The 56058-nt window shown below is 60.0% G+C and carries 52 protein-coding genes and 1 pseudogene; 21 read left to right on the top strand and 32 right to left on the bottom strand.

Annotated features, from left to right (window positions below; all coding sequences use genetic code 11):
• Positions 1 to 591 precede the first annotated feature (591 nt).
• Together yihI and hemN are read left to right on the top strand one after the other, a co-directional pair.
• A complete protein-coding gene (gene yihI / locus WCL58_RS22965) occupies positions 592 to 1131 on the top strand; it encodes a Der GTPase-activating protein YihI (protein WP_071890410.1) in 540 nt (179 codons plus the stop codon).
• Between the two features lie 182 nt (positions 1132 to 1313).
• On the top strand, positions 1314 to 2687 hold the full coding sequence (gene hemN / locus WCL58_RS22960) for an oxygen-independent coproporphyrinogen III oxidase (protein WP_336851635.1): 1374 nt from the start codon (positions 1314 to 1316) through the stop codon (positions 2685 to 2687).
• 34 nt (positions 2688 to 2721) lie between these two features.
• Here hemN and WCL58_RS22955 read toward each other — a convergent pair whose 3' ends face one another.
• The 4 genes from WCL58_RS22955 to glnA form a co-directional block, all read right to left on the bottom strand.
• Complete coding sequence (locus tag WCL58_RS22955) at positions 2722 to 2844, bottom strand: YshB family small membrane protein (protein WP_015379453.1); 123 nt, start codon at positions 2842 to 2844, stop codon at positions 2722 to 2724.
• Positions 2845 to 2956: 112 nt separating this feature from the next.
• Complete coding sequence (glnG, locus tag WCL58_RS22950; RefSeq protein WP_015379452.1) at positions 2957 to 4369, bottom strand: nitrogen regulation protein NR(I); 1413 nt, start codon at positions 4367 to 4369, stop codon at positions 2957 to 2959.
• Between the two features lie 8 nt (positions 4370 to 4377).
• Entirely contained in the window at positions 4378 to 5427 is a 1050-nt protein-coding gene (glnL, locus tag WCL58_RS22945) for a nitrogen regulation protein NR(II) (protein ID WP_004931246.1), read from the bottom strand.
• A gap of 193 nt (positions 5428 to 5620) precedes the next feature.
• Complete coding sequence (gene glnA, locus WCL58_RS22940; RefSeq protein ID WP_019452181.1) at positions 5621 to 7030, bottom strand: glutamate--ammonia ligase; 1410 nt, start codon at positions 7028 to 7030, stop codon at positions 5621 to 5623.
• Between the two features lie 370 nt (positions 7031 to 7400).
• Between glnA and typA the strand changes: the two genes are divergently transcribed.
• The 5 genes from typA (at position 7401) to fabY (ending at position 12329) form a co-directional block, all read left to right on the top strand.
• Positions 7401 to 9224, top strand: coding sequence for a ribosome-dependent GTPase TypA (gene typA / locus WCL58_RS22935; RefSeq protein WP_004931243.1), 1824 nt, complete (start codon positions 7401 to 7403; stop codon positions 9222 to 9224).
• A 166-nt stretch (positions 9225 to 9390) separates the two neighbouring features.
• Positions 9391 to 9981, top strand: a complete 591-nt coding sequence (yihX, locus tag WCL58_RS22930; RefSeq protein ID WP_060425015.1) for a glucose-1-phosphatase — start codon at positions 9391 to 9393, stop codon at positions 9979 to 9981.
• A 51-nt stretch (positions 9982 to 10032) separates the two neighbouring features.
• On the top strand, positions 10033 to 10926 hold the full coding sequence (locus WCL58_RS22925; RefSeq protein ID WP_049201866.1) for a virulence factor BrkB family protein: 894 nt from the start codon (positions 10033 to 10035) through the stop codon (positions 10924 to 10926).
• Positions 10923 to 11360, top strand: coding sequence for a D-aminoacyl-tRNA deacylase (dtd, locus tag WCL58_RS22920; RefSeq protein WP_025304712.1), 438 nt, complete (start codon positions 10923 to 10925; stop codon positions 11358 to 11360). The genes WCL58_RS22925 and dtd overlap by 4 nt, the downstream gene beginning before the upstream one ends.
• Before the next feature lie 21 nt (positions 11361 to 11381).
• Positions 11382 to 12329, top strand: coding sequence for a fatty acid biosynthesis protein FabY (gene fabY, locus WCL58_RS22915; protein WP_004931235.1), 948 nt, complete (start codon positions 11382 to 11384; stop codon positions 12327 to 12329).
• A gap of 38 nt (positions 12330 to 12367) precedes the next feature.
• On the opposite strand, the gene WCL58_RS22910 is transcribed toward fabY, so the two are convergent.
• Complete coding sequence (locus tag WCL58_RS22910) at positions 12368 to 14029, bottom strand: AsmA family protein (RefSeq protein WP_336851634.1); 1662 nt, start codon at positions 14027 to 14029, stop codon at positions 12368 to 12370.
• Between the two features lie 128 nt (positions 14030 to 14157).
• Positions 14158 to 15558: a nucleobase:cation symporter-2 family protein gene (locus tag WCL58_RS22905; protein ID WP_019452186.1), complete on the bottom strand. Its 1401-nt coding sequence runs from the start codon at positions 15556 to 15558 to the stop codon at positions 14158 to 14160.
• Between the two features lie 240 nt (positions 15559 to 15798).
• Here WCL58_RS22905 and gltS point away from each other — a divergent pair, with 240 nt between their 5' ends.
• Complete coding sequence (gltS, locus tag WCL58_RS22900; RefSeq protein WP_038872558.1) at positions 15799 to 17010, top strand: sodium/glutamate symporter; 1212 nt, start codon at positions 15799 to 15801, stop codon at positions 17008 to 17010.
• Between the two features lie 42 nt (positions 17011 to 17052).
• Here the strand turns inward: gltS and recG are convergent, their stop codons facing one another.
• The 6 genes and pseudogenes from recG to WCL58_RS22870 form a co-directional block, all read right to left on the bottom strand.
• On the bottom strand, positions 17053 to 19134 hold the full coding sequence (recG, locus tag WCL58_RS22895; protein WP_060441442.1) for an ATP-dependent DNA helicase RecG: 2082 nt from the start codon (positions 19132 to 19134) through the stop codon (positions 17053 to 17055).
• Positions 19131 to 19826 carry a tRNA (guanosine(18)-2'-O)-methyltransferase TrmH gene (gene trmH, locus WCL58_RS22890; RefSeq protein WP_060425007.1) on the bottom strand — a complete coding sequence of 232 codons (696 nt, stop codon included), beginning with the start codon at positions 19824 to 19826 and terminating at the stop codon, positions 19131 to 19133. Before trmH ends, recG begins: the two co-directional genes overlap by 4 nt.
• Before the next feature lie 5 nt (positions 19827 to 19831).
• Positions 19832 to 21943, bottom strand: a complete 2112-nt coding sequence (spoT, locus tag WCL58_RS22885; RefSeq protein WP_019452189.1) for a bifunctional GTP diphosphokinase/guanosine-3',5'-bis pyrophosphate 3'-pyrophosphohydrolase — start codon at positions 21941 to 21943, stop codon at positions 19832 to 19834.
• Between the two features lie 18 nt (positions 21944 to 21961).
• A complete protein-coding gene (gene rpoZ / locus WCL58_RS22880) occupies positions 21962 to 22237 on the bottom strand; it encodes a DNA-directed RNA polymerase subunit omega (RefSeq protein WP_004931221.1) in 276 nt (91 codons plus the stop codon).
• Between the two features lie 54 nt (positions 22238 to 22291).
• Complete coding sequence (gmk, locus tag WCL58_RS22875) at positions 22292 to 22915, bottom strand: guanylate kinase (RefSeq protein ID WP_004931218.1); 624 nt, start codon at positions 22913 to 22915, stop codon at positions 22292 to 22294.
• Positions 22916 to 23126: 211 nt separating this feature from the next.
• Positions 23127 to 23745, bottom strand: a pseudogene (locus WCL58_RS22870) (trimeric intracellular cation channel family protein).
• Positions 23746 to 23998: 253 nt separating this feature from the next.
• On the opposite strand from WCL58_RS22870, the gene WCL58_RS22865 reads away from it, so the two are divergent.
• Entirely contained in the window at positions 23999 to 24433 is a 435-nt protein-coding gene (locus WCL58_RS22865; RefSeq protein WP_055317175.1) for a DUF3574 domain-containing protein, read from the top strand.
• 34 nt (positions 24434 to 24467) lie between these two features.
• Here the strand turns inward: WCL58_RS22865 and WCL58_RS22860 are convergent, their stop codons facing one another.
• Positions 24468 to 25652, bottom strand: a complete 1185-nt coding sequence (locus WCL58_RS22860) for a NupC/NupG family nucleoside CNT transporter (RefSeq protein ID WP_004931212.1) — start codon at positions 25650 to 25652, stop codon at positions 24468 to 24470.
• A 360-nt stretch (positions 25653 to 26012) separates the two neighbouring features.
• Here WCL58_RS22860 and WCL58_RS22855 point away from each other — a divergent pair, with 360 nt between their 5' ends.
• Positions 26013 to 26402, top strand: a complete 390-nt coding sequence (locus tag WCL58_RS22855) for a hypothetical protein (RefSeq protein WP_194572574.1) — start codon at positions 26013 to 26015, stop codon at positions 26400 to 26402.
• A gap of 55 nt (positions 26403 to 26457) precedes the next feature.
• Here WCL58_RS22855 and WCL58_RS22850 read toward each other — a convergent pair whose 3' ends face one another.
• Positions 26458 to 27321 carry a YicC/YloC family endoribonuclease gene (locus WCL58_RS22850; protein WP_015379441.1) on the bottom strand — a complete coding sequence of 288 codons (864 nt, stop codon included), beginning with the start codon at positions 27319 to 27321 and terminating at the stop codon, positions 26458 to 26460.
• Positions 27322 to 27447: 126 nt separating this feature from the next.
• Here WCL58_RS22850 and rph point away from each other — a divergent pair, with 126 nt between their 5' ends.
• Both rph and pyrE read left to right on the top strand, forming a co-directional pair.
• A complete protein-coding gene (rph, locus tag WCL58_RS22845; protein WP_025160305.1) occupies positions 27448 to 28164 on the top strand; it encodes a ribonuclease PH in 717 nt (238 codons plus the stop codon).
• Positions 28165 to 28260: 96 nt separating this feature from the next.
• Positions 28261 to 28902: an orotate phosphoribosyltransferase gene (gene pyrE, locus WCL58_RS22840; protein ID WP_004931204.1), complete on the top strand. Its 642-nt coding sequence runs from the start codon at positions 28261 to 28263 to the stop codon at positions 28900 to 28902.
• Between the two features lie 30 nt (positions 28903 to 28932).
• On the opposite strand, the gene slmA is transcribed toward pyrE, so the two are convergent.
• The 3 genes from slmA to coaBC all read right to left on the bottom strand — a co-directional run bounded on the left by slmA (position 28933) and on the right by coaBC (position 31434).
• The gene (slmA, locus tag WCL58_RS22835) at positions 28933 to 29529 is read right to left on the bottom strand and encodes a nucleoid occlusion factor SlmA (RefSeq protein ID WP_004931203.1); all 597 of its coding nucleotides are present in this window, start codon (positions 29527 to 29529) and stop codon (positions 28933 to 28935) included.
• Between the two features lie 251 nt (positions 29530 to 29780).
• The gene (dut, locus tag WCL58_RS22830; protein ID WP_016929680.1) at positions 29781 to 30239 is read right to left on the bottom strand and encodes a dUTP diphosphatase; all 459 of its coding nucleotides are present in this window, start codon (positions 30237 to 30239) and stop codon (positions 29781 to 29783) included.
• Positions 30217 to 31434, bottom strand: a complete 1218-nt coding sequence (gene coaBC / locus WCL58_RS22825; protein WP_336851633.1) for a bifunctional phosphopantothenoylcysteine decarboxylase/phosphopantothenate--cysteine ligase CoaBC — start codon at positions 31432 to 31434, stop codon at positions 30217 to 30219. Before coaBC ends, dut begins: the two co-directional genes overlap by 23 nt.
• A 183-nt stretch (positions 31435 to 31617) precedes the next feature.
• On the opposite strand from coaBC, the gene radC reads away from it, so the two are divergent.
• The 4 genes from radC to mutM all read left to right on the top strand — a co-directional run bounded on the left by radC (position 31618) and on the right by mutM (position 33876).
• Positions 31618 to 32301, top strand: coding sequence for a RadC family protein (gene radC, locus WCL58_RS22820; RefSeq protein ID WP_025304698.1), 684 nt, complete (start codon positions 31618 to 31620; stop codon positions 32299 to 32301).
• A 262-nt stretch (positions 32302 to 32563) separates the two neighbouring features.
• On the top strand, positions 32564 to 32800 hold the full coding sequence (gene rpmB, locus WCL58_RS22815) for a 50S ribosomal protein L28 (protein WP_004931195.1): 237 nt from the start codon (positions 32564 to 32566) through the stop codon (positions 32798 to 32800).
• Positions 32801 to 32811: 11 nt separating this feature from the next.
• Entirely contained in the window at positions 32812 to 32979 is a 168-nt protein-coding gene (rpmG, locus tag WCL58_RS22810) for a 50S ribosomal protein L33 (RefSeq protein ID WP_002442576.1), read from the top strand.
• Between the two features lie 81 nt (positions 32980 to 33060).
• On the top strand, positions 33061 to 33876 hold the full coding sequence (mutM, locus tag WCL58_RS22805; protein ID WP_004931185.1) for a bifunctional DNA-formamidopyrimidine glycosylase/DNA-(apurinic or apyrimidinic site) lyase: 816 nt from the start codon (positions 33061 to 33063) through the stop codon (positions 33874 to 33876).
• A 3-nt stretch (positions 33877 to 33879) separates the two neighbouring features.
• Here mutM and coaD read toward each other — a convergent pair whose 3' ends face one another.
• From coaD to waaA, 3 genes are read right to left on the bottom strand one after another with little or no spacing between them, the layout of a single operon-like run.
• A complete protein-coding gene (gene coaD, locus WCL58_RS22800; protein WP_004931181.1) occupies positions 33880 to 34365 on the bottom strand; it encodes a pantetheine-phosphate adenylyltransferase in 486 nt (161 codons plus the stop codon).
• 3 nt (positions 34366 to 34368) lie between these two features.
• Positions 34369 to 35142 (bottom strand): glycosyltransferase family 2 protein, encoded by a 774-nt coding sequence (locus WCL58_RS22795; RefSeq protein WP_038872579.1) that lies wholly within the window; start codon positions 35140 to 35142, stop codon positions 34369 to 34371.
• Complete coding sequence (waaA, locus tag WCL58_RS22790; RefSeq protein ID WP_025304695.1) at positions 35143 to 36420, bottom strand: lipid IV(A) 3-deoxy-D-manno-octulosonic acid transferase; 1278 nt, start codon at positions 36418 to 36420, stop codon at positions 35143 to 35145.
• Positions 36421 to 36545: 125 nt separating this feature from the next.
• On the opposite strand from waaA, the gene WCL58_RS22785 reads away from it, so the two are divergent.
• Entirely contained in the window at positions 36546 to 37559 is a 1014-nt protein-coding gene (locus tag WCL58_RS22785; RefSeq protein WP_141960536.1) for a glycosyltransferase family 9 protein, read from the top strand.
• 44 nt (positions 37560 to 37603) lie between these two features.
• Here WCL58_RS22785 and WCL58_RS22780 read toward each other — a convergent pair whose 3' ends face one another.
• Genes WCL58_RS22780 through rfaQ form a run of 3 tightly spaced genes read right to left on the bottom strand, consistent with a single transcriptional unit; the run spans position 37604 to position 40913 of the window.
• On the bottom strand, positions 37604 to 38704 hold the full coding sequence (locus tag WCL58_RS22780; RefSeq protein ID WP_336851632.1) for a glycosyltransferase: 1101 nt from the start codon (positions 38702 to 38704) through the stop codon (positions 37604 to 37606).
• A gap of 2 nt (positions 38705 to 38706) precedes the next feature.
• Positions 38707 to 39834, bottom strand: a complete 1128-nt coding sequence (locus WCL58_RS22775) for a glycosyltransferase family 4 protein (RefSeq protein WP_049270058.1) — start codon at positions 39832 to 39834, stop codon at positions 38707 to 38709.
• On the bottom strand, positions 39831 to 40913 hold the full coding sequence (gene rfaQ / locus WCL58_RS22770) for a putative lipopolysaccharide heptosyltransferase III (protein WP_180547943.1): 1083 nt from the start codon (positions 40911 to 40913) through the stop codon (positions 39831 to 39833). Before rfaQ ends, WCL58_RS22775 begins: the two co-directional genes overlap by 4 nt.
• A 210-nt stretch (positions 40914 to 41123) precedes the next feature.
• On the opposite strand from rfaQ, the gene WCL58_RS22765 reads away from it, so the two are divergent.
• Positions 41124 to 42080, top strand: a complete 957-nt coding sequence (locus WCL58_RS22765; RefSeq protein ID WP_180547942.1) for a polysaccharide deacetylase family protein — start codon at positions 41124 to 41126, stop codon at positions 42078 to 42080.
• Between the two features lie 8 nt (positions 42081 to 42088).
• Entirely contained in the window at positions 42089 to 43183 is a 1095-nt protein-coding gene (locus tag WCL58_RS22760; protein ID WP_060424994.1) for a glycosyltransferase family 9 protein, read from the top strand.
• A 35-nt stretch (positions 43184 to 43218) separates the two neighbouring features.
• Here the strand turns inward: WCL58_RS22760 and WCL58_RS22755 are convergent, their stop codons facing one another.
• Genes WCL58_RS22755 through rfaD form a run of 6 tightly spaced genes read right to left on the bottom strand, consistent with a single transcriptional unit; the run spans position 43219 to position 49592 of the window.
• The gene (locus tag WCL58_RS22755) at positions 43219 to 44196 is read right to left on the bottom strand and encodes a glycosyltransferase (protein ID WP_180547941.1); all 978 of its coding nucleotides are present in this window, start codon (positions 44194 to 44196) and stop codon (positions 43219 to 43221) included.
• Complete coding sequence (locus WCL58_RS22750; protein ID WP_180547940.1) at positions 44193 to 45434, bottom strand: O-antigen ligase family protein; 1242 nt, start codon at positions 45432 to 45434, stop codon at positions 44193 to 44195. Before WCL58_RS22750 ends, WCL58_RS22755 begins: the two co-directional genes overlap by 4 nt.
• Positions 45435 to 45462: 28 nt before the next feature.
• On the bottom strand, positions 45463 to 46629 hold the full coding sequence (locus tag WCL58_RS22745; protein ID WP_060441455.1) for a glycosyltransferase: 1167 nt from the start codon (positions 46627 to 46629) through the stop codon (positions 45463 to 45465).
• Entirely contained in the window at positions 46626 to 47591 is a 966-nt protein-coding gene (gene rfaC, locus WCL58_RS22740; protein ID WP_047729607.1) for a lipopolysaccharide heptosyltransferase RfaC, read from the bottom strand. The genes WCL58_RS22745 and rfaC overlap by 4 nt, the downstream gene beginning before the upstream one ends.
• A gap of 2 nt (positions 47592 to 47593) precedes the next feature.
• Positions 47594 to 48640, bottom strand: a complete 1047-nt coding sequence (gene rfaF, locus WCL58_RS22735; RefSeq protein WP_047729608.1) for an ADP-heptose--LPS heptosyltransferase RfaF — start codon at positions 48638 to 48640, stop codon at positions 47594 to 47596.
• A gap of 22 nt (positions 48641 to 48662) precedes the next feature.
• On the bottom strand, positions 48663 to 49592 hold the full coding sequence (gene rfaD / locus WCL58_RS22730; protein WP_016929696.1) for an ADP-glyceromanno-heptose 6-epimerase: 930 nt from the start codon (positions 49590 to 49592) through the stop codon (positions 48663 to 48665).
• Between the two features lie 239 nt (positions 49593 to 49831).
• Between rfaD and kbl the strand changes: the two genes are divergently transcribed.
• Both kbl and tdh read left to right on the top strand, forming a co-directional pair.
• Complete coding sequence (gene kbl, locus WCL58_RS22725; RefSeq protein WP_004931154.1) at positions 49832 to 51028, top strand: glycine C-acetyltransferase; 1197 nt, start codon at positions 49832 to 49834, stop codon at positions 51026 to 51028.
• A 9-nt stretch (positions 51029 to 51037) separates the two neighbouring features.
• Complete coding sequence (gene tdh / locus WCL58_RS22720; RefSeq protein ID WP_025304682.1) at positions 51038 to 52063, top strand: L-threonine 3-dehydrogenase; 1026 nt, start codon at positions 51038 to 51040, stop codon at positions 52061 to 52063.
• A gap of 40 nt (positions 52064 to 52103) precedes the next feature.
• Here the strand turns inward: tdh and WCL58_RS22715 are convergent, their stop codons facing one another.
• Genes WCL58_RS22715 through gpmM form a run of 3 tightly spaced genes read right to left on the bottom strand, consistent with a single transcriptional unit; the run spans position 52104 to position 55948 of the window.
• The gene (locus WCL58_RS22715) at positions 52104 to 53057 is read right to left on the bottom strand and encodes a divergent polysaccharide deacetylase family protein (protein WP_180547938.1); all 954 of its coding nucleotides are present in this window, start codon (positions 53055 to 53057) and stop codon (positions 52104 to 52106) included.
• Positions 53058 to 53059: 2 nt separating this feature from the next.
• Positions 53060 to 54394, bottom strand: coding sequence for a murein hydrolase activator EnvC (gene envC, locus WCL58_RS22710; RefSeq protein ID WP_049201812.1), 1335 nt, complete (start codon positions 54392 to 54394; stop codon positions 53060 to 53062).
• A 9-nt stretch (positions 54395 to 54403) separates the two neighbouring features.
• Positions 54404 to 55948, bottom strand: coding sequence for a 2,3-bisphosphoglycerate-independent phosphoglycerate mutase (gene gpmM, locus WCL58_RS22705; RefSeq protein WP_100397026.1), 1545 nt, complete (start codon positions 55946 to 55948; stop codon positions 54404 to 54406).
• Between the last annotated feature and the right edge of the window lie 110 nt (positions 55949 to 56058).

Here is a 56058-nt window from a genome sequence, read left to right as displayed (position 1 = left end):
TTCGAATCGCGGGTAATGTCGCTTTATTCGAAAGTGATATTTCTGTTTTTATTTTAAAAACAACATGTTGTTTTTTCATTGTAGGGAAATGTCATCCAAATCGGCGTCAGGTGCCTTGAGCCTTCGCAACAATAACGTAAAGTAGTCGTTAACGCAGGGTTGCGCAGGATTAGGGAACATCCGGGAAGGATGACAAATCTCAGGGAACGCACAGGGCGTGCAATGAGTGCCAGGATGAACGCAAAAGGAAGTGACCCTTTCGCACCGGAATAGGCGGCAGGCACATCGGATGGTGAAGTATTGGCAATTTGGATGCCCGCAGGAAGCGCGCTCGGGAAGAGCGGATGCGAATGGATTGCGCCATGGACGATTTTTCTTTCAGGATGAAGGACGTAGTGGCAGGGAATGCGGTTATAGCAGAGGGAAAAACCGGGATGTTGCATGTACGCAAGGAGCGCGTAACAGGAATACCCTTCGCGAGAAGGTGCGAAATAGGCGGCAGGTTTAACCTGCCGCCTTTTTTCTTTGTCCGCTTTCTGCTAGATTCCGCCGCAATTCTATACTGAATCTACATACCTAAGAGCACACGCTATGAACCAGCCATCAAAAGCACCTCGCGGCAGCGCGGCGAAGTCAAAAACGAAAAAGAAAAGCCGTATGGAGCTCGATCAGGAAGCGCGCGAGCGCAAACGCCTGAAAAAGCGCCGTGGCCTCGCTTCCGGTTCGCGCACCCAGGTCGAGTCCGGCAGCCAGAAAAACAAATCGGCGGCGGCAGCCAAAGATCCGCGTATCGGCAGTAAAGTGCCGGTTGCGCTGGTGGTCGACGAGACCAAAGTGAAGGCCAAACCGCAGCCGAAACCAAAGGCCGAAGCGAAACCGCGCCTGTCGCCGGAAGAAGAGCTGGCGAAGCTGGAAAATGACGAGCGCCTGAACGCGCTGCTGGATCGCATCGACGACGGCGAAACGCTGAACGCGGAAGAGCAAGCGTATGTCGACAAGACGCTGGATCGCATCGATGTGCTGATGGACGTGCTGGGCATCGAACTGGGCGAAGACGACGACGAAGAAGAAGAGAAGCAGGAAGATATTCTGAAGCTGCTGAAAGGCGGCAATCCGAAAGACGCCTTTTAACGCGCTATGTGGCTAATCCCGACAATAGCCCTACTCTTGATGTGTTATCTGCTGTGGTTATTCGGTAAACTATGGCGGCTGTCTAAGCGCAAAGCGCGTTTTCGCAGCGCTTCCGTGGCCAGACAGCGCAGACAACCGCCCCTCTCCCGGCCCGGTAGAAAAAGATATCGGAAGGAGTGAGCATGTCAGAGCAGACGATTGTCTGGGATTTGGCCCTGATCCAAAAATATAACTACTCAGGGCCGCGTTATACCTCATACCCCACGGCGCTGGAGTTTAACCAGCGCTACGACGAAGCGGCGTTTCAACGCGCCGCTGCGCGCTACCCTGAGCGGCCGCTGTCGCTGTACGTGCATATCCCTTTCTGCCATAAGCTGTGCTACTTCTGCGGCTGCAACAAGCTGGTGACGCGCCAGACGCACAAGGCCGACGAATACCTGAACGTTTTGGCGCAAGAGATCGCCAGCCGTGCGCCGCTGTTCGCCGGCCGTAAGGTCGGCCAGATGCACTGGGGCGGCGGTACGCCGACCTACCTGGATAAAGCGCAAATCAGCCGGCTGGTGGCGTTGCTGCGCGAACACTTTGATTTCCTGCCCGATGCGGAGATGTCGATCGAGGTTGATCCGCGCGAGATAGAGCTGGATGTGCTCGATCATTTACGCGCAGAAAGCTTTAACCGTCTGAGCATGGGGGTGCAGGATTTCGACAAGCAGGTGCAGCAGCTGGTCAACCGCGAGCAGGATGAGGCCTTTATCTTCGCCCTGATTGAGCGGGCTAAAGCGCTGGGCTTCCGCTCGACCAATATCGATCTGATCTACGGCCTGCCGAAACAGACGCCGGAAAGCTTCGCTTTCACGCTGCAGCGGGTGGCTGAGCTGAATCCCGATCGCCTCAGCGTGTTCAACTACGCGCATATGCCGAACTTGTTCGCTGCCCAGCGCAAAATCAAAGACGCCGATCTGCCGGGCGCGCAGCAGAAGCTGGATATCCTGCAGCAGAGCATCGCTTTCTTGACCGGCACCGGCTATCAGTTCATCGGCATGGATCACTTTGCGCGCCCGGACGACGAGCTGGCAATCGCCCAACGCGAAGGCAAGCTGCACCGCAATTTCCAGGGCTACACCACCCAGGGCGACAGCGATCTGCTGGGGCTGGGCGTGTCGGCCATCAGCATGCTAGGCGACAGCTATGCGCAGAACCAGAAAGAGCTGAAGCATTACTATGACAGCGTACAGGCGCAGGGTAATGCGCTGTGGCGCGGGCTGGCGTTGACGGACGACGATTGCCTGCGGCGCGATCTGATCAAAACCCTGATCTGCAATTTCCGGTTGGCGTATCAGCCGCTCGAACGGCAATACGGCATCGACTTTACCGCTTACTTCGCCGAAGACTTGCAGCTGCTGGCGCCGTTTGAACGCGATGGGCTGGTGGAGCGGGACGAGCAGGGCATCCGCGTCACGCCGCGCGGGCGCTTGCTGATCCGCAATATCTGCATGTGTTTTGACCGCTATCTGCGGCAACAGGCGCGCAGCCAGCAATTCTCACGGGTGATTTGAGGATGAAAAAACAGCCGCTGATGCGGCTGTTTTTTTAACTGAAGAAGTTAATCAGCGCGGCGCACAACACCGCGGCAACCGCCGCCTGCGGGGTGTGGCTGGCAGCGGAGCCCAGCTCCGCGCCCTGAGAAATGAATACGATGAATGAGTCCAGCATCGTCAACCTCCAGAGTGTGCGACACGATCATACTGCGCCCGCACCGGCTGTAAAGCCTGCGGTTGGCGTTTTTTTGTGCGCCGGACTGCGTTTTTCATCATCCATCCCGCTCCTATTCCATGCCCAGCTCTTTGAGCTTGCGGGTCAGGGTATTGCGCCCCCAGCCCAGCAGGCGCGCGGCTTCCTGTTTGTGCCCTTGGGTGTGGCGCAGGGCGGTGGTGAGCAGCGTGCGCTCCATTTCCGGCTGCGCTTCTGACAGCAGGTTTTGATGACCGGAACGCAGCGCGCGATCGGCCCACTGCGCCAGCAGCGTGGCCCAGCTGTCCGGCAGACTGTGGCTGGGGCTTTCCGGCGCGGCGGTTTCGAACAGCTCACCCGGCAGATCCTGGATCAGCACTTCCTGCCCGGCGGCCATCACCGTCAGCCAGCGGCAGGTGTTCTCCAGCTGGCGCACGTTGCCCGGCCAGGGCAGGCGGGTCAGCGCGGTTTCGGTTTCCGGGTGCAGGTTCTTGGCCTCGACGCCTAACTCTTTGGCGGCGATCTGCAGGAAGTGGCGCGCCAGCCGCGGGATGTCTTCACGGCGCTCGCGCAGAGGCGGCAGGTGTACGCGGATCACGTTCAGGCGGTGGAACAGATCCTCGCGGAACTTGCCTTCCTGCACCCGCAGCTCCAGGTTCTGGTGCGTGGCGGCGATGATGCGCACGTCGACCTTCACCGGCGCATAGCCGCCGACCCGGTAGAACTGGCCGTCTGCCAGCACCCGCAGCAGGCGCGTTTGCACGTCGAGCGGCATATCGCCGATCTCGTCGAGGAACAGTGTACCGCCGTCGGCCTGTTCAAAGCGGCCCTGACGGATTTGGTTCGCGCCGGTGAAGGCGCCTTTCTCGTGGCCGAACAGCTCGGACTCGATCAGATCCTTGGGGATGGCGGCCATGTTCAGGGCGATGAACGGCGACTTGGCGCGCGGGCTGTGGCGGTGCAGCGCATGCGCCACCAGCTCCTTGCCGGTGCCGGATTCGCCGTTGATCAACACGCTGATCGACGAACGCGACAGCCGGCCGATGATGCGAAACACGTCCTGCATCGCCGGCGCTTCGCCGATGATGTCCGCCGCCGGATCGCTGGCCGGCTGGCTGCGCACCGGCTGCTGCTGCTCCTGATAATGGCTGATGGCGCGCTCGACCAGCGCCACCGCTTCGTCGATGTCGAACGGCTTCGGCAGGTAGTCGAAGGCCCCTTGCTGATAGGCGCTGACGGCGGCGTCCAAATCCGAATGCGCGGTCATGATGATCACCGGCAGCATCGGATGGCGCTGTTTGATCTGCTTGAGCAGCGCCAGGCCGTCTATACCCGGCATGCGGATATCGGACAGCAGCACGTCGGGGGTTTGCGTGGCCAAGGCTTCCAGCACGTCATTGCCGCCTTCGAAGGTGGCGCAGCTCAGGCCCGCGCCGGTGAGCGCACGCTCAAGCACCCAGCGGATGGAGCTATCGTCATCGACGATCCAGACTATCCCTCGTTGCATAGCAAACCTCACTGACGAATGGGCAGGTAGACCGAGAATTCGGTATGACCTGGCCAACTGTTGAATTCAATTTTTCCGCAATGCTGATCGATAAGATTGCGGGCGATGGATAATCCCAGGCCGGTACCGCCTTCACGGCCGCTGACCATCGGGTAGAACAGCGTGTCCTGCAGCTGCGCCGGTACGCCGGGGCCGTCGTCTTCGACGTCGATGCGCGCCGCCAGGCGGTAGCGGGTGCCGTGCAACGTAATCTGAAACGCGGTGCGGGTGCGCAGCGTGATGGTGCCGCCCGCTTCGCCCAGCGCCTGCAGCGCGTTGCGGGTGATGTTCAGCAGCACCTGTTCAATCTGATCCGGGTCGTGGGCCATTTCCGGCAGGCTCGGATCGTAGTCGCGCACCAGCGTGACGTTATCCGGCATTTCCAGCGACACCAGCTGGCAGACGCGCTCCGCGACCTGATGAATGCTCTGGGTAATGTGCTGGCCGGGCCGCTGTGGGCCGAGCAGGCGATCCACCAGATTGCGCAGCCGATCGGCCTGCTCAATGATCACCTTGGTGTATTCGGTCAGCGCCGGATCGGGCAGCGCCTTGGCCAGCAGCTGCGCCGCGCCGCGCAGGCCGCCCAGCGGATTCTTAATCTCGTGCGCCAAACCGCGCACCAGATCGCGAGCCGCCACCTGTTGAGCATGCTGCAGCTGTTCCTGGCTCAGGCGGCGCTGATTGTCCATCGGCGCCAGCTCGACCAGGATATAGCCTTCCGGCAGCGCCTGAGCGGTCAGGGAAAGGATATGCGCGCGGCCGTCGACCACCAGGGTCACTTCGTTGTCGGTGAAGCCCTGACCGGCGCGCAGGCTTTCGCGCATCAAAGAGACGTTCAGCGAAAAATAACCGAGCAAATCGGGCAGCGGCGTGCCGAACAGCTTGCGGGAGCTTTGCGCCAGCAGCTGCTGTGCCGCCGGGTTGGCGTAGTGAACCGCCAGTGAGTCATCCAACAGCAGGATGCTGTTGATGAGTGAATTGAGGATCTGCCCAGCATCGGGCAGCTTGCCAGTTGCCATACAGCAGACTCCTGCACCTTTTTAGTGCATCTATCCTACTCCATCCGGGATCGGCGCGGTATGGAATAGTTTTGCAGAAAATACGGTGGAGAAAAAAACCCATCCGAAGATGGGCTGAAAGTTTCCACGGCAACAAAAAAGCGATAACAAAAATGTGGGCGCCGCCCACCTGTGCAGACGGCGCGGGTAGGGCTTAGACGCTGTAGTACAGTTCGAACTCAACCGGGTGTGGCGTCATGCGAACGCGGTCCATCTCTTCTTTGCGCAGTTCGATGTAGGCATCGATCGCATCGTCGGTGAACACGCCGCCGCGGGTCAGGAACTCGCGGTCTTCGTTCAGTGCGGCCATTGCTTCGTCCAGCGAGCCGGCCACTTTTGGGATCTCGGCTTCTTCTTCCGGCGGCAGGTCGTACAGGTTTTTGTCCATGGCGTCGCCAGGGTGGATCTTGTTGATGATGCCGTCCAGGCCGGCCATCAGCAGCGCGGCGAAGCACAGGTATGGGTTAGCCGCCGGATCCGGGAAGCGGGCTTCGATGCGGCGCGCTTTCGGGCTGGAGACCACCGGGATACGGATGGACGCGGAGCGGTTACGGGCGGAGTAAGCCAGCATCACCGGCGCTTCGTAGCCTGGCACCAGACGCTTGTACGAGTTGGTGGTCGGGTTGGCCAGGGCGTTGATCGCTTTGGCGTGCTTGATGATGCCGCCGATGTAGAACAGCGCGGTTTCAGACAGGCCGCCGTATTTGTCGCCGGCGAACAGGTTGGTGCCGTTCTTGGACAGCGACATGTGGCAGTGCATGCCGGAACCGTTGTCGCCGAACATAGGCTTCGGCATGAAGGTCGCGGTTTTGCCGAAGGCGTGCGCCACGTTGTGCACCACGTATTTGTAGATCTGAATTTCGTCGGCTTTCTTGGTCATGGTGTTGAAGCGGGTTGCCACTTCGTTCTGACCGGCGGTTGCCACTTCGTGGTGGTGCGCTTCAACCACCAGGCCCATCTCTTCCATGGTCAGACACATGGTGGAACGCAGATCCTGCGAAGAGTCGACCGGTGGAACCGGGAAGTAACCGCCTTTCACCGCCGGACGGTGGCCTTTGTTGCCGCCGTCGTATTTTGTACCGGAGTTCCAGGCGCCTTCGATGTCGTCGATGGCCACGTGGGAACCGCGGATGCTGCTGCCGAAGCGGATGTCGTCGAACAGGAAGAACTCAGGCTCTGGCCCGAACAGCACGGTATCCGCGATGCCGGAGGAGCGCAGGAAGTCTTCGGCGCGTTTGGAGATGGAGCGCGGGTCGCGATCGTAGCCTTGCATGGTGCCCGGCTCGAGAATGTCGCAGCGAATGATCAGCGTAGGTTCTTCGAAGAACGGATCCAGAACCGCCGTGCTGGCGTCCGGCATCAGCACCATGTCAGATTCGTTGATGCCCTTCCAACCACCGATAGAGGAGCCGTCAAACATTTTACCTTCTTCGAAGAAGTCGGCGTTTACCTGGTGAGCCGGGATAGTCACGTGCTGTTCCTTACCCTTGGTGTCAGTGAAACGCAGGTCTACGAATTTCACTTCATGCTCATTCAGCATCGTCAAAACGTGTTCAGCGGACATACTTAACTCTCCCGGTTTATCATTGTCGTCGTCGTGGAACGAATCTGTGGAACTGGCTTTTTTTCGCCTTGAAAAGACTAAAGCGAAAAGCGTGCCAACTTTTAGAAAAGGCTTTTATCGCCTCTCTGCGCGGGTTTTACCCAGCCACAGTATGCACCATCAACGATAAATTGCACTGTTATGGTGCAATAAGGGTGGGCGCGGGCACCGAAATGGTGCAAAAGTGCAACGATTGCGGCTTTTTGCACCGTGAAAGGGATCACAAACTGACCGGTACGCGGTTGTTTATAAGAGATGGTTGTGATCTTGTTTAGTCCCTCGCTTAATACGTGTACAATAGCGCGCTATTTCTAATGCCCGAGGCAAAGCTGTGATCGAAAATTTGCGTAACATCGCCATTATTGCCCACGTTGACCATGGTAAAACCACCCTGGTTGATAAGCTGCTGCAACAATCCGGTACTTTCGGAGAGCGTGCGGAAGCGACCGAACGCGTAATGGACTCCAACGATTTGGAGAAAGAGCGTGGGATTACCATCCTCGCAAAAAACACCGCCATTAATTGGAACGGTTACCGTATCAACATCGTGGATACCCCAGGACACGCCGACTTCGGCGGCGAGGTAGAGCGCGTGATGTCGATGGTTGACTCGGTGCTGCTGGTTGTGGATGCAATGGATGGCCCTATGCCGCAAACCCGCTTCGTGACCAAGAAGGCCTTCGCCAACGGTCTGAAGCCGATCGTGGTCATCAACAAGGTTGACCGTCCTGGCGCGCGCCCTGACTGGGTTGTGGATCAGGTGTTCGACCTGTTCGTGAACCTCGACGCGACCGACGAGCAGCTCGACTTCCCGATCATCTACGCTTCTGCGCTGAACGGCATCGCCGGCGTCGACCACACCGACATGGCGGAAGACATGACCCCGCTGTATCAGGCGATCGTCGACCACGTGTCTGCGCCGCAGGTTGAGCTGGAAGCGCCATTCCAGATGCAGATCTCCCAGTTGGACTACAACAACTACCTGGGCGTTATCGGCATCGGCCGCATCAAGCGCGGTAAAGTGAAGCCGAACCAGCAGGTCACCATCATCGACAGCGAAGGTAAAACTCGCAACGGTAAAGTGGGCAAAGTGCTGGGTCACCTGGGTCTGGAGCGTATCGACAGCACCCTGGCGGAAGCGGGCGACATCATCGCCATCACCGGCCTGGGCGAGCTGAACATCTCCGACACCATCTGCGACACCAATGCCGTAGAAGCGCTGCCGGCGCTGTCCGTCGACGAGCCGACCGTAACCATGTTCTTCAACGTCAACACCTCGCCGTTCTGCGGTAAAGAAGGTAAGTACGTAACGTCGCGTCAGATCCTTGACCGTCTGAATAAAGAGCTGGTACACAACGTAGCGCTGCGCGTTGAAGAAACCGACGATGCGGACGCCTTCCGCGTATCCGGCCGTGGCGAACTGCACCTGTCGGTGCTGATCGAAAACATGCGTCGCGAAGGTTTCGAGCTGGCGGTTTCCCGTCCGAAAGTTATCTTCCGTGAAATCGATGGCCGCAAGCAGGAGCCATTCGAGAACGTAACGCTGGATATCGAAGAGCAGCATCAGGGTTCCGTGATGCAGGCGATGGGTGAGCGTAAAGCCGACCTGAAAAACATGGATCCGGACGGTAAGGGCCGCGTGCGTCTCGACTACGTGATCCCAAGCCGCGGTCTGATCGGCTTCCGTAACGAATTCATGACCATGACTTCGGGTACCGGCCTGCTGTACTCCACCTTCAGCCACTACGACGACGTGCGTCCGGGCGAAGTGGGCCAGCGTCAGAACGGCGTGCTGATCTCCAACGGCCAGGGCAAAGCGGTAGCGTTCGCGCTGTTCGGCCTGCAGGATCGCGGCAAGCTGTTCCTGGGCCACGGTGCAGAAGTGTATGAAGGCCAGATCATCGGTATTCACTCACGCTCTAACGACCTGACCGTAAACTGCCTGACCGGTAAGAAGCTGACCAACATGCGTGCTTCCGGTACTGACGAAGCGACTACCCTGGTTCCGGCCATCAAAATGACCCTGGAGCAAGCTCTGGAGTTCATCGATGACGACGAACTGGTAGAAGTGACGCCAACCTCGATCCGTATCCGTAAGCGTCACCTGACGGAAAACGATCGTAAGCGTGCCAGCCGCGGTCCTAAAGACGCTTAATCGCTGATTGAGTGTCTCATGCTTAGGGCGCGGTTCTCGCGCCCTGAGTTTTTTCCTCTGTTGTTCCCCGTTTGTGCGGCGCGCTATGCGCTTTTCCGTTCGCTCCCTGTTCAGCTGTTCCTTTTCCCGCTACAGTGAAATCTCACCGGCCCATCAGGAGAGGACTATGCTGTATATCTTTGATTTAGGTAATGTGATCGTCGATATCGATTTCAAGCGTGTGCTGGGCGTGTGGAGCAATTTGAGCGGCACGCCGTTGGCGGTGCTGTCCGATCGTTTCACCATGGGTGAGGTATTCCAGCAACATGAACGCGGTGAAATCAGCGACGAAGACTTCGCCGGCAAGCTGTGCGATGAAATGGGCATCGCGCTCAGCTTCGAGCAATTCGCCACCGGCTGGCAGGCGGTATTTGTCGCGCTGCGCCCGGAAGTAATCGACATCATGCAGCGCCTGCGCAACGAGGGTCACCGGGTGGTGGTGCTGTCGAACACCAACCGTCTGCACTGCAACTACTGGCCGCAGCACTATCCTGAAGTGGCCGCCGCCGCCGATCATCTTTATCTGTCGCAAGATCTCGGCATGCGTAAGCCGGAGGCCGATATCTATCAACATGTGCTGGCTGCGGAAAACACCGCCGCCGCCGACGCGGTGTTCTTCGACGATCACCCGGCGAACGTCCTCGCCGCGCAGGCGCTGGGGATCAAGACGGTGCACGTCACCGATCGCGACGTGGTGCCGGCCTATTTTGCCCAATGAGCGCAGGGCGCGTTAAGCTTAAGGCGTATCAACTGACATCAAGGAGTGACCATGTCGTTTTTCCGCCGCAAGAAGCTGCCCTCTGCGATTAAGCCCGGCGTCACCTTCGGACGGTTGCTGTACCAGCGTATCGATCACGATGGCCTGACGATGTTGGCGGGCCATCTCGCCTATGTTTCCCTGCTGTCGCTGGTGCCGCTGGTCACCGTGGTGTTCGCGCTGTTCGCCGCTTTCCCGATGTTTTCCGACATCAGCGAACAGCTGAAGAGCTTCATCTTTTCCAATTTCGTGCCGGCCGCCGGCAACGTCATACAGAACTACCTGGAACAGTTCGTCGCCAACTCCAACAAGATGACCGCCGTCGGCACCTGCGGGCTGATCGTCACCGCGCTACTGCTGATCTCCTCGGTGGACAGCGTGCTGAACACCATCTGGCGCAGCAAGAACAAGCGGCCGATCGTCTTCTCCTTCGCCGTGTACTGGATGGTGCTGACGCTGGGGCCGCTGCTGGTGGGTGCCAGCATGGCCATCAGCTCCTACCTGCTGTCGCTCAACTGGCTGGCACAGACCGGCGTCAACGGTTTGGTGGATCAGGTGCTGCGCATCTTCCCGCTGATTTTGTCGTGCATCTCCTTCTGGCTGCTGTATTGCATCGTGCCGACGGTGCGGGTGCCGCCCAAAGACGCGCTGATTGGCGCGGTGGTGGCCGGATTGCTGTTCGAGCTGGGCAAGAAGGGATTCGCGCTGTACGTCACCATGTTCCCCTCCTATCAGCTGATTTACGGCGTGCTGGCGGTGATCCCGATTTTATTCCTGTGGGTCTACTGGAGCTGGTGTATCGTGTTACTCGGCGCGGAAATCACCGTGACCATCGGCGAATACCGCGACTACCGCCGGCAGAAGGCGGAGCAACAGGAACAGAAACCAGAAGGGCAGCAGGAATGATTGCGTTGATTCAACGGGTGTTAAACGCCAGCGTCACGGTGGGTGGCGAGACGGTAGGCAAGATTGGCCCCGGTTTGTTAGTGTTATTGGGCGTGGAGCAGGGCGATAACGAGCAAAAAGCGCAGCGCCTGTGCGAACGCGTGTTGGGATACCGCATTTTCGGCGACGAGAACGACAAGATGAATCTCAACGTCCAGCAGGCCGGGGGCAGCGTGCTGGTCGTTTCGCAGTTCACCCTGGCGGCGGACACCCAAAAGGGCATGCGGCCCAGCTTCTCGCGCGGTGCTGCGCCGCAGGAAGCCGATCGGTTGTATCAATATTTTGTTGGCCAGTGCCGCGAACGCGGCGTAGAGACCCAGACCGGCGAGTTCGCCGCCGACATGCAGGTGGCGCTGGTCAACGATGGTCCGGTGACATTCTGGCTACAGGTCTAAGCATTCGGAGAACAGGCGTCTATGTATCACCTACGAGTACCCGTAACAGAGCAAGAACTGAAGGAGTATTACCAGTTTCGCTGGGAAATGCTGCGCAAGCCGCTGCACCAGCCGGTGGGTTCGGAAAAGGATGCCTATGACGCCATGGCCCATCACCAAATGGTGGTGGACGAGGCCGGTAAAATCGTCGCCATCGGGCGGCTGTACATCAATGCCGACAACGAGGCGGCGATCCGTTTTCTGGCGGTAGACCCGACGCTGCAGGATAAAGGGCTGGGGACGCTGGTGGCGATGACGCTGGAGTCCGTTGCGCGGCAGGAGGGCGTGAAGCGGGTGGTGTGTAGCGCCCGTGAGGACGCGGTGGACTTCTTCGCCAAGCTGGGGTTCGTCAATCAGGGGGAGATCACTGCGCCGCAGACCACCCCGATCCGCCACTTTTTGATGATCAAACCGGTAGCGACGCTGGACGATATCCTGCATCGCCCCGACTGGTGCGGCCAACTGCAGCAGGCCTGGTATGAACATATCCCGCTGAGCGAAAAGATGGGCGTGCGCATCAGCCAATACACCGGCCAGCGCTTCGTCACCACCATGCCGGAGATCGGCAACCAGAATCCACACCATACGCTGTTCGCCGGCAGCCTGTTCTCGCTGGCGACGCTGACCGCCTGGGGGCTGATTTGGCTGCTGCTGCGCGAGCGCCATCTCGGCGGCACCATCATTCTGGCGGACGCGCACATTCGCTACAGCAAACCGATCACCGGCAGGCCGCGGGCGGTGGCGGATCTCGGCTCGCTGAGCGGCGATTTGGCGCGTCTGGCGCGCGGCCGCCGCGCGCGCGTACACGCCGAAGTACATCTGTTCGGCGACGAGGATAAAGGCGCGGTGTTCGAAGGCACCTACATGGTGTTGCCGGCCGAGCCGGATGTGCCGTTGGATCAGGGCGGTTCTGAAGCGCTGGAAGAATAAGGCGGCGGCCCTGCCCTGAGGGCGGGCCGCGCAGTGCATTACGGCAGTTGTTGGTTCACCGCTTGGCCGTCGCCGGTGGTGGCCTGCAGATTGCCCTTCAACGAGGCTTTGAACGGCCCGTCGCTGTTCAGCAGCCCTTTCAACTGCAGCTCAAGGTTGCCGTCGCCCGTCAGCGGCACCGGCTGCCATCCCCATTGCTGCAAAGTGTTGATCGGTACCGATCGGCCGTGCAGCGTCAGCTGGAACGGCTTGCCCGGCAGCTGATCGACGGTCGCTTTGGCCTCAAGCAACCCATTAGGCATAAAGGCGCTGAGCTCGGTGACGGCGATCTGATTGGCGTCGGCGTTCAGCGCCAGCGAAGGGCGCCGCACGTCTATCTTGTTGAAGGTCGCTTCGCTGCCGTTCAGGTTCAGCGAGCCGGACCAGATGCCCCATTGGCGATCGCGCGCCAGCAGCAGGTTGCTGCCGTAGCCGTCCAGCGCGGTGATCTGGAACGGGAATGCCGGGTTGATATCGATGATCAGATTGCGGTTGGTGGTCAGTTTAGTGACGTACACCTCCGCCAGCCAGTCCGGCAGCGGTTTCAGCCACAGCTCGCGCCAGTCGATCGGCAGGGTGTACTCCAGCGCCGCCATGGCCACTTCATCCAGCTGCAGGCGTTTGCCGGCGCGCAGCCAGTTGCCGGAGGTGCGCAGCAGCCCGCCTTCCCAGCGGGTGGTGAATTGCTGAATGGCGATGCCGGCGGAAGAGAGCCGCAGGGTGGCGATCGGATCGATCAGGTGGAAACTGCCGTTGATCACGTCGCCGGCGTTGACGTTGAGCGAGCCGTCTTCGCTGCGCCAGTCGCCTTTTTCGATACTGACGTTTTGCAGCGACAGATCGAGATCGTTAAACGCCCATGCCTTGCCTTCCAGGCGCGCGTCGATCAGATCGAAACGCTTGAGGGTGACCGGCGGCAGCGTGGTAAAGCGCTGCATGAATTCCGCCAGCGTCAGCGGGGTCTGCATGCGCACGCCGCTCAGCCGCAGGCGATCCACCTGCCAACTGCCGTCGGCCGCGCGGCTGGCCACGCCGGTCAGATCGCCCTGCGCCAGATTGGCACCGAAGTTGTTCAACAGCAGCTGGCCCTGTTTTTGCTCCCCCTGCACCAACACCTTCGAGGCGGGTATGCCGTTCAGCGTCATCGAACCGGCGCTGAACTGGAACTGGTTGTTGTCCCCCAGCAGATGGCCGGCCAGCGGGCGCCACGGCGTGATGCCGGCAGTGACCTGCTGCGCGTTGAGCTGCCACTCGCTATCGTTGGACTGCAACGCCATGTTGCTCAGCTGCAGCACGTCGGCCTGTACAGGCAGCGCCGCCGCCTGCGGCTGCACGTTCAGCGTGCCGTCGCGCAGCGTAACGCTGTGGAAATAGCGCGGTTCGGTGATTTGGCGCAGGCTGAGGCCGAGATCGACGCGTTTGGCGACCAGCGCCTGCGGCTGGCCGTTGCGCGCCAGCTGCACGTCTTCCAGAGCGATCTGGTCCGGCTGGCTCCACGAATGGGTGATTTTTCCTATCGACAGGCGGTATTCGCTGTTGTCGCTGATCCAGGCGCTCAGGCGGCCTGCTGCCCAGTGAGTTTGCCCGACCAGGTACAGTACCACCACCGCCAACACGATCAGCAGCAGCAACGTCAGCAACAGCTTTCCGATAAATTTCATCGTCTACATCCGCATCGGTCAAAAAAGATACCCTGTTTATGCCGCAATTGGCCGGGCATCTCAAGGGCAATGGTCTGATAGACAATAAAAAACGGCCGCAAGCGGCCGTTTGAACATCAATGGACGGGTTACTTTTTCTCGTGTTCCTGCGGGAACACCAGGTTCAGCACGATGGCGGTAATACCGCCGGCGGCGATGCCGGAAGAGAGCAGGGTTTTCAGCCAGTCCGGCGCGAACTGCAGGATCAGCGGCTGCTGGGAGACGCCCATGCCGACGGCCAGCGACAGCGCCATGATCATGATGGCGCGACGGTTCAGACGCTCGCGCGACACGATGCGCACGCCGGAGGCGGCGATGGTGCCGAACATCACGATGGTCGCGCCGCCCAGGACCGGCTCGGGAATGTGCTGTACGAAGCCGGCCACCGCCGGGAACAGCCCCAGCGCGATCAGCATCAGCGCCACCACGAAGCCGACGTAGCGGCTGGCGACGCCGGTCAGCTGGATCACGCCGTTATTCTGGCCGAAGCAGGAGTTGGGGAAGGTGTTGAACACCGCCGACAGCATCGAGTTCAGGCCGTTGGCCAGCACGCCGCCCTTCAGGCGCTTCATGTACAGCGGCCCGCTGACCGGCTGTTCGGAGACGTCGGAGGTGGCGGTGATGTCACCGATGGTTTCCAGCGAGGTGACCATAAAGATCAGCATCAGCGGCAGCAGCAGGTTCCAGTCGAAGCCCAGGCCGTAATAGAGCGGCGTGGGGATGGTGATCGCCGCCGTGGGGGCCGCCGGTGCGTCGGCGGGCAGCATGTCCATCGCCCAGGCCAACAGATAGCCGACCGCCATGGCGATCACCAGCGAAGCCACGCGCAGATAAGGGTTGCGCTGGCGGTTCAGCAGGATGATCACCGCCAGCACCGCGCCGGCCAGCAGCAGGTTTTTCGGCGAGCCGAAGCTGTGATCGTTCATCGCGGCGTAGCCGCCGCCGATCGAGGTCAGGCCGACCTGAATCAGCGACAGGCCGATGATCATCACCACGATGCCGGAAACCAGCGGGGTGATGATGCGGCGCGCCAGATGCAGCACGCGCGACAGCAAAATTTCGGTGCAGGAAGCGACCATCAGGGTGCCGAACAGCGCGGCCATCATGGTCGGCACGTCGGCGCCGCCGTTTTTCAGCGCCAGACCGCCCATGATCAGCGGCGAAACGAAGTTGAAGCTGGTGCCCTGAATCGACAGCAGCCCGGAACCCACCGGCCCCCAGGTTTTGATTTGCAGAATGGAAGCCAGACCGGAGGCGAACAGCGACATGCTGATGATGTGCTGGGTATCCTGTGCCGGCAGGCCCAGCGCCTGGCAGATCAGCAGGGCCGGAGTGATCACCGCGACGAACATCGCCAGCAGATGCTGGCCGGCGGCAAACAGCGTTTGCGGCAGCGGCGGGCGATCTTCCAGGCGATAAATCAGTTCACTGGCGCGGGGTTCTGAGGCGGCTTGGCGCGCGGCATCAAGCTCGGAGGATGACATGCTCATGGTGTGGCGTTTCCAGATACGGCAAAGCAGGCATTTTAATGCTCCGCCCCGCAAAAGCAAACGGTTGCGCGTAAATATTATGTTGCCGACTTTCTCGCTTATGTCGCATTTTCATTCATTTTTTCTTGTCATCTCAGCGTTTTTTACTTTTAATCCTGCACTCATCAAGTTTAAAAACTAAGTGGTTTTCTATAACTTATTATTTTTATTTGGATCTTTTCCCTTACATGGAGTACCTGGATGTTTCATCTTGATACTTATGGCACGTTAGTCGCGGCGACGCTGGTTTTGCTCCTCGGGGGCAAGTGCGTCAGAACCATTCCTCTGCTGCGAAAATATACCATTCCTGCTCCCGTCGCCGGCGGTTTGCTGGTGGCTCTCCTGCTGTTAGCCCTGAAAAAGCTCGTCAACTGGGAAATCAGTTTTGACATGTCGCTGAAGGACCCGCTGATGCTGGCCTTCTTCGCCACCATCGGCCTGAACGCCAACCTGGCGCGTTTGCGCGCCGGCGGCAAGGTGCTGGTGGTGTTCCTGTTCGTGGTGCTGGGGTTGCTTATCGTGCAGAACGCCATCGGTATCGGCATGGCGAAAATGCTGGGGCTGGATCCGCTGATGGGCCTGATCGCCGGGTCGATCACCCTGTCGGGCGGGCATGGTACCGGGGCGGCCTGGAGCAAGCTGTTCATCGAGCGCTACGGTTTTGAAAACGCGACGGAAGTCGCCATGGCCTGCGCCACCTTCGGGCTGGTGCTGGGCGGCCTGATCGGCGGCCCGGTGGCGCGCTATCTGGTCAAGCACTCTTCCACGCCGGAAGGCACCCCGGAAGACAGCGTGCAGCCGAGCGGCTTCGAGAAGCCGGAAAGCGGCCGCCTGATCACTTCGCTGGTGATGATCGAAACCATCGCCATGATCGCCATCTGTCTAAGCCTGGGGCAGCTGATTGCCGGCCTGCTGAGCGGCACGGTGTTTGAACTGCCGAACTTCGTTTGCGTGCTGTTCGTCGGGGTGATCCTCAGCAACACGCTGGCCTTCACCGGTTTTTATACCGTGTTCGAGCGGGCGGTATCGGTGCTGGGCAACGTCAGCCTGTCGCTGTTCCTGGCGATGGCACTGATGAGCCTGCGCCTGTGGGAGCTGGCCTCGCTGGCGCTGCCGATGCTGGCGATCCTGGCGGTGCAGACGCTGGTCATGGCGCTGTACGCGATCTTCGTTACCTACCGGGTGATGGGTAAAAACTACGACGCGGCGGTGCTGGCTGCCGGCCACTGCGGCTTCGGCATGGGCGCCACGCCGACGGCGATCGCCAACATGCAGGCGATCACCGATCGCTTCGGTCCGTCGCACGTGGCGTTTTTGGTAGTACCGATGGTGGGGGCGTTCTTTATCGATATCGCCAATGCCATCGTCATCAAGCTGTATCTGCTGCTGCCGGTGTTCCCGGCGGTGGGGTGATATCGCGAGTCATAATGAAAAGGGCGCCTGCGGTGCCCTTTTTTATGCGTTGGAGTAGCGTGCCTTCTCCGGCAGCCAGCGTTCTATCAGCGCCTGGGCGTGCTCCGGATAGTGCTGATGGAGATGGCGAGCGACGCGCTGCACTTCGGGGATCATCGCCTGGTCGCGCAGCAGGTCCGCCACCTTGAATTCGGCGCTGCCGGTCTGGCGGGTGCCAAGCAGCTCGCCCGGGCCGCGGATCTCCAGATCGCGCTGCGCGATGACGAAGCCGTCGTTGCTGTCACGCAGCACCTGCAGGCGCGTTTGCGCAGTCTTGCTCAGCGGCGTTTTGTACAGCAGCACGCAGTGTGAGGCCACGGCGCCGCGTCCTACGCGGCCGCGCAGCTGGTGCAGCTGCGCCAGGCCCAGCCGCTCCGGGTTTTCGATGATCATCAGGCTGGCGTTCGGCACGTCGACGCCGACTTCGATCACCGTAGTGGCGACCAACAGCTGCAGCTCGCCCTGTTTAAACGCCTGCATCACCGCCTGCTTTTCCTGCGCTTTCATGCGGCCGTGCACCAGCGCCACCTTCAGCTCCGGCAGCGCGGTTTTCAATTCTTCCCAGGTGGCTTCCGCCGCCTGCGCTTCCAGCAGTTCGGACTCTTCGATCAGCGTGCACACCCAGTAAGCCTGCCGCCCCTCTTCCAGACAGGCGCTCTTCACCCGTTGAATGATGTCGGCGCGGCGGGTATCGGGAATGGCGACGGTGGTCACCGGCGTGCGGCCCGGCGGCAGCTCGTCGATGACCGAGGTATCGAGATCGGCATAGGCGGTCATCGCCAGCGTGCGTGGGATCGGCGTGGCGGTCATGATCAGCTGATGGGCGTGGAAGCCCTGTTCTTCGCCTTTCTCCCACAGCGCCAGCCGCTGATGCACCCCGAAGCGGTGCTGCTCATCGATGATCACCAGCGCCAGGCCGTTAAATTGCACCTGCTCCTGGAAGATGGCGTGGGTGCCGACCACCATCGACACCTGACCGCTGGCGATGGCCTCCTGCTGCGCGATGCGCGCCTTGCCTTTCTGTTTGCCGGCCAGCCAGCCGACCTCCAGCCCCAGCGGTTCGAACCACTGGCGGAAATTGTTGGCGTGCTGCTCGGCCAGCAGCTCGGTCGGCGCCATCAGCGCCACCTGCTTGCCGTGCGCGATAGCGCGCAGCGCCGCCAGCGCCGCCACCAGCGTTTTGCCGGAGCCGACGTCGCCCTGCACCAGTCGCATCATCGGGAAGTCTTTTTGCATATCGGCTTCGATGTCGGCCACCACGCGCGTTTGCGCGCCGGTCGGCGAGAACGGCAGCTGGGCGAGAAAACGGTTTTTCAGCCGATCGTCTGGCAGCAGCGGCTGCGCCTGGTAACTCTGGGCGCCGGCGCGCACCGCCAGCATGCTGAGGTTATGCGCCAGCAGCTCTTCGAGGATCAGGCGTTTTTGCGCCGGGTGTTTGCCCAGCTCCAGATCCGCCAGCTGGATGTCCGGCGGCGGGCGATGCAGGGTGTGCAGCGCCTGCGGCAGGCTCATCAGGCCGCCGCTCAGCTCCGACGGCAGCAGTTCGGCGATGGCGCAGGTATCCAGCAGCTCCAGCGCCTGATCGGTCAGCTTGCGCAGCGTGGCTTGCCGCACCCCTTCGGTGGTGGGGTAGACCGGCGTCAGCGACTCCTGCAGCTCGACTTCGCTGGCTTCGCCCTGAATGCGGTATTCCGGATGGATGATCTCCGCGCCGTGGTTGCCGCGTTTGATCTCGCCGTAGGCGGTCACGCGGCGGCCGGTGGCCAGGCTGTTCTTCATCGCGGCGTTGAAGTTGAAGAACCGCATGGTGAGGATGCCGGTACCGTCGCTGATCTGGCAGGTCAGCATGCGGCGGCGGCCGAAGCTGATGTCGCTGCGCAGCACTTCCCCTTCTACCGTGGCGTAGATGCCCGGCAGCAGATCGTTGATCGGGTAGAGGCGAGTGCGGTCTTCGTAGCGCAGCGGCAGGTGCAGCAGCAGATCCTGAATGGTCTCGAGGCCAAGCTTGGCCAGTTTGCCCGCCTGGCTGGCGCCAACCCCGGAAAGCGTGGTGAGTGGGACAGCATCCAGCAGGCGGCCTTTCATTTGCGCACCGTCGCCTGCATGGCCGCCCACCATTCGGCGCTGGCGATCACCTGGCCCTGCTCGTCAATCTGCGGGCGTGGCAGCCCTTTGCGCTTGGCCACGTTGGCCAGCACCGGGTAGCCGCCTTCGAACAGCAGACGCTGCTGCTCTTCTTCATCCAGCATACTGTTGTCGCGGCGATACAGGCCGGCGTTCTGCCGCTGGCGCTGCGCTTCATACAGGATCAGTGCCGAGGCCACGGAGACGTTGAGCGATTGCACCATGCCGATCATCGGAATGACGATGTCCTGATCGGCCAGCGCCAGCGCTTCTTCGGTGATGCCGGTTTTTTCCTGGCCGAGCAGCACGCAGGTGGGCCGGGTGTAATCCACCTCGCGGAAATCGACCGCGCGCGCAGACAGATTGGTGGCCAGAATTTGCATGCCCTGCGCTTTCAGGTGACCGACCGCGTCGCCGATGGAGCGATGGGTTTTGACGCTGACCCAGCTGTTGCTGCCGGCGGCGGAGGAAACCAGGGTGCGCATGCGGGTGGTGGGCCACACGGCGTGGACCTGATGCACGCCGACGGCGTCGGCGGTGCGGATAATGGCGGAGACGTTATGCGGCTTGTGCACTTGCTCCAGGCAGACCGTCAAATCCGGCTGCCGGGTCGCGAGCATTTCACAAATCCGCGCATAGCGTTCAGGACTCATAAGCGCTAGTTTCGGTTGCGGTTAACTTTGATCACATCCGGCATGATACGGATTTTACGCATGATGTTTGCCAGATGGATGCGATCGCGGGTGGTCAAGCGGATAAAGGCGCTATAAACCCGACCGTCTTTCTCTTCGGTGTTCAGGCTCTGAATATTGGACTCGGCTGCGTTGATCGCCGCCGTCAGGTTGGCCAGCGCGCCCTGGTGGTTGAACATGTCCACCTTGATCTCGGCGATGAACTCCTGCTCGGTCTCTTTATCCCACTCGACCGCCATGAACTTCTCAGGCTCTTTCTGATAGCCGCGAATATTGCGGCAGGATTCATGGTGGATCACCAGCCCTTTGCCCGGGCTGACGTGAGCGATAATCGGGTCGCCCGGAATCGGACGGCAGCACTTGGCGAAGGTGATCAACACCCCGTCGGCGCCCTTGATGGCCAGGTTACGCACGCCGGAGGAAGCGCCCAGGCTGGACTGATCGCCCTGCAGGTTCTTCGCCACCACCACGCTCATGGCGTTGCCGAGGCCGATTTCCGCCAGCAGATCGTCCAGCGTCGCCAGCTTCATGCGGTCCAGCTCGTGCTGAATGTTTTCCTGCGGGATTTCGGCCAGCTTGCGGCTGCCGCCCAACGCGTGGTTGAGCAGACGGCGGCCGAGGCCAACGGAGTCGTCGCGCTTGAGATTCTTCAGCATCTGGCGAATTTTGGCGCGCGCTTTCGAGCTGACTACGAAGTTCAGCCAGGCGGCGTTGGGCCGTGCGCCCGGTGCGGTGATGATCTCGACGGTCTGGCCGCTGGTCAGCGACTGCGACAGCGGGTATGGCTGACGATCGACGCGCGCGCCGACGCAGGCATGGCCGATATCGGTATGCACCGCATAGGCGAAATCGACCGGCGTGGCGCCGGCGGGCAGCTCGACGATGCGGCCTTCCGGGGTGAAAACGTAAATCTCATCCGGGAACAGATCGGATTTGACGCTCTCGATAAATTCAAACGAACTGCCGGCGCTTTGCTGCAGCTCCAGCAGGCTTTGCATCCAGCGCTGGGCGCGGATCTGCGCCGTGGTGCCGGTTTCGCCCTGTTCTCTTTCCTTGTAAGCCCAGTGCGCGGCCACCCCCATCTCAGCCATCTGATCCATGTCTTCGGTGCGGATCTGCACTTCGACCGGCACGCCGTGCGGGCCGATCAGCGAGGTATGCAGCGATTGATAGCCGTTGGCCTTGGGAATGGCGATGTAATCTTTCACTCGCCCCGGGCGTGGTTTGTACAGGCTGTGCACCTGGCCGAGCACGCGGTAGCAGGTATCGACCTCTTTCACGATCACCCGGAACGCGTAGATATCCATGATGGAATGGAAACGCTGTTCTTTGAGGTGCATCTTGAGGTAGATGGAGTAGAGGTGTTTTTCCCGCCCGCTGACGCGGCAGGCGATGCCAGCTTCGGTCAGTCGCCCTTCGATCTCGGAGAGGATTTTTTGAATCATCTCTTTGCGGTTGCCGCGCGCGGCTTTCACCACTTCCTTGATCACGCGATAACGGTTCGGGTACAGCGCCTCGAAGCCCAGCTCTTCTAGCTCGGTCTTCAGGTGATGAATACCCAGACGGTGGGCGAGCGGGCTGTAGATTTCCAGGGTTTCACGCGCGATGCGTCGGCGTTTGTCGGGGCGCAGCGAACCGAGGGTGCGCATGTTGTGCGTACGGTCGGCCAGCTTGATCAGCACGACGCGGATATCCTGCACCATCGCCATGATCATCTTGCGGAAGTTTTCCGCCTGCGCTTCTTTCTTGTCCTGGAACTTCAGCTTGTCGAGCTTGGAGACGCCCTCAACCAGTTCGGCGACGCTCTTACCGAACAGCTGTTCCATATCTTGATAGGTGGCTGGGGTGTCTTCGATGACGTCGTGCAGCAATGCCGCCATCAGCGTCTCGTGATCGAGACGCATTTCCGCCAGGATGCAGGCCACGGCGACCGGGTGAGTAATGTAAGGCTCACCGCTGGAGCGTGTCTGGCCCTCGTGCGCGTCGCGCGCGACGAGGTATGCCTGTTTGAGGCGCTTAATCTGCTCCTCGGGCAGGTAACGTTGAATCAGCAGATTCAGGCTTTCAAACAGGTACAAGGCGGACTCGCAGTCTAATTAACGACGACCTTCAGCAATCGCGGTAACCGCTTGAATCTCTGCGGCTTCCTGCTCTTGCTGTTCCTGGCGCTCACGCACGTCGAGGATCTGGCTGGTGATCAGGCCTTCTTCGATTTCGCGCAGGGCGATAACGGTGTACTTGTCGTTCTCTTCCGGAACCAGTGCATCTTTGCCGCCGGTCTGGATCTGACGCGCCCGACGAGCAGCGACCAACACCAGGTCAAAACGGTTACCAATTTTCTCTACAGCGTCTTGAACAGTTACGCGTGCCATATTTGTGCTACTCCACAGGTGACGAAAAGACTGGGCATGATACTGAAACTGCCTTCAGTCTGCCAATAGTTTGCTGATTAAAGCGTCATGCCGCAGCAACTGGCGGCCCAAACGCAGGCGTTCGGCGCGAATGATGGTCTTCAGATCGGACAGCGCCAGATCGAAATCATCGTTCACAATCAGGTAATCGTACTCCGCATAATGCGTCATTTCCGCCACGGCCTGAGCCATGCGCTTGGCGATCACCTCTTCGGAATCCTGCCCGCGCCCGCGCAGGCGGCGGCCCAGTTCTTCCTTCGACGGCGGCAGAATGAAGATGCTGCGCGCCTGCGGCATTTTGGCGCGGATTTGCTGCGCGCCCTGCCAGTCGATATCCAGAAACACGTCTACGCCGGTCGCCAACACTTGTTCGATGGCGGCGCGCGAGGTGCCGTAATAGTTGCCGAACACTTCGGCGTGCTCAAGAAACGCGTCCTGCTCGATCATCCGGCGGAATTCGTCTTTCGAGACGAAGAAATAGTGTTCGCCGTGATTTTCACCCGGGCGGCTGTCGCGCGTGGTGTGCGAAACCGAAACCTGCGTGTCGTACAGCGGTTGCGTCTTTAACAAAGCCTGAATCAGACTTGATTTACCTGCGCCACTGGGAGCAGAGACAATATAAAGCGTGCCTTGAGCCATGATGATGTTCGTTGATAACGGTTGATATGCCAATAACAGCGGATGTGTATTTTCTCCGCACAGTATACACGGCTAACGCGCCGGGTGCAGCGTTAGCTCGCATTTTGCCCGCCGCTTTGCGCGGAAAAAGCGGCGAATGAGCGAATTTGCGCGTCGAAGGGCAACATTTCAGCTGTTTTGGCCTCGGCGGCGGCGCGTTGCCGCCCCGAGATCAGTGATCCGGATGCTGGTAGTTGAACACCGGCAGGCCGAGGCGGAAGCGCAGGGCGATCAGGCGCGCGCTCAGGCCGGCGACCAGCGTGAGGATCACCACCAGATTGTGCGGCAGGCTGAGGTGCTGCAGGCCGATATACAGCCAGGCGGCGCTGAAGGAGATGCCGGCGTAGATCTCTTTCTGGAAAACCAGCGGGATACGGTTGCAGAACATGTCGCGCAGCACCCCGCCGAAGACGCCGGTGATCACCGCTGCGATGGCGGCGATAATCGCGCTGTGCCCCATATCCAGCGCCACCTGCGCGCCGATGATGGAGAAGACGATCAGGCCGACGGCGTCGAGCACCAGGAACAGGCGGCGCAGATGGCGCATCAGGGGGTGCCACCCAGGTGGTGACGATCGCCGCTATCGCGACGATGACGATGTATTCCGGGTGTTTGACCCAGCCCAATGGAAAATGCCCGAGCAGCATATCGCGCACCGACCCGCCGCCGATCGCCGTGACCGAAGCGATGATGATCACGCCGAACATGTCCATTTGGCGGCGGCCGGCCGCCAGCGCGCCGGTCATGGCTTCGGCGGTGATGCCGATGATATAAAGGATGCTCAGTAACATAAGGGATTCACAGCGTACTTGCGTCAGAATGATGGCCGGCAGGGTAATCGCCGCCGATGGCGCGCGCCACTGAGTTTTTTTCACTGATGGCGTTTCGGATTAATTTAGCTAATCCAAACTCCGTTTTTATTGCCGATAACCAGCCTTTTTTAACATCTGGCTGTTGATGAAAGCATTAGAAATTTCGCGCTGGTTTCCATCGCTGACTATGCTTTTTGCAGCTAATCCTTCAACCGAGAAACCGAGACTGCAGATGAAAAACTCCCCGAAACTGGCCGCCGGCGCCGTGGTGGCCGCCCTGCTGCTGAGCGGCTGCGTGGCACCAGGCCATCAGGCTGTGTCACCCGCTCCGGCTTGCCACACCGGCGATCCGATGATGCAAACAACGCTCTACTTCGGCCTGAATCGCCCGGCGGGGCCGGCGATCACCGCCGCCGAGTGGCAAACCTTCGTCGACAGCCAGGTGACGCCGCGTTTTAAAGACGGGTTGACGGTCTTTGATGCCAAAGGGCAGTGGCTGGGCCACGACGGCAAGCTGGCGCGCGAGAACAGCAAGGCGCTGCTGTTGATCCATGCGCCGGGCAAAGAGAGCGAGGCGAATATCGAGGCGCTGCGCAGCGGCTATAAGCAGCAGTTTGCGCAGGATTCGGTGATGCGGGTGGATGCGCCGGTGTGCGTGGCGTTTTAAAGCGAACTCCCGGCCATGCGGCCGGGAGTGGGGATTACAGCACCAGGCCGGCGATGGCCGCTGACAGCAGGCTCACCAGCGTCGAGCCATAAACCAGCTTCAGGCCAAAACGGGAAACTACGTTGCCTTGCTGCTCGTTCAGCCCCTTGATGGCGCCGGCGACGATGCCGATGGAGGCGAAGTTGGCGAACGACACCAGGAACACCGACAGAATACCTAGCCCGCGCGGCGACAGCTCCGCCGCGATTTTCTTCAGCTCAATCATCGCCACGAATTCGTTGGCCACCAGCTTGGTCGCCATGATGCTGCCCGCCTTCAGGGCCTCCTCCGCCGGGATGCCGATCAGCCAGGCCAGCGGATAGAACACATAGCCGAGGATCTGCTGGAAGCTGATGCCGAGCACCGCGGAGAACAGCGCATTGACGGCGGAGATCAGCGCGATAAAGCCGATCAGCATCGCCGCGATGATCATCGCAATCTTGAAGCCGGCCAGAATGTACTCGCCCAACATTTCGAAGAAGCTCTGATCTTCATGCAGTTTGTTCAGCTTCAGCTCCGGCTCGTCTTCGACCTGATACGGGTTGATGATCGACAGAATGATGAAGGTGCTGAACATATTAAGGATCAATGCCGCCACCACGTACTGCGCGTCGATCATCGACATGTAGGCGCCGACGATGGAGAGCGATACCGTCGACATGGCGGTCGCGGCCATGGTGTACATGCGGCGCGGCGAGATATCGCCGATGATGCCTTTATAGGCGATGAAGTTCTCCGACTGCCCCAGCACCAGCGTGCTGACGGCGTTGAACGACTCCAGCTTGCCCATGCCGTTGACCTTGGATAGCAGGGTGCCGACCAGGCGGATGATCAGCGGCAGGATACGGAAATGCTGCAAAATGCCGATCAGGGCGGAAATAAAGATGATAGGGCACAAAACGCCGAGGAAGATGAACGCCAGGCCATCCTTGCTCATGCCGCCGAACACGAACTCCGATCCTTGGGCGGCGTAGGCGAGCAGGGTGTCGAAGAAGCCGGCGACGTGTTTGATCACGCTGAGCCCGCTGGCGGAGTGCAGGAAGAAATAGGCCAGCGCGCCCTCGATCACCAGCAACTGGATGATATAGCGCAGGCGGATTTTCTTGCGATTATTGCTGACCAGCAGCGCCAGGGCGATGATCACCACCAGAGCCATAATAAATTGCAGAATTTGTGGCATAAACGGTCCGTACGGTTCACGGGCAGAGAAAAAACACATTTAGCCACAGCATCGACGTCCTTTCATTACTTTGCGTGATAATTAGAACAAAATACTTATGGCATGCGGGATATCTTGCCAAATGTCATCCACACGCGCTGTCCGGCAGTTTTTCATAAGCTTCCCGGTGAGCCGGTTCCCTAGGGGCCTGCCGGCTCGCAACCTGATGCAATCACTGTCACTCGCGTGCAAACGCCTGGAATCTGGCTCGCAACTGGTGCTTTTTCATGGCGTAAAGCGTGGTTTTCTCGAGGGAGGCAAAGAAAAATGCCTGAACAAGGCGCCATGACCGGCGCATCTTCTCGGATAAGGAGGCGAACAATGAATACCGGCACGTTGCTCAGGGCGCTGGCCAACGGGATTAATCCCGACACCGGCGAGCTGTTGAGACCGGCTTCGGCGGCCTGCGCGCCGGAGGCTATCCGCCTGCTGTTCGCGTTGGCCAACGAGTTCGACGGTGAAGCCGAACTGCAGAAAAAAGCCCGGCTGACGCCGGAGGAGAAGCGGCAGAAGAATCTGGCCGAGGGGCGGCCGGCCAATGCCTACTTCCCTTGGCCGGAAGAGGAAAAGCTGAGGTTGCGTGAGAGCCATGCGGCCGGGGCGACGCTGGAAGCGCTGAGCGATGAGTTTGAACGCTCAACCTGGAGCATTGCGGTGCAGCTGCAGAAAATGGGGCTGATGGGCGAAGAACAGGTGGCCGCTTATCGCTGAGCTGCAGCCATAAAAAAGCCCGCTTGGCGCGGGCTTGATGGCGTGCGGGGCAGGATCACTCGATGTTCTGGATCTGCTCGCGCATTTGCTCGATCAGCACTTTCAGCTCGATGGCGGAAGCGGTGACGTCGGCATTGATCGACTTGGAGGCCAGGGTGTTCGATTCGCGGTTGAACTCCTGCATCATGAAGTCGAGGCGGCGGCCGACGGCTTCTTTCTTCTTCAGGATGTTGTGCGTCTCTTTCACGTGCGCTTCCAGACGATCCAGCTCTTCGGCGACGTCGATGCGCTGCGCCATCAGCACCAGCTCCTGCTCCAGGCGGGTGTTTTCCAGCTGTACCTGCGCCTCTTCCAACTTGCTGACCAGGCGTTCGCGCTGCCATTGCAGGATGTTCGGCATCTGGGCGCGCACTTTGACCACTTCGGCGCTGACGCCGTCGAGGCGTTGTTCGATCAGCGTTTTCAGCGCGGCGCCTTCGCTTTCGCGTGCGACGATGAAGTCATCCAGCGCGCCGTCCAGCGCCTGCATCAGCTCGGCACTGATGGCGTCCAGATCCTGCTCCTGCGCGGACATCACGCCCGGCCAGCGCAGCACGTCGATCGGGTTGATTTCCCCTTCGTCGCTCTGCATTTTCACCCAGTTGGCGGCTTCAACCAGCTGTTTGGCCAGTTTTTCGTTCAGGATCAGCGAGCTTTGCGCGCTTGGATCCAGTTCGAAACGCAGGTTGCATTCGACTTTGCCGCGGGTCAGGCGGCCACGGATACGTTCACGGATCACCGGCTCCAGGCTGCGGAATTGTTCCGGCAGGCGGATGTAGGTTTCTAAGTAGCGCTGGTTAACGGAACGCAGCTCCCAGGCTGCGCTGCCCCATTCACCCTTGATTTCACGCCGGGCGTAGGCGGTCATGCTGCGGATCATTGATGCGTACCCGTAATAGGAAAAGATGGGGCGATTATAGCGTCGCGGCTGCGGGCAGGATAGGCATTACATCACGAAGCCCGTATAATGCGCAGCCAATAGTTGATTTGAAGCCGGAGAGAGCCCATGCGTCCTGCAGGCAGAGCACCACAGCAAGTTCGCCCCCTGACACTGACCCGTCACTATACCAAACACGCTGAAGGTTCAGTGCTGGTTGAGTTTGGCGATACCAAAGTCTTGTGCACCGCCACGGTAGAAGAGGGCGTTCCGCGCTTCCTGAAAGGCCAGGGGCAAGGTTGGATCACCGCCGAGTACGGTATGCTGCCGCGCTCCACCCACAGCCGCAATGCCCGTGAAGCCGCCAAAGGCAAGCAGGGTGGCCGCACGCTGGAGATCCAGCGCCTGATCGCGCGCTCGCTGCGCGCCGCGGTGGATCTGAAAAAGCTCGGTGAATTCACCATCACCCTCGACTGCGACGTACTGCAGGCCGACGGCGGTACCCGCACCGCCTCCATCTCCGGCGCCTGCGTGGCGCTGGCCGATGCGCTGAACACGCTGGTAGCCAACGGCAAGCTGAAAGCCAACCCGATGAAGGGCATGGTGGCGGCGGTTTCCGTCGGCATCGTCAATGGCGAAGCGCTGTGCGATCTGGAGTATGTGGAGGATTCCGCGGCGGAAACCGACATGAACGTAGTGATGATGGAAGATGGCCGCATGATTGAAGTGCAGGGTACCGCCGAAGGCGAGCCGTTCAGCCACGATGAGCTGTTGGCGCTATTGGCGCTGGCCCGAGGGGGCATCGAAACCATCTTCCAGGCGCAGAAAGCGGCGCTGGCGGACTGATTTTTTAAGGCGACTGAGAAGTCGCCTTTTTTATGCCCGGCGATCGGGCGGCAGTAATGACAAGACCCAAGCAGATTCAGACGAGGAGAAGCAGTAATGAAAGCCTATCAGCGCCAGTTTATCGAGTTCGCGCTTAACAAGCAGGTATTGAAATTCGGCGAGTTCACCCTGAAGTCCGGCCGCACCAGCCCGTATTTCTTCAATGCCGGCTTGTTTAATACCGGGCGCGATCTTGCGCTGTTGGGGCGCTTCTACGCCGAAGCCCTGATGGACTCCGGCATCGATTTCGACCTGCTGTTTGGCCCGGCCTATAAAGGCATTCCTATTGCCACCACTACGGCGGTGGCGTTGGCGGAACACCATGAGCGCGACGTGCCTTACTGCTTTAACCGCAAGGAAGCCAAGACCCACGGCGAAGGCGGTTCGCTGGTAGGCAGCCCGCTGCAGGGGCGCGTGATGTTGGTAGACGATGTGATCACCGCCGGCACCGCGATCCGCGAGTCGATGGAAATCATCGGCGCCAGCGGCGCTTCGCTGGCGGGCGTGCTGATCTCCCTCGACCGTCAGGAACGCGGCCGCGCGGATATCTCCGCCATTCAGGAAGTGGAACGCGACTATCACTGCAAGGTGATTTCAATCGTGACGCTGAAGGACCTGATCGCCTATCTGGAGGAGAAACCGGAAATGGCGGACCACCTGGCGGCGGTGCGCGCTTACCGCGAGCAGTACGGGGTGTAAGTAAAAACGCCGGGCATCCCGGCGTTATCTTTATTGCAGCTGGGCCGCCAACAGCGGCCAGCGGGCGTCAAATTCCTGCGTTGGGCGATAGCGGAATTCCGAACGCACATAGCGCGACAACATGCCTTCGCAGAAGGCCAGCAGCTGGCTCGCCAGCAACGTTTCATCGACGATAAAGCCTTTGCCTTCGCGCAATTTACGCTCTTTCAACACCTGGCGCAGCTGCGCCTCGATGCGTTCGAACAGCTGGTTGATGCGGCCCTGCAGGCGATCCTGTTCAAACATCAGCGCGTGGCCGGTCATGATGCGCGTCAGCCCCGGGTTGCGTTCCGCAAAGCCCAGAATCAGCAGTAAAATCAGGCGAAGACGATTAAACGTCTCTTTCTCGTCCTGCAAGATCAGGTTGATGCGGGTGATCAGGCTGTCTTCGATAAACTCGATCAGGCTGTCGAACATCCGTGTCTTGCTGGGGAAATGCCGATACAGCGCAGCTTCAGAAACACCCACGTTCGCGGCGAGCTTGGCGGTGGTGATGCGTTGGCTGCCGTCGCTGGACTCCAGCATCTGGGCTAACGCCTGCAATATTTCCTCGCGCCGATTCCTTTTCGTCTTTTCTTTTTCTGCCATGTCTGATTAGACCCTTGCTAAAACTTAACTGACGGAAACCCGCGCACCGGCCGCTGCAGAGCAGGCTCTGTGCGGCTTATGTGATAGCTTTTTTACGATGCTGGGGTCAGCGGCCTTAACGGCCTTTTTCCGCGCTGCCTGGTGTGCGCTGCAATTGTCGCGGTAAAACCTTGCCGCAGAGACATCCTTCTCCCCGGAAAGGCAAGGTTCAGGCGACGTTTCCCTGCCGGCCATCGTGCATTGGGTGGCGCTTAGTGGCGCCCCGAGTGGCCGAAGCCGCCTTCGCCGCGCTCGCTGCTGTCGAATTCTTCCACCAGGTTGAATTCGGCCTGCACCACCGGCACGAAGACCATCTGCGCGATACGTTCGCCCGGCTCGATGGTGAAGTGTTTCTGGCCGCGGTTCCAAACGGACACCATCAGCTGGCCCTGATAATCGGAGTCGATCAGGCCGACCAGGTTGCCCAGCACGACGCCGTGCTTGTGGCCCAGGCCGGAGCGCGGCAGGATCACCGCCGCCAGGCCGGCGTCGGCGATGTGGATCGCGAGGCCGGTAGGCAACAGCGTGGTTTCACCCGGCGCCAACTCCACCGCGCTGTCCAGGCAGGCGCGCAGGTCGAGACCGGCGGAGCCCGGCGTGGCGTAGGTCGGTAGCGGGAAATCCTGACCGATGCGCGGGTCGAGGATCTTAACGTCGATTTTTTTCATCATAACGGCTGACTATCTCGTCTATTAAACGTTGGCCAAGGAGTGCCTTGTCGCTCAGCGCCAGGCGCTTTTCTCCATCCTGCCAAAAAAGATGCAGGGCATTGGTGTCGCTGTTGAACCCGTGCTCTGCAAGCGATACATCATTAGCGCAAATCAAATCCAGCTTCTTACGCGCCAGTTTTTGCCGCGCGTATTCTTCCACATTCTGGGTTTCGGCGGCAAACCCCACGACAAACGGTCGATTTTTGGTCATCGCCGCCACGCCGGCGACGATATCGGGGTTTTTTACCATCTTGAGGACGATTTCATCACCCTGTTTTTTTATTTTTTCATCGGCGATCTGCTCGGGGCGGTAATCGGCCACGGCGGCGCAGGAGATGAAAATCTGCTGCTGCGTGGCGCGCTGTTGCACCGCCTGCTCCATCTCCAGCGCACTGGTGACGTCCACTCGGGTGACCGATGGCGGCGTCGGCAGGCTGACCGGCCCGGCGATCAGCGTCACCTGCGCGCCGCGGGCGGCGGCGGCGCGGGCAATGGCGAAGCCCATTTTGCCGGAGCTGTGATTGCTGATGAAACGTACCGGATCCAGCGCCTCACGCGTCGGGCCGGCGGTGATCATAACCTGTAAATGTTGCAGATCCTGCGGGGCGGAGAAATGCGCGTTCGCCAGGTCGACGATGTCCAGCGGATCCAGCATGCGGCCCGGGCCGACGTCGCCACAGGCCTGGCTGCCGCTGTCCGGCCCCCAGAGCAGCATGCCGCGCGCCTGCAGCGTTTGCAGGTTGGCCTGCGTGGCGGCGGCGCGATACATCTGCTGGTTCATGGCCGGGGCGGCGGCGATAGGGGCGTCGGTCGCCAGGCATACGGTGGTCAACAGATCGTTGGCCATGCCGGCGGCGACGCGCGCCAGCAGATCGGCGGTCGCCGGCGCCAGAATCACCAGATCCGCCCACTTGCCGAGTTCGATGTGGCCCATGGCGGCTTCGGCGGCGGGATCCAACAGATCGTCGGACACCGGGTAGCCGGAAACGGCCTGCAGCGTCAGTGGCGTAATGAACGCCTTGGCGGCGTGGGTCATCACCACGCGCACTTCTGCGCCCCTGTCGCGCAGGCGGCGCACCAGCTCTGGGCATTTGTAGGCGGCGATGCCGCCGCTGATGCCAAGCACAATATGTTTGCCGGAAAGTCCCGTCATCATCATTGTCCGATTGAAAGCCGAAAGATGCGCCATTTTAGCATATCCGCCGTTCAGGTGAGCGATTCCGCAATGACTGCAGGGCGTTACATTGTGCTTTGCGAAACACTTCGCAATGTTATCAAACACCTGTCGAACGCGCCGGGCAGCACATGGCATGCTGTAGCCTTTTCAGGGAGGAATACGATGAGCAACCCGATTGTGGCGTGCTGGCCGGGCGCGCTGGCGCCGCGTGAAAAGCTGTTGATGCAGGGGGCGGCGGCGCTGTCAGACGCAGAACTGTTGGCCATTTTTTTGCGTACCGGGCTGCCCGGCGTGCACGTGATGCAGCTGGCGGAGCAGCTGCTGCGCCGGTTCGGCTCGCTTTATCACCTGATGTCGGCCGATCATCAGGCTTTTTGCAGCCAAAAAGGCCTGGGGGACGCCAGCTATACGCAGCTGCAGGCGATTGCCGAGCTGGCGCTGCGCTTCTTTTCCAGCCATTTGTCGCAGGAAAACGCCATGCTCAATCCGCGCGTCACCCAGCATTATCTGCAAAGCCTGCTGGCGCATCGCGAGCGAGAGGTCTTTTTGGTATTGTTTTTAGACAATCAGCACCGGGTTATTCGCCATCAGGAGATGTTTGCTGGTACCATCAGCAGCGTCGTCGTCTACCCGAGAGAAATTGTGCGCGAAGCGTTGAAGGCTAATGCCGCCGCGCTGATTCTCGCGCATAATCACCCTTCGGGTAAGGCTGAACCCAGTCATGCCGACCGTTTGATAACGGAACAGGTGGTGAAAGCCTGTCAGTTATTGGAGATCCGAGTGCTTGATCATTTGGTGATCGGTCGGGGTGAATGCGTCTCTTTTGCCGAGCGCGGATGGCTTTAAGCGATTTTTTCGCGATCCTTGTGGGATCTTTAGCTGTTCGGGACTTGAGCACTTACGCTTCAGAGCGTATACTACGCCACCTTTGAGAATCTTGGGTTTGGCGCAAGAGCCTATCTCAGCAGGTTTCTGACCTGATGTGTGGTTTCTACCTGATGACGAGAGTCTCCTCAGTATGAAGTTTGCTGAGATGGGCTCTAAAAGCCTGACGAGGCGGCCATACCCTATACGAAGCTCGAGCTGATTTGATTTTTGGAGAATAGACATGTCCCGAGTCTGCCAAGTTACTGGCAAGCGCCCGGTGAGCGGTAACAACCGTTCCCACGCAATGAACGCGACCAAACGCCGTTTTCTGCCTAACCTGCACTCACACCGTTTTTGGGTTGAGGCTGAGAAGCGCTTTGTAACTCTGCGTGTATCTGCTAAAGGTATGCGTGTTATCGATAAGAAGGGTATTGAGACGGTTCTGGCCGATCTGCGTGCCCGTGGTGAGAAGTATTAAGGAACTGAATCATGGCTAAAGGTGTTCGCGAGAAGATCAAGCTGGTTTCTTCTGCTGGTACTGGTCACTTCTATACCACCACGAAGAACAAGCGTACTAAGCCGGAAAAATTGGAACTGAAGAAATTCGATCCAGTTGTCCGTCAGCACGTAGTATACAAAGAAGCTAAAATTAAATAATTTTAGTGGATTAATGAAAAACCCGGCCTTGGCCGGGTTTTTTGTTTTATAAAGGGTAGAAAACGTCGGAGGGGAAGCCAGATGCCTGAATTACCGGAAGTTGAGACGAGCAGACGCGGTATAGAGCCTTATCTTGTCGGCCACAGCATTCAGTATGCGGTGGTGCGCAACGCGCGCCTGCGCTGGCCGGTTTCCGAGCAGATCCTGACGCTGAGCGATCGGCCGGTGCTCAGCGTGCAGCGCCGGGCTAAATACCTGCTGATCGAGCTGGAGAACGGTTGGATTATCGTGCACCTGGGCATGTCGGGCAGCTTGCGCATGCTGCGCGAGGAAAACGAAGATGAAGCCGGCAAACACGACCACGTCGATCTGGTGATCAGCAACGGCATGATCCTGCGCTATACCGATCCGCGCCGTTTCGGCGCCTGGCTGTGGTGCGAAGATTTGGCGACCAGCAGCGTGTTGGCGCACCTGGGGCCGGAACCGCTGAGCGAAGCGTTCAACGGCGACTACCTGTATGAAAAATCACGCAATAAGCGCACGTTGATTAAACCGTGGCTGATGGATAACAAGCTGGTGGTCGGGGTCGGCAATATTTACGCCAGCGAATCGCTGTTCAGCGCCGGGATCTTGCCCGATCGTCCGGCGGGATCCTTGAGCAAAGCCGAAGCGGAACTGCTGGTGAAGACCATCAAGGCGGTGTTGCAGCGTTCTATCGAGCAGGGCGGCACGACATTGCGCGACTTTTTGCAGTCGGACGGCAAACCGGGGTATTTCGCACAGGAGCTGCAGGTTTACGGGCGGGCGGGAGAACCGTGCCGCGCGTGCGGCACGCCGATCGAATCCGCCAAGCACGGGCAGCGCAGCACCTTCTTTTGCCGCCGCTGCCAGCGCTGAGCATTACTCGGCGGCGAGCTTCGCCATCAGTGCCTGGGTGACCACGTCAGGCAGGAAAGGCGCGATATCGCCGCCGTGACGGGCGACCTCCTTCACCAGTGAGGAGGAGATGAACGACCACTCTTCGGAAGGCATCAGGAACACGCTTTCCAGCGTCGGCATCAAATGGCGGTTCATGTTCGCCAGCTGCAATTCGTATTCAAAGTCAGACACCGCACGCAGGCCGCGAACCAGGATATTGGCATTTTGGTGAGCGGCGAAGTGCGCCATCAGCTCGCTGAAGCCCAGCACTTCCACATTGTCCAGATGCGAGGTGACCTGCGTCGCCAACGCCACGCGTTCATCCAGGCTGAACAGCGGCTTTTTGCTCGGGCTGGCGGCGATGGCCAGAATCACGTGATCGAACATCAGTGACGCGCGCGTCACTAAATCCAGGTGGCCGTTGGTCATGGGATCGAAGGTCCCGGGATAGATGGCTTTGCTGGTCATGATTCACTTCTCTGAGTAGTTGCGGCCCAATGCCCATAATGCGGCATATTTATTGAAGGTATATTGCGCGTTGACCACCGCTAACAGCAACCCCTGTTTACCATCCAGGAAGCCGGCGCGCAGCAGCCAGGTTTTGACGAAGGCGCCGAGCGTGTGGGTCAGGATAGACAGGTAGCCGCAGCGCTTGCCAGCCCGGTGGCGCTGCGTGGCCCACTCTTCGGCGTAGCGCAGCTGTTTGCGCTGGAAGGCGAAGAAGTCGCGGCAGGTCAGGTGCAGCATATCACCGCTGAGGGGGATCACTTTGGCGCCGCCGATGTTCAGCGATTCGTGCACCAGATCGTCGTTATAACGATAGCGTTGGTTGGCGTACAGGCGGTTGACGCGGTCAGGATACCAGCCGCTGTGGCGCATGAAGCGGCCTAGAAACAGGTTGCGCCGCGCACAGCTGTAGACGGCGCCGTCGTCCGGCGCATTCAACACCCGCTCGATGGATTGCCGCAGCTCGGGCGTGACGCGTTCGTCGGCGTCGATCATCAAAACGTAGTCATGGCTGGCATAGCTTTGTGCCAGCTGACGCTGCTTGCCGAACCCTTGCCAGTCGGTGTGCGTAAAGACTTTGGCGCCCAGGCCTTCGGCGACGGCGACGCTGTCGTCCTCGCTGCCGGAGTCCAACACGATGATTTCATCGGCCCATTCGACCGAACGCAGACAGTCCGGCAACAGCCCGGCTTCGTTTTTGGCGATCATCACCACCGACAGGCTTTTGCGGCTGCTCATTCAGTGACTCCGGGGCGGCAGGTGCGGTTCCAGCAGCTGCAGCAGGCGCTGCAACGCTCCCTGATTCTGATACAACACTTCCACCGCATGGCGGCCGTAGTAGCGCCGGTAGTCTTCGTCGGTCAGCAGGGTTTCCACTTCCTTCACCAGCGAATCCACGTCGGTCACGGTGATCAGGCCTTCGGCCTGCGAGAGCTTGGCGCAGATGTCTTTGAAGTTGAAGGTATGCGGGCCCATCAGCACCGGGATGGCGTGCGCGGCGGCTTCCAGCGGGTTGTGCCCGCCGCGTTCCACCAGACTGCCGCCGACAAAGGCCAGATCGGCGATGCCGTACAGCAGCATCAGCTCGCCCATGGTATCGCCGATCACCACCTGGGTGCTGCCGGACGGGATTTCGCCGCTGCTGCGCAGGGTGTAGCTGAAGCCGGCCTTCTGCACCAGCTCTTTAGCGGTCGGGAAGCGTTCCGGGTGACGCGGCACCAGGATCAGCAGCAGGTCGGGGTGTTTTTCCAGCAGTTTGCGATGCGCTTCCAGCAGGATGGTTTCTTCACCGTCATGGGTGCTGGTAGCGATCCACACCGGGCGGCGCGGCGCCCATTGGCGACGCAGCGTAACGGCGCGGGCGGCCAGTTCCGGGGTGACGGAGATATCGAACTTCAGGCTGCCGGTTACGGCCAGCTGCGAGCGCTTCAGGCCCAGTTCGATAAACCGATCGCCGTCTTCCTGGTTCTGTGCGGCGATCAGCGTAATGCGGCGCAGCATATCGCGCATGAACCCGCCAATTTTCTTATAGCCGGCGGCGGAGCGGGCCGACAGACGCGCATTGGCGATCACCAGGGGGATCTGCCGCTGATGCAGCGCGTTAATCAGGTTAGGCCACAGCTCGGTTTCCATGATGATCACCAGCTTGGGATTCACCTGGTCGAGGAAGCGGTTCATGGAACCGGGCAGATCGTAGGGCAGATAGACATGATGTACGTCTTTGCCGAAAGCGGACTGGACGCGTTCTGAACCTGTTGGGGTCATTGTGGTCACAGTTATCGGCAAAGCGGGGTAACGGTGACGCAGCGCCCGTACCAACGGGATGGCCGCCAGCGTTTCGCCGACGGAGACGGAATGCAGCATGATGCCGCCTGGCACGACTTTCCCGGCGCAGAAGCCATAGCGTTCCGCCCAGCGTTTACGGTAGGCTGGAGCTTTGCGGCTGCGCAGCAGTAAGCGGAGCCAGATCAGGGGTTGGATGAGGTAGAGTAGTACCTGATATAAACGCAGCAACATTCTATCAATTTCATTTATATGGGTTATTCGGAATAGTACCATAACTGGAAGGGAAAGGCGCTAATTTGGTAACCTTGGGTGTCAGTTTTAGACAACCGGCGAGCGATTTCGCCGACAGGCTCGGAATGAAGAATATTTTAATTATTCGCCGCGACAACATCGGCGATCTTGTTTGCACCACGCCTCTGATTGAAGGGGTGAAAATTGCCTATCCGGACGCTAAAGTTTATCTGCTGATCAATAAAGTCAGCCAGGACGTTGTTAAAAACAATCCTCATCTCGAGAAAGTCTTTGTCTATAAAAAGGCCAAGCACAAGGCGAAAAATGAAACGACGTTGGGCGTTTATTTCGAACGCTTGATGATCTTCCTGAAGCTGCGAAAAATAAAGTTCGATGCGGTCATTCTGGCCAACCCGGTGCCTTGCAAATACAGCCTGCGTTTAGCGAAAATGGCCGGCGCCAACCATATCATCGGCGCCGATTTGGGCACGAAAGATATTCATCGCCCGTTCCGCAAGGACGATTTCCACGGTCAACATCAGGTCGAACATACCTACAGCTATTTATCGGCGATAACCGACCAATCCATTCCGATCCCGCCGGTGCGGGTGTTTCTGACGCCTGAAGAGCGGCAATTGGCGGCGCAACGGCTACAGGAGCGTCTGCCGCCGGTCGAACGCGTATGCGCCGTGCACATCAGCAGCCGCAGCCCGAAAAGGCGTTGGCCGGTTGAACGCTATGCCGAAATCATCAACCGTCTGGTTGCCGATCCCCATACCGGCGTGCTGATCTTCTGGTCGCCGCAGGGCACGCTGGCGCCGGACGACATCGGTGACCAGCAGCGCGCCGAACAGCTGTTGGCGCTGTGCCAAAACGAACGCGTCGCGCTTTACCCGACGGCCTCGGTGCGCGAGCTGTTGGGCGGGTTCGATTTATGCGACCGGGTGCTGTGCAGCGACGGTGGGCAGATGCATCTTGCTGCCGCGCTGAATAAGGACATGGTGGTGTTCTTTGGCGATACCGATAAAACGTCCTGGCATCCATGGACCGGCCGTCATCATATTTTGCAGAGTGAGTCGGGGCACTGTGAAGATGTTTCTGTCGATGAGGTTTGGCAGAAAATGCAGGCGCTCAGCTAACGAATAAAATAAGGCAGGTATCCCCTGCCTTATTTATTTCTCTATTATTTTTCTTTCAGCTCAATATATTGACGGCAAATAGGCTCCAGCCCATAACTCAGCAATTGCTGTTGATTTATCTGGGGCGGATTGGCGTAAATTTCCGCCATTTTTTCTGCCAGCGACGCTTCGTTTAATTCCGCCAGCGCGTTAGCCATGCCGGCTTTTTCCAGAATTTCCGCAGGGCCGCCCGGGCAGCGAGTGCTGACCACCGGCGTGCCGCATAGCAGCGATTCCACCAGCACGTTACCAAACCCTTCGCTGTCGGAGCTGAGCACCAGCAGCGAGGCATGGCGAATAAACGGGTAAGGATTGGCCTGGAAACCGAGGAACAGCACGCGCGCTGCGATGCCCAGCTCTGTCGCCAGACGTTTGACCTCGGCGACTCTGGCATCGTCCCCGGTGCCGATCAAGGCCAGCGGTGCCTGAATGCCTGAGTGCGCATAGGCTTTCAGCAGACGGTCATGTCGTTTGGTGGCGTGAAAGCGGCCGACGTGCACCAGATAGTCCTGGCCGGCCAGTTCGCAAGGCGCCGCCGCCTGTTGCTGGATGGCGTCGATGTCGAACGGGTTGTTGATGACCGCCAGGCGGCGTGGGCGAATCGGCAAGTTCTGCTGCAGATCGTCGCCAACCGCCCGTGAAACGGCGACGATATTTCTTCCTTGGTAAACGTTGGCGATTTTGCGCTGCTTCAGCCAGCGACCCAGGCCCTTGCGGTGGCCGAGATAGGAGGTGGAGAGAATGCCGTGAATGCAGAACCACAGGCGATCCGCGGCCAGCCGCTTGCTGCGGCTGACGATGCGATCGGTTTTATGCAGATTGGAGAACACCAGATCGAACGCGCCGTGTTGGCGCTCGTGTTCGGCTATTGCCCGATCCAGCGCGGCGGCGCGGCGCGACAGCTCGGTCAGCTTGCGCCAGGGGGCACGGCTGCGATCGGCCACCACCTGATAATCAATGCCTGACGGGATAGGGTAATTGCAGACGTCGCGCAGCGAGATCAGACTGACGTCATGCCCCTGTTGCTGCATGCCCTGGCACAGGGTCAGCACCACTTTTTCCGCGCCGCCTCCCGGCAGGCCGTCGATGATCATCAGAATACGCATAGCTAATCCAGTAACCGGTTATAGAGGGAAATCAGCTGTTCGGACAGATGCGCCGGCGTAGCCGTCATAATGCGCAATCTCGCCGCTTCGCCCATGGATGATCCCAGCGCCTGGCGCGGCAGCGCCCGAATGGCCTCCGTGATGGCCGGTACGTCGAGCGCGTCGGTCACGAAGCCGTTCTGGCCGGGGGTGATAAACTCGGCGCCGCCGCAGGTGGTGCTGGTGATAACCGGCAGGCCGCACGACATCGCTTCCAGAATCACATTCGGGAACGGATCGTACAGCGTCGGCAGGAGCAGCGCGTCCGCGGCCTGATAGAACGGCAAGGTCTGCTTCTGCACGCCCATAAAGTGAACCCGCTCGCCGCAGCCCAGCGACTGTGCCAGCGCTCGATAGCGTTTTTCGGCCTTGTCTTTGCCGACCACCAACAGATGGCTGTCGGTCGCCGCCACGGCGCGGATGGCGGCGGCCAGCCCTTTGCGCTCGAAACCGGAGCCGACGAAGATCAGGCAGTGCGCCCGTTGTGGGATCTGATACTGCTCGCGCAGACGTTGGCGCAGGGCCTCGTCGGCGGGCGGGAATTTTTGATTGTCGATGGCGTTATAGATCACCGTGATTTTGTCGGCGGGCACGCCAAAGTCGGCGATGATTTCCTGCTTGATCATCTCGGCGTTGCAGATGACGGCTTTCAGCTCCGGCGCGGCGTACATGGCGCGTTCGGCGCACATCACATAGCGGTGATAGCGATTGGAGAACAGCCATTTGCGGCGCCATTCCGGCAGCAGACGCGCACGCTGCAGCAACCAGCGGCGGTGTACGCCGTCGCCGGCGCGGTAGATGTCGCAGCCGGGAATGCGCTCGTGGCTTTGCACCAGATCGAAACGCTCTTTCTGCCACAGCGCCCTGGCTGCCACGGCGAAGCCTCGCTCGCGGCTGATGCGGCCGAGTTTTAACGGGTTGCACAGGTGGATATGCCAGTTGGGATTGGCGTCACCCTGCCATTCGCGGGTGATGACGTTCAGATCGAGATCCTGTTGCTCCAGCGCCTCCAGGGCGCGGGAAACGAAACGTTCGGCCCCGCCGTCCGGGCGGTATTTTTGGCGAACGATCGCCAAACGAAATGCTTTCATGCCAGCGTGCTCCGCGCGGCTGCAATCACCGCGTCTGTAGGAATAAGGTCGAGATACCGTTCGTCGGTGCCGGTATCAATGGCGTCCGGATCGGGCAGTTCGCCGAAGTCGCCGGCCCAGATCACGGCGCCGGTAGCCTGCCATGGCCGCCAGAAAGTCAGCTTGGAAGGGCCGAACAGCGCCACACACGGCGTTTGCAGCGCGGCGGCCATGTGCATCGGCACCGAATCCACGCCGATAAACAGCTTGGCGTGGTCGATCAGGGCGGCCAGCTGGCGCAGCGTCAGCTGGCCGGCCAACGAGATCACGCCCTGCGGCGGGCAGAGCGCCAAAATGCGTTCTACCATGGCTTGTTCTCTGGCGTCGGGGCCGGAGGTGATCACCAACTGATGGCCATCGGCCTGCAAGGCGGCGAGGGTGGCGGCCATTTTCTCTTCGCTCCAGCATTTGAAGAACCAGCGCGAGGTGGGCTGCACCACAATATAACTGCCGGCGACGCCCTGTTTCTGCAACCGTTGCTCACAGGCCTGCCAATCCTGCGGATCGTAACTCATGGTCACATGATCACTGAGCGCGGGCTGGTTCAGCGGCGCCAGCAGCGAGAGATTTTGTTCGACGGTATGCAGGTGGGCGTGATTGTCGACCGGCACCAGCTGCGTGTGGCAGTGGCGCCACAGGAAGCCGCGGCGTTTGGGGAAATCGAAGCCCAGACGGATGCGCGCGCCGGTCAGGCGCGTGATAATGGCGCTGCGCCACTGATCGGCCAGGTTGACCACCAGATCGTAGCGCTGCGCCTTCAGGCGGCGCAGCAGCGCCAGCTCGTGCCCCAGATGCGCGCGGGTGCCCTGTTTTTTCCATTGGCGGTCGATGGCGAACAGCGTCGACAGTTCCGGATTGCTGGCCAGCATCTCCTGCGTTTCCTGATACAGCAGCACATCGATCTGCGCCTGCGGGTAGTTTTGCCGCAGGCTGCTGATGACCGGCGTGACCAGCAGCATATCGCCGTGATGGCGCAGTTTTATGATCAAAATACGCTGTACGGATGGGGCGGAAGTTGGGGCTGGCGCGTCGTTCATCATGAGTCGCTTTCTGGGAAACCAATCTTTGATTCTAAATGACCCGATCGCATGTGGCTACTGTTGCACGGTTTTCTTGCCGGGCCGCAAAAAAATCGCCGGGCCGGGGACGAATGCGCTTCAACGTTGTCCAAACCAGGCAGCAAAGTCGTTTGCCCTGGCGAAACGGCCTGCGTAACATAGTGTATTCTGTTGATATCAGGCTCGATATTCATGACTAAACCGGCGTTTCTCATCACCATTGATACCGAAGGCGATAATCTGTGGCAAAACCACGATCGCATCGCGACCGAAAACACGCGTTTTTTGCCGCGCTTTCAGGCCTTGTGCGAAAAATACGCCTTCAAACCGGTTTATCTCACCAACTATGAAATGGCGATGGATCCGGCTTACGTCGAGTTCGCGCGCGACGTGATCGCCCGCGGCGCGGGAGAAGTGGGCATGCACCTGCACGCCTGGAACAGCCCGCCGCTGACGCCGCTCACCGACGACGACTGGCGCCACAAACCCTATCTTATTGAGTATCCTGCCGACCAGATACGCGCCAAGGTCGATCACATGACCAAGCTGCTGGAAGATGCCTTCCAGACCAAAATGCTCAGCCATCGCGCCGGCCGCTGGGCGTTCAACGAATATTATGCCTCGCTGCTGCTGGAATACGGCTATCAGGTGGACTGTTCGGTGACGCCGCGGGTCAACTGGCAGTTTTCGCCGGGCAATCCGCAGGGCAACGGCGGCACGGACTATAGTCGGTTCCCGTCGCAGGCTTATTTCATCGATCCGCAGAACATTGCCAAACCGGGCGTTTCGCCGCTGTTGGAAGTGCCGATGAGCATTCAGTACAAGCACTCGGCGCTGATGAACGCGTTCAAGCAAGGTTATGACCGGCTACGCGGCAAGCGGCGTTCGCCGTCCGTCAACTGGCTGCGGCCGAGTGGAGGCAACGTGGCCAAGATGATCAGCGTGGCTGAGGCGTCGCTGGCGCAGGGGCATGACTACGTCGAATTTATGCTGCACTCCTCCGAATTTATGCCGGGCGGCAGCCCGACGTTCAAAACCGAGCAGGATATCGAAGGGCTGTACCGCGATCTGGAGCAGCTGTTTGACTGGCTGCAGCAGCGTACGGTGGGCATGACGCTGGCCGAGTATTATCAACTTAAAGCGAACTAAGCACGCACATGTCGAAGAAATGGAAAATCAAGGTTGCCGACTGGTTCTTGCGGCGCTATACGGCGAAGTACGGCCGTTTTCAGGATAAGGCGACGTTCGACGGCGCCCAGCAGTTTGACAATATCGTTATCTATTCCACCACGGCGTTGGGCGACTTCATGTTCAACACGCCGGCATTGAGGGCGATGAGGGAACGCTACCCCAATGCGCACATCACGCTGGTGGTGCACAAGAAAAACCGCGAGCTGGTGGAAAACGGCCGTTATTACGATCGCGTGGTGTATTGGGACAGCAAGATCAAGACGATACGCCCGTTGCTGAAATCGTTGCGCGAACATCAGCCGGATTTGGCGCTGATTCTGCACTCCCACCTGCCTTATGACATCATCAGCGCCGTACTGGCCGGGGCGAAGTACATTATCAGGGATAACTACAGCTCGGGCATTTGCGGGCTGGAGCCTTGGCTGACCAATTATATCTTCCATTATTACGGCCACTTTGTGCGCCGCAAACTGGAGCTGATTTCCATCTTAGGCTGCCGCAGCGACGATCCGACGATGGAAATTCCCGTGGATTATCAGCGCGGCGTCAAAAGCAGCGAGCATCCCACCATCGGTTTTCAGCTGGGGGCGTCAACAGAGTCGCGTTGCTGGCCGGTTTCGCACTATGCGCGGCTGGCCGATGAGCTGGTGGCGAAGCACCCCAATGTGCGCATCGTGCTGATTGGCGCACCGTTCGACGACGGCAAGGCCAAACAGTTTATGAGCCTGATCGGCCCGCAAACGCAGGCCTGCGTGGATAACCAGATCGGTAAAACGGGGCTGCAAGGCTTGCTGACGCTGATCGACAGTTTCCATGTTCTGGTCACCGGCGATACCGGGCCGCTGCATCTGGCGGTGGCGCTGAAGGTGAAAACCATCAGCCTGTTCGTGACCGCCGACTCACGCTCCACCGGCCCGATTCAGGATGCTGAACTGCACCGCATCATTCAGGTGTCGCGTACCGGCTATACGATGCCGCTGGAGGCGGAAAGCCCGATGGGGGTCATCCAGCCGCAGCGGATTTATGAGGAGCTGGTCGCGCACGTGCCTTTAGCGCGCTGAGGAGCGACGACGCACCGGCCGCCCGGCCGATGCGGTTAGTGCGGCTTGCGCCCGCGCAGCTTCGAAAGAAAGGTATCCACTCGCGCATAGCGCATCTGGCGGACTTTTTTGCCCGGCACGTCGCTGTTGCGGCAGATATCGGCGGCGCGGCGCAGGATGTGCAGCGTTGCCGGCGCGTAATGATAATAGCCGTATACCGCCTTCGACATGCTTTTCACCTCGGAAAAGCAGTTGGCCAGCATCAGGGCGGCCAACCGGCGCAGTGGCTCATCCCCGGGATGCTGCGCCACAAAACGCAGCATCTTCTCCATGGCGAACAGCAGATCTTCAATATCTTTGGGTTTGATATTGCGAGTGATGCCTTGGCTGTTATCCCGATAGAAATAGAGCTCGCAGTCCAGATGGGCGATGCGGCGGGTTTTGAAATACTGAAAAGGCGTGAAAATCACGTCTTCATAGCGCCTGCCGTCTTCGAACGTTTCCCCTTCCAGCAGCGTGCGTTTATACACGCGGCTCCAGAGATGCCACATCGAGCGTGCGAACAGCGGTTGCAGGCAGCCGAGCCCCAACTGTGAAAAGTCGTAGGTTACGGGCTGAGTCGCGCGGTTATCCGGCGTCGGCGGTTGTTCGGTGAACTTCTGATAATTAAAGTCGATCAGGTCATTTTCACCGGCGGTAAGCAGGGGCCGCAGGATTGCCAGATAGTCGTCGCTCAGCAGATCGTCGCCGTCGAGGAAAGTGAGATAGCGACCGGTGGCCAGCCGTAAGCCGACATTGCGGGCGTGCGCAATGCCGCCGTTGGGCTGTGAAGTAAAGACCACGCGCGGGTGCCGCCGCTGCGCCAGATATTGGCTGACCAGCGCGCCGGAGGCGTCGGTGGAGCCATCATCGATGATCACCACCTCGATATCGTCGCTAATCTGCGCAAATAACGAATCCAGCGCAGCGATAACGAACGCTTCATTATTATAAAACGGCACGATAACGCTGAGCAGCGGCTCCTGAGGATTCACGGGGTGGGCTCCTGAACAGGGGGCTGTTTCGGGACGGAAAGAACGGCGGCGATCAGCGCCAGGCAGAATATGACGGTGCCTTCCGTGCTGAAGAAGATGACGTCGCTCAGGCCGTAAACGAACAGGCTGGCGCTGACGCTCAGCAGCAGCGCGTTGCGCTGCGGCCGGAAGGAAGAGAAGAACAGGCTGACATAGAGCGCCAGCAGCAGCAGTACGCCCCAGATGCCCTTGAGCGAGTAGGTTTCCAGCAGCTCGTTGTGCAGGTGGACGTTGATGTAGGGCATGACGCCAGACAGGCGAGGTTGCTGTGCGACCATCGCACGGATCTCTTCACCGCGCTGCTCGGCGGATTGGCCCCAAGGGGCATCTGTTCCTGTACGCCATGCAATTACCTGCATCGACAGACGGGAAATGATGGAGTTATCTATCTCGGGTTTATCGATCAGTTGCATGTTGGTTTTGAAGTCGGCAATGCGTTGTTCAATCTGCGTTTTAAAGACGAACCCGCAGATGAGCAGCAACACTGGCACCGAGGAGACCAGTACAAACTTGTGTTTCCTGGAAACCAGCTGCTTGGTCGCCAGCAGCGACAGGCAGACCGCTACCGGGTAGACCAACATGGCCGCGCGCGTGCCGGTGAGCACCAGTGCAGAGAAGGACAGCAGGAACGCAGCGATGTACAACGCCAGGCGGTAGCGGGTGCGCAGCATCAGGATGGCTTGCATCATCACCAGATCGATGGCGGTCATCAGGTAGGCGGCGACCGTGGCGCGATCGAAGTTGAGCTCTACGCGCGGGATATCCAGCCGCAATCCCTGATAGAGGGAATAGCCGTTGACCGCCAAGCCGGTGGCGAGAGCCACGACGATCAGCAGGCGCTGCACGCACAACCGCTCATTGAGCGCGATCAGCAAAATGAAGGCGGTCGCGAGCTGCAGTTTGCCGGTCGACATATAAGAGCGATAAATATTGATGTACTCACCCGGCTGTTTGAAGTGATGCATCCAGAGGATGGTTCCCATGCCCACGCTGAACATCAGCGCGGGCAGCAGCAGATTTCTCGCGTTGCTGAAGTAGTAGCGCGGGTACAGGCAAACGGCGATAAAGGCGATGTAGCTGGAAACGTAAAACAGATTGCGTCCGGTCGCGGAACCGAAAGGGATGGTGCAAAAAGCGATGGCGCACCCCAGATAGATCAGATAGCTGAAGGCAGGGTGCGGCGTTCTGTGTTTTAGCATCGGGCGTGTTTTCCGGCTCACGTTTCAATTAAGCGATAAAGGATCGCAGCGTGTCGTCGAACTCAGCTTTGAACTGAGCATAGTTGAAATGTTCCGCAGGATAGCGCTGCGCATTTCGGCTCAGAGTCTGGTAGGTTTCGCGCGCCAGCAATTTCTCAACCGCATCCGCACAGTCGAGATGCGACAGCAGCTTGGGCGCGACCAGGCTGTCGGTCAACGGATCGTAGACCTCATGCGGGAAGTCGACCTCGATATTGGTGAGCTGCCGGTGTTGTTCGACGGTGACCGACGGCGTCAGGCCAATGCCGCAGACGCCGTCCTTGACCGCTTCCGGCTGGCCGTCAACCTGCGGGAAAATGACCGGCACGCCGAAATAGAGCGATTCCATGCAGGACAAGCCGAACGGCTCGGTGATCGGCGTGCTCATGTAGATGTGCGTGCGATTGAAGAAGCCGGCGACGTCATCCTGATAACCGCTGAAGGTGACGCGGTCGCCGAGCTGAAGCCGGGCCGCCAGCGCCTCGAACGCCGCGCGATCCGGCCCTTTGCCGGCCACTTCCAGCGTGACGTCATGCCCGCGCCGCAGCAGTTCCTGCATCATTAATAATGAAACGCTGATGCCTTTCAGGCTGACCAGGCGTGAAGCGGTGCCGATCCTGACCGGCTGCGACAGCGTTTTCGGCGCAGTGTCGATCCCCGCCGGCGTCTTGATGCGGTTGATCACCACGTGATTTGGGCAAGGCAGATTAAAACGCAGCTCCATCACCCGCTTCGACGCGTGCGAGGCGGAAATGACGCCGTCCAGCATGGCGAAGAAACTCAGCGTCTTTTTATTCTTGGGGTAACGCCAGGAGCAGCCGTGATCGTAGTAAACCAGTTTGCCGCGTTTGGGTTTGGCCGCCAGCCCCGGCACCAGGTCCCAGACGATCACCACGTCGGCGTTCGCCCGCTCGATTTTCCACTTCAGCAAAAATTTGCGCAGGAACTGCGGGCAGCGTAACGGCAGCGCATTGATCAGGCGGTTGGCGAAGGTGACGGGCTGATGCGCAGGCAGCTGGCGGCGGATCTCTTCGCCAATGTCGCCGCTGATGCACAAGACTTGGTTGCTGCCGTCGGTGGTATCGTTGATGTACTGCAGGAACAGGCGTTCGACGCCGCCCATTTTACCCAGGTTGATAATATGCAGTTTTTTCATGCTATAACCTTTTGCAACGCCTGCCATGCCGTATCGGCGTCGATTGTCGCCATGCTTTTTTCCGGCGAAATCAGCGAGTGCTGATTTTGCCCGTAGCCGCCGATCAGGCCGGGATCGGTCGGCCCGAACAGCGTGATGTTGGGTTTGTCGAGCGCGGCGGTCAAATGGCTGAGCCCGGTGTCGACCGAGACCACGCCCTTGGCGCCGGCCAGCACCTCGGCCACCTGCTGCAGGCTGAGCTTCGGCAGCACTTCGACATGTGAAAAACCTTCCGCCAACCGCAGCGCGCGCTGATGTTCATGCTCTGCGCCCCACGGCAGTTTGATCTTCAGCCCGCTGTCGGCCGTCAGCGCGATCAGCTCGCGCCAGTTCTGCTCCGGCCAGTGCTTGTCGTCACGCGTCGTCGCGTGCAGAAACACCAAATACTGCCCGGCATCGGCCGGCGGGCGGCTGAGAAAGCGCGCGGCGATGGCGTAATCGCCGTAGCTGCCCGGTTTGTCGTAACCGAGGCTTTTGGCGAACAGCTCACGCGTGCGTTCCACCGCGTGCTGCTGTTTGTCTATCTCATGGCGCACGTTGTAGAACCAGCTGGCGAACGGCTCGCGCGCGCTCTTGCAGTCCGGGCCATGTTTGTTGCCTTTGGCGATGCGCGTGATCAGCGCGGCGCTTTTGATCAGGCCCTGAGCGTCGATCACCACGTCGTAGCGACGTTCTTGCAGCGCGCGCTTGAAGTCGCAGCGCTGTTGCCGGGTGTCGTTGCCGAACCAGTTCTTGCGCCAGCGGCGAATGGCCACCGGGATCACGCGATCCACCGCCGGGTGCCAGGTGGGGATTTGGCTGAAGCCTTCTTCCACTACCCAGTCGAAGCGGATATCGGGAATGGCCTGCAGCGCGTCGGTCAGGGCGGGCAGCGTATGCAGCACGTCCCCCATCGAGGAGGTTTTTACGATTAACACCTGCATGACTATTCCTCGCTGGCGACAAGTAACGGCGTCAGCGCGTCCAACACTTGCTGCGGCTGAATATCGATCAAACTTTGGTGGTACCCCTGCTCGGCATCGCCCTTACGCACCTTGTGGTAGCCGCTGATCAAGCGAATGACCCGCGCCTTGTCGGAGAGCGGCGGCGTGAAGTCGGGGCTGCTTGGGCCGTACAAGGCTATCAGCGGTTTGTTCAACGCTGCGGCAACGTGCATTAAGCCCGAGTCGTTGCTGACCACTGCCCGGCAGGCCGCGATCAGGATCACCGCCTGCTCCAGCTGGGTTTTTCCGGCCAGGTTAAGGCAGAAATCGCGCGCGTCTTCCTGCAGCGCGGCGCGGATTTGTTCGCCGGCCTCGTGGTCTTTCGCCGAACCGAACAGCGCTATTTGATAGCCGCTCTCGATCAGCCGCTGAGCCAGCGCCGCGTAGTGATAGTGCGGCCAGCGTTTGGCGGGGCCGAACTCCGCGCCCGGGCAGAAGCCGACGATCGGTCGGCTGCCGGTCAGGTTGAACGCTGCGGTGGTGTCGGCGATTTCTTCGTCGCTCACCTGCAGCTGCGGCCACAGCAGCGGCTGCGGCAGATCGTCGGCGCGCTGAATGCGGCCTTTGTCATAGGCCAGCGCCACGTAGCGCTGCACCATCAGCGGGAAGGCCGCCTTGTCGAGCACGCGGACGTCGTTCAGCAGGCCGTAACGCATTTCGCCCCGCCAGCCGGTACGCTGCGGGATATCGGCAAAGAAAGGCACCAGCGCGGATTTGAACGAGTTGGGTAGAACGTAAGCGCGATCGTAACGGTTGGCGCGCAGGGCGCGCCCCAGGCGGCGGCGCTCGCCGAGCCCCAGCGCGCCGTGGCCCAGCGGCATCGCCAGCGCCTGATTGACTTCCGGCATGCGCGCCAGCAGCGGGCGGCACCAGGCCGGCGCCATCACATCGATCTCCGCCGACGGGTATTCGGCCTTCAGGGTGCGATAGAGACTTTGCGACATCATCATGTCGCCAACCCAAGAAGGGCCGATAACCAGTATTTTCATACCCAGCGTTAATTCCTTCAGCTTATGCGGTGCGGTTCAACCAGGCCATGTACTCTTTCACGCCTTCGGCGACCGTTTTGAACGGTGCGTCGTAGCCTGCGGCGCGCAGCTTGGTCAGATCGGCCTGGGTGTAAGCCTGATAGCGGCCCTTCAGCTTCTCCGGGAACTCGATGTATTCCACCGCGCCCTTCTGGTGGAAGTCCACCACCGCGTCGGCCACCGCCTGGAAGGTTTCCGCCCGGCCGGTGCCGCAGTTGAAGATGCCGGATTTACCGGTTTCCCAGAACCACAGGTTAACCGCCGCCACGTCGCCGACGTAGATGAAGTCACGCTTGAAGTTTTCGCTGCCGGCGAACAGCTTCGGGTTTTCGCCGCGGTTGATCTGGGTATTCAGGTGGAAGGCGACGCTGGCCATGCTGCCTTTGTGGCCTTCGCGCGGGCCGTAAACGTTGAAGTAGCGGAAGCCGCAGATCTGCGAGTCCGCTTCCGGCAGGATCTCGCGCACGTACTGGTCGAACAGGAATTTGGAGTAGCCGTACACGTTGAGCGGCGCTTCATACTCCCGCTCTTCGATGAACTCTTCGCGGCCGCCGTAAGTGGCGGCGGAGGAGGCGTACAGGAACGGGATTTCGCGATCCAGGCAGTAGTGCAGCAGGTCTTTGGAGTACTGATAGTTATTGTCCATCATGTACTTGCCGTCCCACTCGGTGGTCGCGGAGCAGGCGCCTTCGTGGAAGACCGCTTCGATATCGCCCAGATCGTCGCCGGCCACGATGCTGGCAATAAAGTCTTCTTTATCGATATAGTCGGCGATGTCCAGATCGACCAGGTTGACGAACTTGGTGCCGTCTTTCAGGTTATCCACCACCAGGATATCACGATATCCCTTGTCGTTCAGTGCCTTAATGATGTTGCTGCCGATCATGCCGGCGCCGCCAGTGACGATAATCATTGGGTTACCCCTGCTAAGCTGCTGGCGGGGCACAATGCCCCACGCTCAATGGCGGTTATCATAGCATTTCATGCCGCGGCAAACAGCGGAAGGGCTCCGAATATCCCGCATTGCCATTGAAGCCCGCCTTTTGCCGTGATATCTGCTGCAATTTTAATATTCTCTCCCGCGCATTCTCGTCAGTTTGGTTACAAATCAGTAAAATATGCCGCAAATAGCCCAATCCTGGAGATAACCGAATGTCAGCGTCTTTTTATCAGCAGTTGGAACAACAGCTTGCCGCCACTCGCAGTGAAGGGCTGTTCAAGGAAGAACGCATCATCACCTCCGCGCAACAGGCGGATATCGCCGTTGCCGACGGCAGCCATGTGATCAACTTCTGCGCCAATAACTACCTGGGTTTGGCCAATCATCCGGCGCTGATCGCCGCCGCCAAGTCGGGAATGGACAGCCACGGTTTCGGCATGGCGTCGGTGCGCTTCATCTGCGGCACCCAGGACAGCCACAAGCAGCTGGAACAGAAACTGGCGGCTTTCTTGGGCATGGAAGACGCGATCCTGTACTCCTCCTGCTTCGACGCCAACGGCGGGCTGTTCGAAACCCTGCTGGGCCCGGAAGACGCCATTATCTCCGATGCGCTGAACCACGCGTCGATCATCGACGGCGTGCGCCTGTGCAAGGCCAAGCGCTATCGCTACGCCAATAACGACATGACCGAGCTGGCCGCACAGCTGAAGCAGGCCAAAGCCGACGGCGCGCGTCACATCCTGATCGCCACCGACGGCGTATTCTCGATGGACGGCGTGATCGCCAACCTGAAAGGGGTTTGCGATCTGGCGGACGAGTATCAGGCTCTGGTGATGGTGGATGACTCCCACGCGGTGGGCTTTGTCGGCGCCAACGGGCGTGGCACCCATGAATACTGCGAAGTGATGGGCCGCGTCGATATCATTACCGGTACGTTAGGCAAAGCGCTGGGCGGCGCTTCCGGCGGCTACACCGCCGCCAAGAAAGAAGTGGTGGAGTGGCTGCGCCAGCGTTCGCGCCCGTACCTGTTCTCCAACTCGCTGGCGCCGGCGATCGTCGCCGCGTCGATCAAAGTGCTGGAACTGCTGGAAGAGGGCGACGCCCTGCGCGATCGCCTGTGGGCTAACGCGCGTCTGTTCCGCGAAAAAATGACCGCCGCCGGCTTCACATTGGCCGGCGCCGATCACGCCATCATCCCGGTCATGCTGGGTGAGGCGAAGCTGGCGCAGGAATTCGCCAATGCGTTGCTCAAGGAAGGCATCTATGTGACCGGTTTCTTCTATCCGGTGGTGCCGAAAGGCCAGGCGCGCATCCGCACCCAGATGTCCGCCGACCACACCCCGGAGCAAATCGAACGCGCAGTGGCGGCGTTTACACGTATCGGTAAGGATCTTGGCGTTATTGCATAAGGTAAAACCATGAAAGCACTGTCAAAACTGAAAGCGGAAGAAGGGATTTGGATGACCGACGTGCCTCAGCCGGAGCTGGGCCACAACGACATCATGATCAAAATCCGCAAAACCGCGATCTGCGGCACCGATGTGCATATCTACAACTGGGACGAGTGGTCGCAAAAAACCATTCCGGTTCCGATGGTGGTCGGCCATGAATACGTGGGCGAAGTGGTGGCGATCGGTCAGGAAGTCAAAGGTTTCAGCATCGGCGATCGCGTGTCCGGCGAAGGCCATATCACCTGCGGCCACTGCCGCAACTGCCGCGGCGGCCGCACGCACCTGTGCCGCAACACCGTCGGCGTGGGCGTGAACCGTCCGGGCAGCTTCGCGGAATACCTGGTGATCCCGGCGTTCAACGCCTTCAAGATCCCGGATAACATCTCCGACGAACTGGCTTCGATCTTCGATCCGTTCGGCAATGCGGTGCACACCGCGCTGTCGTTCGATCTGGTGGGGGAAGACGTGCTGGTCTCCGGCGCCGGCCCGATCGGCATCATGGCGGCGGCGGTGTGCAAACACGTCGGCGCCCGTCATGTGGTGATCACCGACGTTAACGAATACCGTCTGGAACTGGCGCGCAAGATGGGCGTGACCCGCGCGGTGAACGTCAGCAAGGAAAACCTCAACGACGTGATGGCCGAGCTGGGCATGACCGAAGGGTTCGACGTCGGTCTGGAAATGTCCGGCGCGCCGCCGGCGTTCCGCACGCTGCTCAATGCGATGAACCACGGCGGGCGTATCGCCATGCTGGGCATTCCGCCTTCGGACATGTCGATAGACTGGAACCAGGTTATCTTCAAAGGGCTGTTTATCAAAGGGATTTACGGCCGCGAAATGTTCGAAACCTGGTACAAGATGGCGGCGCTGATCCAGTCCGGCTTGGATTTGACCCCGATCATCACCCACCGCTTCTCGATCGACGAGTTCCAGCAGGGCTTCGACGCCATGCGCTCCGGCAAGTCGGGTAAAGTGGTGCTGAGCTGGGATTGATCCCGGCAAACGTGAAAAGGGCCGGCATGCCGGCCCTTTTTTATGCTTGCGGTTTGGCTTGCGTCCAGTGCTGCCAATGACGCTTGATGAAGGTCACCGGCGGCGAGCTGGCGATGCTGTCGGCGATGACGCTCAGCGCGGTACCGGCGTTGGTTTTTTCCTTCGGCGGTTTGACCTTGCACTGCTTGATGCCGCCGCTGAACGGGTTCTTCGGCTGCGGTTTTTGCGGTTTGACCGGCGGCGGGACGTAGCTGCCGCCAGCGTTGCCCTGCGGTTCGTTCAGCAGCGCGCTCGGTTTGACCAGCACGATATCGGCGGGCAGCGATGGCAGCATCTGCTGCAGCACCTTTACCGTCGCCGGGCGCGGGTGGCCGATGGCGATGGCGGAGCCGTTGCGCCGCGCCAATTCGACCGCGCGGTTGAACTGGCGGCGGATGTCGGCTTCGTTCGCGGTATCGTCGAGAAACACCTTGCGTTTGATCACTTTCACGCCGGTGCCGACCGCGGCGCGGGTCGCCTGGCTGCTGCCGATGGTCATGCTGTCGAGGAAGTACAGGCGGTAGCTTTCGAGCGCCTGCATCACTTTCTGCATGCCCGGCAGGCTGGAGGTCATGGCGCTGCCCATGTGGTTGTTCATGCCGACCGCGTAGGGCACGTTGTTCACCGCATTGCGGATGATGCGCTGGATCTCTTCGCTGCTCATGGAAGGCTGCAGGGTATCGCGCTCCAGCGGCTGCTTGCTGAGCGGCGCCATCGGCATGTGGATCAAGACTTCGCGGCCCTGGCTGTGGGCGCGGGTGGCCATCAGGCGGGCATGCGGCGCGTTGGGCAACACCGCGACCGAGATCGCCGTCGGCATTTGCAGCACCGCGTTTTCTTCGTGAGGGCGGTAGCCCACGTCATCGATGACGATGGAGAGTTTTCCTGCCTGCGCAGCGTAAACCTGCAGCAGACAGCCTATTAACAGAGCTGTTCGGATTTTGACATAGCGCAAATCTATCTTCCCAACCACGGCAGTGGGTTAACCGCCTGTCCCTGACGACGGATTTCGAAATAGAGCGACGGCGTTCCCTGGCCGCCGCTGGTGCCGACCAGAGCGATCGGCTGACCGGCGCGCACCTGCGCCCCGACGTTGACCAACGCGCTTTGGTTGTAGCCGTACACGCTCATGTCGCCTTTACCGTGTTCGACCACCACCATCAGGCCATAGCCTTGCAGCCAGTCGGCCAGCAGCACGCGGCCATCGGCGACGGCTTTCACTTCGCTGCCTTCGCGGGCTTCGATCACCATGCCTTTCCAGCGTAGCTCGCCCTGCTGCTGTTCGCCAAAGCCGTGCAGCGTGCGGCCGCGCACCGGCCACATCAGCTGGCCGGCCGGACGACCGAGGCCGCCGGTTCGCGCCATCAGCGAGCGATCGGCTTCGCTAGGTTTGTAGGTCGTGCCGGTTTTCTTCGCCTGCTGCTCCTTGATGCGCACCTGTTCGCGCACCTTGGCCGCTTCACGCGCTTCGCGTTCGGCGCGCGCACGGGCTTCGCGCTCCGCCCGAGCGATCTTGTCGCGCATGCGGGCTTCGTTCTGGCGCAGTTCCACCAGGCGTTGTTGGTCTTTTTCCAGCGAGGCTTCCAGCGCGGTCAGCGTTTTCTTGCGGGCGCCACGCGCCTGCTCCAGCTTCTGCTGCTGCGTCTGTTGCTCGCCCAGTAAGGATTTTTGCTGGCCCTGTTTGGCCACCAGCGTGGTTTTTTGCTTCGCCAGCTCGGCGCGGGTCTGCTTCAGCTCTTCGATGGTTTTCTGACGCGCTTCGTTCAGATAGCCGAAATAGGCCAGAATACGTTCGCTGCGCTGGCTTTCTTCACCGCTGAGGATCAGCTGCACGGCGCTGTGCTGCCCTTGCCGGAAGGCGGCGTCGAGCTGTTTGGCGAGGAGGTTTTGTTGGGTCGATTGCTGCTTTTGCAGTTTGGCTATCGAGGCGTTCAGGCCGGAAATGTCTTTGCCCAGCTGGGTGAGCGTGCCCTGGGTGTCGCGCAACTGGCGGCTGGCCTGGGCGATGGTTTTTTCCTGCTGACGCAGCTGATCCTGCAGCGAGCTGCGCTGCTGTTGCTGCTGCTTCACCGCTTTTTCTTTCTCGGCGATGCTCTGCTGGATGTCTTTCAGCTGGGATTTATTGTCTTCCGCCGCCTGGCCGGCGAGCGGCAACAGCAAGACGCCAGCGCAAAATACGCTGGCGCACATGGCGGTGAACGTCCTTGGCGCGGTGCGTTCAGGCAGCGGTCGGCTGCCTGCGTTTGCGCTTCGGGTTACCCTTGATAGTGCAAAAAACGCCTTCTCCCTCATGGAGAAGGATTATTCCACGATGAACAGCGGCTTACCAGTCATCTCTTGCGGGATTTCCATTCCCATCAGCGTTAACAGGGTTGGCGCGATGTCCGAAAGCTTGCCGCCTTCGACCGCCCGCGCCGGTTTGCCGACGTAAATCAATGGCACCGGCAGGCTGGTGTGGGCGGTGTGCGCCTGGCCGGTGGCCGGATCGCGCATCTGCTCGGCGTTGCCGTGATCGGCGGTGATCAGCAGCTGGCCGTCGACGTCGCGCACTGCATCAACCACCTGGGCGATGCAGGCGTCCAGCGTCTCCACCGCTTTGACCGCCGCTTCATACACGCCGGTATGCCCTACCATGTCGCCGTTCGGGTAGTTGCAGATAATGGCATCGTATTTGCCGCTGCGGATGGCGCTCAGCAGCTTGTCGGTCAGCTCGGCGGCGCTCATCTCCGGCTGCAGATCGTAGGTGGCGACCTTCGGCGAGTTGACCAGCACGCGGTCTTCGCCCTTGAACGGCGCTTCTACGCCGCCGTTATAGAAGAAGGTGACGTGGGCGTATTTTTCGGTTTCCGAGATGCGCAGCTGGGTTTTGTCGTGCTTCATCAGCCATTCGCCGAAGGTGTTGGCCAGCGACGCCGGCGGATAGGCGCAGGCGGTCGCGATGTCGGCGGCGTATTCGGTCAGCATCACGAAATCGCCGAACTGTACCTGCTTGGCGCGTGGGAAACCGTCGAAATCCGCGTTCACGAAGGCGCGGGTGATCTGGCGCGCGCGGTCGGCGCGGAAGTTCATGAAGATCAACGCGTCGCCGTCCTGCATTGCGGCATCGGCCTCACCGGCGGCGCGGATCACGGTCGGTCTGACGAACTCGTCGTTTTCACCGCGCTGATAAGCGGCCTGCAGGCCGGCGATCGCATCCTCGGCCACGGCGTCGCCTTTGGTCGCGGTCAGCAGGTCATAGGCCAGCTGCACGCGATCCCAGCGGTTGTCGCGGTCCATCGCGTAGTAGCGGCCGATCAGCGAGGCGATGCGCCCGACGCCCAACGCGGCGAAGGCGTCACGGCAGCGTTGCAGCGGGGCTTCGGCGCTGCGCGGCGGCGTGTCGCGCCCGTCGAGGAAGGCATGCAGATAAACGGCTTTGGCGCCGCGTTGGGCGGCCAGCTTGATCATGGCCAGGATGTGCTCGTCGTGGCTGTGCACGCCGCCCGGCGACAGCAGGCCCATGATATGCACCGCCTTGTCGGCCGCTACGGCCTTATCGACGGCGGCGGTCAGCACCGGGTTGGCGAAGAAGTCGCCGTCGGCGATCGCTTTGTCCAGCCGGGTCAGATCCTGGTACACGATGCGCCCGGCACCCAAATTGACGTGGCCGACTTCGGAGTTGCCCATTTGGCCGTCGGGCAGGCCGACATCCAGCCCGGAAGCGGCGATCAGCGTATGCGGCTGCTCCCGCCACAGGCGATCCATCACCGGGGTGCCGGCGTTCAGGATCGCGTTGTCCTGCCGCTCTTCACGATGGCCGTAACCGTCCAGGATCACCAGTACCATCGGTTTTTTGTTGCTCGACATTGCATTGACCTCTTATGAACTTTTTAAGCTGCGAATAGCCATGCGCCCGCCGCAGGCATGGCTATTCACCCTCGAAAAACCGGCTGATTTTACACCGCCGGCGGCGATAA

Source organism: Serratia sp. TMDUHS_CL, from assembly GCF_037137105.1.
Lineage (GTDB): Bacteria > Pseudomonadota > Gammaproteobacteria > Enterobacterales > Enterobacteriaceae > Serratia > Serratia nevei.
The sequence above is the reverse complement of the archived record's forward strand: the minus strand, read 5'-3'. Positions and strand labels throughout refer to the sequence as shown.

Excerpts from the sequence above, each read along its gene's own strand:
- gpmM (WP_100397026.1), bottom strand. The coding sequence starts at position 55,948 with ATGTCGAGCAACAAAAAACCGATGGTACTGGTGATCCTGGACGGTTAC.
- WCL58_RS22785 (WP_141960536.1), top strand. The coding sequence starts at position 36,546 with ATGAAGAATATTTTAATTATTCGCCGCGACAACATCGGCGATCTTGTT.
- rfaQ (WP_180547943.1), bottom strand. The coding sequence starts at position 40,913 with ATGATGAACGACGCGCCAGCCCCAACTTCCGCCCCATCCGTACAGCGT.
- rfaF (WP_047729608.1), bottom strand. The coding sequence starts at position 48,640 with ATGAAAATACTGGTTATCGGCCCTTCTTGGGTTGGCGACATGATGATG.
- yihX (WP_060425015.1), top strand. The coding sequence starts at position 9,391 with ATGCTGTATATCTTTGATTTAGGTAATGTGATCGTCGATATCGATTTC.
- WCL58_RS22750 (WP_180547940.1), bottom strand. The coding sequence starts at position 45,434 with ATGCTAAAACACAGAACGCCGCACCCTGCCTTCAGCTATCTGATCTAT.
- WCL58_RS22865 (WP_055317175.1), top strand. The coding sequence starts at position 23,999 with ATGAAAAACTCCCCGAAACTGGCCGCCGGCGCCGTGGTGGCCGCCCTG.
- WCL58_RS22955 (WP_015379453.1), bottom strand. The coding sequence starts at position 2,844 with ATGCTGGACTCATTCATCGTATTCATTTCTCAGGGCGCGGAGCTGGGC.
- rpmG (WP_002442576.1), top strand. The coding sequence starts at position 32,812 with ATGGCTAAAGGTGTTCGCGAGAAGATCAAGCTGGTTTCTTCTGCTGGT.
- rfaC (WP_047729607.1), bottom strand. The coding sequence starts at position 47,591 with ATGCAGGTGTTAATCGTAAAAACCTCCTCGATGGGGGACGTGCTGCAT.
- WCL58_RS22855 (WP_194572574.1), top strand. The coding sequence starts at position 26,013 with ATGAATACCGGCACGTTGCTCAGGGCGCTGGCCAACGGGATTAATCCC.
- mutM (WP_004931185.1), top strand. The coding sequence starts at position 33,061 with ATGCCTGAATTACCGGAAGTTGAGACGAGCAGACGCGGTATAGAGCCT.
- kbl (WP_004931154.1), top strand. The coding sequence starts at position 49,832 with ATGTCAGCGTCTTTTTATCAGCAGTTGGAACAACAGCTTGCCGCCACT.
- WCL58_RS22780 (WP_336851632.1), bottom strand. The coding sequence starts at position 38,704 with ATGCGTATTCTGATGATCATCGACGGCCTGCCGGGAGGCGGCGCGGAA.
- hemN (WP_336851635.1), top strand. The coding sequence starts at position 1,314 with ATGTCAGAGCAGACGATTGTCTGGGATTTGGCCCTGATCCAAAAATAT.
- WCL58_RS22905 (WP_019452186.1), bottom strand. The coding sequence starts at position 15,558 with ATGAGCATGTCATCCTCCGAGCTTGATGCCGCGCGCCAAGCCGCCTCA.
- glnA (WP_019452181.1), bottom strand. The coding sequence starts at position 7,030 with ATGTCCGCTGAACACGTTTTGACGATGCTGAATGAGCATGAAGTGAAA.
- WCL58_RS22910 (WP_336851634.1), bottom strand. The coding sequence starts at position 14,029 with ATGAAATTTATCGGAAAGCTGTTGCTGACGTTGCTGCTGCTGATCGTG.
- glnL (WP_004931246.1), bottom strand. The coding sequence starts at position 5,427 with ATGGCAACTGGCAAGCTGCCCGATGCTGGGCAGATCCTCAATTCACTC.
- WCL58_RS22860 (WP_004931212.1), bottom strand. The coding sequence starts at position 25,652 with ATGCCACAAATTCTGCAATTTATTATGGCTCTGGTGGTGATCATCGCC.
- waaA (WP_025304695.1), bottom strand. The coding sequence starts at position 36,420 with ATGTTGCTGCGTTTATATCAGGTACTACTCTACCTCATCCAACCCCTG.
- WCL58_RS22745 (WP_060441455.1), bottom strand. The coding sequence starts at position 46,629 with ATGAAAAAACTGCATATTATCAACCTGGGTAAAATGGGCGGCGTCGAA.
- WCL58_RS22795 (WP_038872579.1), bottom strand. The coding sequence starts at position 35,142 with ATGAGCAGCCGCAAAAGCCTGTCGGTGGTGATGATCGCCAAAAACGAA.
- fabY (WP_004931235.1), top strand. The coding sequence starts at position 11,382 with ATGTATCACCTACGAGTACCCGTAACAGAGCAAGAACTGAAGGAGTAT.
- coaBC (WP_336851633.1), bottom strand. The coding sequence starts at position 31,434 with ATGATGACGGGACTTTCCGGCAAACATATTGTGCTTGGCATCAGCGGC.
- dut (WP_016929680.1), bottom strand. The coding sequence starts at position 30,239 with ATGATGAAAAAAATCGACGTTAAGATCCTCGACCCGCGCATCGGTCAG.
- WCL58_RS22775 (WP_049270058.1), bottom strand. The coding sequence starts at position 39,834 with ATGAAAGCATTTCGTTTGGCGATCGTTCGCCAAAAATACCGCCCGGAC.
- slmA (WP_004931203.1), bottom strand. The coding sequence starts at position 29,529 with ATGGCAGAAAAAGAAAAGACGAAAAGGAATCGGCGCGAGGAAATATTG.
- tdh (WP_025304682.1), top strand. The coding sequence starts at position 51,038 with ATGAAAGCACTGTCAAAACTGAAAGCGGAAGAAGGGATTTGGATGACC.
- recG (WP_060441442.1), bottom strand. The coding sequence starts at position 19,134 with ATGAAAGGCCGCCTGCTGGATGCTGTCCCACTCACCACGCTTTCCGGG.
- yihI (WP_071890410.1), top strand. The coding sequence starts at position 592 with ATGAACCAGCCATCAAAAGCACCTCGCGGCAGCGCGGCGAAGTCAAAA.
- radC (WP_025304698.1), top strand. The coding sequence starts at position 31,618 with ATGAGCAACCCGATTGTGGCGTGCTGGCCGGGCGCGCTGGCGCCGCGT.
- coaD (WP_004931181.1), bottom strand. The coding sequence starts at position 34,365 with ATGACCAGCAAAGCCATCTATCCCGGGACCTTCGATCCCATGACCAAC.
- dtd (WP_025304712.1), top strand. The coding sequence starts at position 10,923 with ATGATTGCGTTGATTCAACGGGTGTTAAACGCCAGCGTCACGGTGGGT.
- WCL58_RS22760 (WP_060424994.1), top strand. The coding sequence starts at position 42,089 with ATGTCGAAGAAATGGAAAATCAAGGTTGCCGACTGGTTCTTGCGGCGC.
- WCL58_RS22850 (WP_015379441.1), bottom strand. The coding sequence starts at position 27,321 with ATGATCCGCAGCATGACCGCCTACGCCCGGCGTGAAATCAAGGGTGAA.
- gltS (WP_038872558.1), top strand. The coding sequence starts at position 15,799 with ATGTTTCATCTTGATACTTATGGCACGTTAGTCGCGGCGACGCTGGTT.
- glnG (WP_015379452.1), bottom strand. The coding sequence starts at position 4,369 with ATGCAACGAGGGATAGTCTGGATCGTCGATGACGATAGCTCCATCCGC.
- gmk (WP_004931218.1), bottom strand. The coding sequence starts at position 22,915 with ATGGCTCAAGGCACGCTTTATATTGTCTCTGCTCCCAGTGGCGCAGGT.
- WCL58_RS22925 (WP_049201866.1), top strand. The coding sequence starts at position 10,033 with ATGTCGTTTTTCCGCCGCAAGAAGCTGCCCTCTGCGATTAAGCCCGGC.
- WCL58_RS22765 (WP_180547942.1), top strand. The coding sequence starts at position 41,124 with ATGACTAAACCGGCGTTTCTCATCACCATTGATACCGAAGGCGATAAT.
- rfaD (WP_016929696.1), bottom strand. The coding sequence starts at position 49,592 with ATGATTATCGTCACTGGCGGCGCCGGCATGATCGGCAGCAACATCATT.
- pyrE (WP_004931204.1), top strand. The coding sequence starts at position 28,261 with ATGAAAGCCTATCAGCGCCAGTTTATCGAGTTCGCGCTTAACAAGCAG.
- rpoZ (WP_004931221.1), bottom strand. The coding sequence starts at position 22,237 with ATGGCACGCGTAACTGTTCAAGACGCTGTAGAGAAAATTGGTAACCGT.
- envC (WP_049201812.1), bottom strand. The coding sequence starts at position 54,394 with ATGAGGGAGAAGGCGTTTTTTGCACTATCAAGGGTAACCCGAAGCGCA.
- rph (WP_025160305.1), top strand. The coding sequence starts at position 27,448 with ATGCGTCCTGCAGGCAGAGCACCACAGCAAGTTCGCCCCCTGACACTG.
- trmH (WP_060425007.1), bottom strand. The coding sequence starts at position 19,826 with ATGAGTCCTGAACGCTATGCGCGGATTTGTGAAATGCTCGCGACCCGG.
- rpmB (WP_004931195.1), top strand. The coding sequence starts at position 32,564 with ATGTCCCGAGTCTGCCAAGTTACTGGCAAGCGCCCGGTGAGCGGTAAC.